Source organism: Bartonella sp. MR168JLCBS (genome assembly GCF_042194175.1).
Genome location: NZ_JBHIMP010000003.1, coordinates 57,672 through 115,342 on the forward strand (window position 1 = coordinate 57,672; position 57,671 = coordinate 115,342).

At 37.8% G+C, this 57,671-nt stretch carries 49 protein-coding genes, 1 other RNA gene and 2 pseudogenes (2 of these 52 cut by a window edge); 18 read left to right on the top strand and 34 right to left on the bottom strand.

Features of this window, described 5'->3' with window-relative positions; all coding sequences use genetic code 11:
• Nucleotides 1-313 carry the 3' end of a bifunctional glutamate N-acetyltransferase/amino-acid acetyltransferase ArgJ gene (argJ, locus tag ACFIK8_RS03450; protein ID WP_375636000.1) on the top strand. Its footprint begins 920 nt before the window's first position, so only the last 313 of its 1,233 coding nucleotides appear in the window; its start codon lies off the left edge, out of view; it ends in the stop codon at nucleotides 311-313.
• A 130-nt stretch (nucleotides 314-443) separates the two neighbouring features.
• Nucleotides 444-857 (top strand): 8-oxo-dGTP diphosphatase MutT, encoded by a 414-nt coding sequence (gene mutT / locus ACFIK8_RS03455; protein ID WP_375635999.1) that lies wholly within the window; start codon nucleotides 444-446, stop codon nucleotides 855-857.
• Between the two features lie 790 nt (nucleotides 858-1,647).
• On the opposite strand, the gene ACFIK8_RS03460 is transcribed toward mutT, so the two are convergent.
• The 4 genes from ACFIK8_RS03460 to ACFIK8_RS03475 form a co-directional block, all read right to left on the bottom strand.
• Nucleotides 1,648-2,511, bottom strand: a complete 864-nt coding sequence (locus tag ACFIK8_RS03460) for an NlpC/P60 family protein (protein ID WP_375639199.1) — start codon at nucleotides 2,509-2,511, stop codon at nucleotides 1,648-1,650.
• A 157-nt stretch (nucleotides 2,512-2,668) separates the two neighbouring features.
• On the bottom strand, nucleotides 2,669-4,042 hold the full coding sequence (locus ACFIK8_RS03465) for a M17 family metallopeptidase (RefSeq protein ID WP_375668967.1): 1,374 nt from the start codon (nucleotides 4,040-4,042) through the stop codon (nucleotides 2,669-2,671).
• 13 nt (nucleotides 4,043-4,055) lie between these two features.
• Entirely contained in the window at nucleotides 4,056-5,054 is a 999-nt protein-coding gene (coaA, locus tag ACFIK8_RS03470) for a type I pantothenate kinase (protein ID WP_012754619.1), read from the bottom strand.
• Between the two features lie 121 nt (nucleotides 5,055-5,175).
• Nucleotides 5,176-6,165 carry an asparaginase gene (locus ACFIK8_RS03475; RefSeq protein ID WP_012754620.1) on the bottom strand — a complete coding sequence of 330 codons (990 nt, stop codon included), beginning with the start codon at nucleotides 6,163-6,165 and terminating at the stop codon, nucleotides 5,176-5,178.
• A gap of 220 nt (nucleotides 6,166-6,385) precedes the next feature.
• Here ACFIK8_RS03475 and hslV point away from each other — a divergent pair, with 220 nt between their 5' ends.
• Nucleotides 6,386-6,967: an ATP-dependent protease subunit HslV gene (gene hslV / locus ACFIK8_RS03480; protein ID WP_012754621.1), complete on the top strand. Its 582-nt coding sequence runs from the start codon at nucleotides 6,386-6,388 to the stop codon at nucleotides 6,965-6,967.
• Entirely contained in the window at nucleotides 6,968-8,278 is a 1,311-nt protein-coding gene (gene hslU / locus ACFIK8_RS03485) for an ATP-dependent protease ATPase subunit HslU (protein WP_012754622.1), read from the top strand.
• Between the two features lie 18 nt (nucleotides 8,279-8,296).
• On the opposite strand, the gene ACFIK8_RS03490 is transcribed toward hslU, so the two are convergent.
• From ACFIK8_RS03490 to rpsO, 3 genes are all read right to left on the bottom strand, one after another.
• Entirely contained in the window at nucleotides 8,297-9,292 is a 996-nt protein-coding gene (locus ACFIK8_RS03490) for a class I SAM-dependent methyltransferase (RefSeq protein ID WP_375635995.1), read from the bottom strand.
• 72 nt (nucleotides 9,293-9,364) lie between these two features.
• Nucleotides 9,365-11,560 carry a polyribonucleotide nucleotidyltransferase gene (gene pnp, locus ACFIK8_RS03495; RefSeq protein WP_375635994.1) on the bottom strand — a complete coding sequence of 732 codons (2,196 nt, stop codon included), beginning with the start codon at nucleotides 11,558-11,560 and terminating at the stop codon, nucleotides 9,365-9,367.
• 251 nt (nucleotides 11,561-11,811) lie between these two features.
• Complete coding sequence (gene rpsO / locus ACFIK8_RS03500; RefSeq protein ID WP_005774142.1) at nucleotides 11,812-12,081, bottom strand: 30S ribosomal protein S15; 270 nt, start codon at nucleotides 12,079-12,081, stop codon at nucleotides 11,812-11,814.
• A gap of 312 nt (nucleotides 12,082-12,393) precedes the next feature.
• On the opposite strand from rpsO, the gene ACFIK8_RS03505 reads away from it, so the two are divergent.
• Nucleotides 12,394-14,022 carry an MFS transporter gene (locus ACFIK8_RS03505; RefSeq protein ID WP_375668968.1) on the top strand — a complete coding sequence of 543 codons (1,629 nt, stop codon included), beginning with the start codon at nucleotides 12,394-12,396 and terminating at the stop codon, nucleotides 14,020-14,022.
• A gap of 467 nt (nucleotides 14,023-14,489) precedes the next feature.
• On the opposite strand, the gene truB is transcribed toward ACFIK8_RS03505, so the two are convergent.
• The 24 genes from truB to ACFIK8_RS03625 all read right to left on the bottom strand — a co-directional run bounded on the left by truB (nucleotide 14,490) and on the right by ACFIK8_RS03625 (nucleotide 40,304).
• Complete coding sequence (truB, locus tag ACFIK8_RS03510) at nucleotides 14,490-15,452, bottom strand: tRNA pseudouridine(55) synthase TruB (RefSeq protein ID WP_375635992.1); 963 nt, start codon at nucleotides 15,450-15,452, stop codon at nucleotides 14,490-14,492.
• 4 nt (nucleotides 15,453-15,456) lie between these two features.
• On the bottom strand, nucleotides 15,457-15,864 hold the full coding sequence (rbfA, locus tag ACFIK8_RS03515) for a 30S ribosome-binding factor RbfA (protein WP_375635991.1): 408 nt from the start codon (nucleotides 15,862-15,864) through the stop codon (nucleotides 15,457-15,459).
• 122 nt (nucleotides 15,865-15,986) lie between these two features.
• Nucleotides 15,987-18,506 carry a translation initiation factor IF-2 gene (gene infB / locus ACFIK8_RS03520; RefSeq protein ID WP_375635990.1) on the bottom strand — a complete coding sequence of 840 codons (2,520 nt, stop codon included), beginning with the start codon at nucleotides 18,504-18,506 and terminating at the stop codon, nucleotides 15,987-15,989.
• Entirely contained in the window at nucleotides 18,503-19,138 is a 636-nt protein-coding gene (locus ACFIK8_RS03525; protein WP_375635989.1) for an RNA-binding protein, read from the bottom strand. Before ACFIK8_RS03525 ends, infB begins: the two co-directional genes overlap by 4 nt.
• Nucleotides 19,139-20,770 carry a transcription termination factor NusA gene (gene nusA / locus ACFIK8_RS03530; RefSeq protein ID WP_375625637.1) on the bottom strand — a complete coding sequence of 544 codons (1,632 nt, stop codon included), beginning with the start codon at nucleotides 20,768-20,770 and terminating at the stop codon, nucleotides 19,139-19,141.
• A gap of 47 nt (nucleotides 20,771-20,817) precedes the next feature.
• Nucleotides 20,818-21,468 (bottom strand): ribosome maturation factor RimP, encoded by a 651-nt coding sequence (gene rimP / locus ACFIK8_RS03535; protein WP_375652677.1) that lies wholly within the window; start codon nucleotides 21,466-21,468, stop codon nucleotides 20,818-20,820.
• A gap of 127 nt (nucleotides 21,469-21,595) precedes the next feature.
• Nucleotides 21,596-22,297, bottom strand: a complete 702-nt coding sequence (locus ACFIK8_RS03540; RefSeq protein WP_375635987.1) for a tRNA (guanine(46)-N(7))-methyltransferase TrmB — start codon at nucleotides 22,295-22,297, stop codon at nucleotides 21,596-21,598.
• Entirely contained in the window at nucleotides 22,294-23,562 is a 1,269-nt protein-coding gene (metK, locus tag ACFIK8_RS03545; protein ID WP_273787797.1) for a methionine adenosyltransferase, read from the bottom strand. The genes ACFIK8_RS03540 and metK overlap by 4 nt, the downstream gene beginning before the upstream one ends.
• 130 nt (nucleotides 23,563-23,692) lie before the next feature.
• On the bottom strand, nucleotides 23,693-24,106 hold the full coding sequence (locus ACFIK8_RS03550) for a helix-turn-helix domain-containing protein (protein ID WP_012754634.1): 414 nt from the start codon (nucleotides 24,104-24,106) through the stop codon (nucleotides 23,693-23,695).
• Between the two features lie 148 nt (nucleotides 24,107-24,254).
• Nucleotides 24,255-25,889 carry an apolipoprotein N-acyltransferase gene (gene lnt / locus ACFIK8_RS03555; protein ID WP_375656053.1) on the bottom strand — a complete coding sequence of 545 codons (1,635 nt, stop codon included), beginning with the start codon at nucleotides 25,887-25,889 and terminating at the stop codon, nucleotides 24,255-24,257.
• A complete protein-coding gene (locus ACFIK8_RS03560; protein WP_375635985.1) occupies nucleotides 25,852-26,877 on the bottom strand; it encodes a hemolysin family protein in 1,026 nt (341 codons plus the stop codon). The genes lnt and ACFIK8_RS03560 overlap by 38 nt, the downstream gene beginning before the upstream one ends.
• Nucleotides 26,878-26,962: 85 nt before the next feature.
• Nucleotides 26,963-27,454 carry an rRNA maturation RNase YbeY gene (ybeY, locus tag ACFIK8_RS03565; RefSeq protein WP_375635984.1) on the bottom strand — a complete coding sequence of 164 codons (492 nt, stop codon included), beginning with the start codon at nucleotides 27,452-27,454 and terminating at the stop codon, nucleotides 26,963-26,965.
• Nucleotides 27,451-28,575 (bottom strand): PhoH family protein, encoded by a 1,125-nt coding sequence (locus tag ACFIK8_RS03570; RefSeq protein ID WP_015857122.1) that lies wholly within the window; start codon nucleotides 28,573-28,575, stop codon nucleotides 27,451-27,453. The genes ybeY and ACFIK8_RS03570 overlap by 4 nt, the downstream gene beginning before the upstream one ends.
• 158 nt (nucleotides 28,576-28,733) lie before the next feature.
• Nucleotides 28,734-30,110 carry a tRNA (N6-isopentenyl adenosine(37)-C2)-methylthiotransferase MiaB gene (miaB, locus tag ACFIK8_RS03575; RefSeq protein WP_375635983.1) on the bottom strand — a complete coding sequence of 459 codons (1,377 nt, stop codon included), beginning with the start codon at nucleotides 30,108-30,110 and terminating at the stop codon, nucleotides 28,734-28,736.
• A gap of 40 nt (nucleotides 30,111-30,150) precedes the next feature.
• Complete coding sequence (rimI, locus tag ACFIK8_RS03580) at nucleotides 30,151-30,636, bottom strand: ribosomal protein S18-alanine N-acetyltransferase (protein WP_375635982.1); 486 nt, start codon at nucleotides 30,634-30,636, stop codon at nucleotides 30,151-30,153.
• Nucleotides 30,636-31,322 (bottom strand): tRNA (adenosine(37)-N6)-threonylcarbamoyltransferase complex dimerization subunit type 1 TsaB, encoded by a 687-nt coding sequence (gene tsaB, locus ACFIK8_RS03585; RefSeq protein WP_375635981.1) that lies wholly within the window; start codon nucleotides 31,320-31,322, stop codon nucleotides 30,636-30,638. The genes rimI and tsaB overlap by 1 nt, the downstream gene beginning before the upstream one ends.
• Nucleotides 31,323-32,060: 738 nt before the next feature.
• On the bottom strand, nucleotides 32,061-33,089 hold the full coding sequence (locus ACFIK8_RS03590) for a YeiH family protein (protein WP_375635980.1): 1,029 nt from the start codon (nucleotides 33,087-33,089) through the stop codon (nucleotides 32,061-32,063).
• Between the two features lie 49 nt (nucleotides 33,090-33,138).
• Nucleotides 33,139-33,744: a recombination mediator RecR gene (recR, locus tag ACFIK8_RS03595; protein ID WP_012754642.1), complete on the bottom strand. Its 606-nt coding sequence runs from the start codon at nucleotides 33,742-33,744 to the stop codon at nucleotides 33,139-33,141.
• 29 nt (nucleotides 33,745-33,773) lie between these two features.
• Nucleotides 33,774-34,097, bottom strand: coding sequence for a YbaB/EbfC family nucleoid-associated protein (locus ACFIK8_RS03600; RefSeq protein WP_012754643.1), 324 nt, complete (start codon nucleotides 34,095-34,097; stop codon nucleotides 33,774-33,776).
• Nucleotides 34,098-34,111: 14 nt separating this feature from the next.
• Entirely contained in the window at nucleotides 34,112-36,052 is a 1,941-nt protein-coding gene (locus ACFIK8_RS03605; protein WP_375647131.1) for a DNA polymerase III subunit gamma/tau, read from the bottom strand.
• Between the two features lie 223 nt (nucleotides 36,053-36,275).
• Nucleotides 36,276-36,373: signal recognition particle sRNA small type (ffs, locus tag ACFIK8_RS03610), an RNA gene on the bottom strand.
• A gap of 1,587 nt (nucleotides 36,374-37,960) precedes the next feature.
• Nucleotides 37,961-38,368 (bottom strand): hypothetical protein, encoded by a 408-nt coding sequence (locus ACFIK8_RS03615; RefSeq protein ID WP_375668969.1) that lies wholly within the window; start codon nucleotides 38,366-38,368, stop codon nucleotides 37,961-37,963.
• A gap of 344 nt (nucleotides 38,369-38,712) precedes the next feature.
• Entirely contained in the window at nucleotides 38,713-39,576 is an 864-nt protein-coding gene (locus ACFIK8_RS03620; protein ID WP_375635977.1) for a prephenate dehydratase, read from the bottom strand.
• Nucleotides 39,573-40,304, bottom strand: a complete 732-nt coding sequence (locus ACFIK8_RS03625) for a 3-deoxy-manno-octulosonate cytidylyltransferase (RefSeq protein ID WP_375635976.1) — start codon at nucleotides 40,302-40,304, stop codon at nucleotides 39,573-39,575. The genes ACFIK8_RS03620 and ACFIK8_RS03625 overlap by 4 nt, the downstream gene beginning before the upstream one ends.
• A gap of 104 nt (nucleotides 40,305-40,408) precedes the next feature.
• On the opposite strand from ACFIK8_RS03625, the gene ACFIK8_RS03630 reads away from it, so the two are divergent.
• Nucleotides 40,409-40,972, top strand: coding sequence for a c-type cytochrome (locus ACFIK8_RS03630; protein ID WP_375635975.1), 564 nt, complete (start codon nucleotides 40,409-40,411; stop codon nucleotides 40,970-40,972).
• Nucleotides 40,973-41,864: 892 nt separating this feature from the next.
• Here ACFIK8_RS03630 and ACFIK8_RS03635 read toward each other — a convergent pair.
• Nucleotides 41,865-42,659, bottom strand: a complete 795-nt coding sequence (locus ACFIK8_RS03635) for a molybdopterin-synthase adenylyltransferase MoeB (protein WP_375635974.1) — start codon at nucleotides 42,657-42,659, stop codon at nucleotides 41,865-41,867.
• 87 nt (nucleotides 42,660-42,746) lie between these two features.
• Between ACFIK8_RS03635 and gshB the strand changes: the two genes are divergently transcribed.
• From gshB to ACFIK8_RS03690, 11 genes are all read left to right on the top strand, one after another.
• On the top strand, nucleotides 42,747-43,685 hold the full coding sequence (gshB, locus tag ACFIK8_RS03640) for a glutathione synthase (protein WP_375635973.1): 939 nt from the start codon (nucleotides 42,747-42,749) through the stop codon (nucleotides 43,683-43,685).
• Between the two features lie 142 nt (nucleotides 43,686-43,827).
• Nucleotides 43,828-44,874 (top strand): PstS family phosphate ABC transporter substrate-binding protein, encoded by a 1,047-nt coding sequence (locus ACFIK8_RS03645; RefSeq protein WP_375635972.1) that lies wholly within the window; start codon nucleotides 43,828-43,830, stop codon nucleotides 44,872-44,874.
• Between the two features lie 75 nt (nucleotides 44,875-44,949).
• Nucleotides 44,950-46,410, top strand: coding sequence for a phosphate ABC transporter permease subunit PstC (gene pstC / locus ACFIK8_RS03650; protein ID WP_375635971.1), 1,461 nt, complete (start codon nucleotides 44,950-44,952; stop codon nucleotides 46,408-46,410).
• Entirely contained in the window at nucleotides 46,407-47,696 is a 1,290-nt protein-coding gene (gene pstA, locus ACFIK8_RS03655) for a phosphate ABC transporter permease PstA (protein ID WP_375668970.1), read from the top strand. The genes pstC and pstA overlap by 4 nt, the downstream gene beginning before the upstream one ends.
• 51 nt (nucleotides 47,697-47,747) lie before the next feature.
• On the top strand, nucleotides 47,748-48,506 hold the full coding sequence (gene pstB / locus ACFIK8_RS03660) for a phosphate ABC transporter ATP-binding protein PstB (protein WP_273787813.1): 759 nt from the start codon (nucleotides 47,748-47,750) through the stop codon (nucleotides 48,504-48,506).
• Between the two features lie 21 nt (nucleotides 48,507-48,527).
• On the top strand, nucleotides 48,528-49,250 hold the full coding sequence (phoU, locus tag ACFIK8_RS03665; RefSeq protein WP_375635969.1) for a phosphate signaling complex protein PhoU: 723 nt from the start codon (nucleotides 48,528-48,530) through the stop codon (nucleotides 49,248-49,250).
• A 584-nt stretch (nucleotides 49,251-49,834) separates the two neighbouring features.
• Nucleotides 49,835-50,671: a cell wall hydrolase gene (locus ACFIK8_RS03670; protein WP_375635967.1), complete on the top strand. Its 837-nt coding sequence runs from the start codon at nucleotides 49,835-49,837 to the stop codon at nucleotides 50,669-50,671.
• A gap of 174 nt (nucleotides 50,672-50,845) precedes the next feature.
• A complete protein-coding gene (locus ACFIK8_RS03675) occupies nucleotides 50,846-52,093 on the top strand; it encodes an aminopeptidase (RefSeq protein WP_375668971.1) in 1,248 nt (415 codons plus the stop codon).
• 271 nt (nucleotides 52,094-52,364) lie between these two features.
• Nucleotides 52,365-53,240: a bifunctional DNA-formamidopyrimidine glycosylase/DNA-(apurinic or apyrimidinic site) lyase gene (gene mutM, locus ACFIK8_RS03680; protein ID WP_375668972.1), complete on the top strand. Its 876-nt coding sequence runs from the start codon at nucleotides 52,365-52,367 to the stop codon at nucleotides 53,238-53,240.
• Nucleotides 53,241-53,323: 83 nt separating this feature from the next.
• Nucleotides 53,324-54,718, top strand: coding sequence for a M20/M25/M40 family metallo-hydrolase (locus ACFIK8_RS03685; protein WP_375668973.1), 1,395 nt, complete (start codon nucleotides 53,324-53,326; stop codon nucleotides 54,716-54,718).
• Complete coding sequence (locus ACFIK8_RS03690; RefSeq protein WP_273787818.1) at nucleotides 54,711-55,331, top strand: ribonuclease D; 621 nt, start codon at nucleotides 54,711-54,713, stop codon at nucleotides 55,329-55,331. The genes ACFIK8_RS03685 and ACFIK8_RS03690 overlap by 8 nt, the downstream gene beginning before the upstream one ends.
• A gap of 249 nt (nucleotides 55,332-55,580) precedes the next feature.
• Here ACFIK8_RS03690 and ACFIK8_RS03695 read toward each other — a convergent pair.
• Nucleotides 55,581-56,026 (bottom strand): annotated as a pseudogene (locus ACFIK8_RS03695) (integrase); the annotation flags it as partial.
• A gap of 734 nt (nucleotides 56,027-56,760) precedes the next feature.
• On the opposite strand from ACFIK8_RS03695, the gene ACFIK8_RS03700 reads away from it, so the two are divergent.
• Nucleotides 56,761-57,090 (top strand): hypothetical protein, encoded by a 330-nt coding sequence (locus ACFIK8_RS03700; protein WP_375635962.1) that lies wholly within the window; start codon nucleotides 56,761-56,763, stop codon nucleotides 57,088-57,090.
• A gap of 527 nt (nucleotides 57,091-57,617) precedes the next feature.
• Here ACFIK8_RS03700 and ACFIK8_RS03705 read toward each other — a convergent pair.
• A pseudogene (locus ACFIK8_RS03705) lies at nucleotides 57,618-57,671 on the bottom strand (integrase); its annotated part runs 90 nt beyond the window's last position; the annotation flags it as partial.

The following is a 57,671-nucleotide window of genomic DNA, read 5'->3' on the forward strand; positions in this document are numbered from 1 at the left end:
AATTGCAAATTCACCGCTCGTAAAAACGGCTATTGCTGGTGAAGATGCGAATTGGGGGCGGGTCGTTATGGCAGTTGGGAAGGCCGGTGTTGAAGTCGATCGTGATCTATTGACGATTTGGTTTGGTGAGCATCGTGTGGCCGTGAATGGCGTACGAGATCCTGAGTATTGTGAAGAGACAATAGGTACTTATATGCAAGGTAAGCACATCACAATTCGTGTTGATATCGGTTTAGGTAAGAGCACGGCGACGGTTTGGTCTTGCGATTTAACAAAAGAGTACGTTATGATCAATAGTGATTACAGAAGTTAATGAATGGATGTACTCTCTATATTTAACTGCCGATTATTTTTTTAAGAGAATGAGATATGTGAGTTCTTTTTGAGGTAAGGGAATATACTAGAAAGAGACAGTTATCTTTATATTCTCATTGGAGAGTGATATGTGTATAAAAAGTTCCCTTCTTCTTGTTGTTGCATGTGCACTGTTAGATCAAAATAATCGTGTTTTGCTTACCAAGCGTCCTGAAGGAAAATCACTGGCTGGTTTATGGGAGTTTCCTGGTGGAAAGGTTGAGCAAGGTGAAACTCCAGAAATTTCATTGATTCGTGAACTAGAAGAAGAGCTTGGTGTGTATGTTCAGGCAAATAATTTATTCCCTTTAACGTTTGCAAGCCATAGCTATGCAACATTTCACCTCTTGATGCCGTTGTATCTTTGTTATCATTATGAGGGAGTTGCGCAAGGACGAGAGGGGCAAAATTTAGAATGGGTTTTTGTTAATGACCTTAATAAATACCCTATGCCTGATGCTGATAAACCATTGGTTCAGGTATTGAAAAATCACCTTCTTTAATGTGTTATAAGAAGAAAATATTGTTTAAATATAATTCAATATATTGATTTAAAATGATAATTTATAATTTTTATGTTGAATGTAAAAGTCCAGAGTCGTAATTTTTTTTCATTTCAAATCTGTTTTATATTAAATTAACCAAAACCATTCTTTTGTACGTTCCAAGCGGGGAAAGTCATGTGGATAAAATTATTTAAGAAAGAAATAAAATACGTACTGAAAGAACACTCTCCAGTAGCCAAGGGTCATCGTAACATTGAGAATTGGCAAAGTGTATAATGATGCCTTTTCACGCGTATCATTGTGAGATGGGTTTGGATGCACTGAGAGATATCAGGAGTATTTATTTCATGAGATATCGATAATAGGAAAAATTTCAAAAATGCTTTAAAAAAGAACGCTTTGTATTTGTTGTTAGAGATCGTTTTACATGACCAAAAGCTTAAATTATTATTGTAATACATGATTATATAATAACATATTGTTTTATAACCATAAATTTTCTTTTATTTTTCTTGATGTTATACAATTTCTCAATCAAAAAAATGTTCAATAACGTACGAATAAAAAGAGTGGTATGTAATTTGAAAAACAATTTTAAAACAAATAAAACATATGGTTAATGAATAATTAAATATAAAAGAAACACATGAAAAGAAGACTTCTTAGGGAATTATATTACTGTACCTTATATAGTATGAGAGATAAAGAAAAAATCTCCATAAATAAGTATATAAACGAGAAATATAAATAATATGAGAAAGATATTATTTTTTATAGGAGGCATGTATTAAGTTTCTTGCATTGGACGACGTTTTGCGATGGGATATTGATTTTTTTTAGCTATACGCGTAATTGCCTCTTCTAATGGCTCGATCATAACGTCCATGGAAAAACCATTTGCATGAATAATATTTTCATGATCAACCATAATAGCAACATGATCTTTCCAAAAAATTAAATCGCCTCGTTGAAGTTTATCAGTATCTGTAAGAGGACTGCCTATAGTTTCTTGCTGCATATCGGTGTCACGTAAAACTATTTGATCAGTCATCATCATAGAGAGTTGAATGAGTCCCGAACAATCAATTCCAAAACCGCTGACACCACCCCAAAGATAAGGTGTACGGATAAAGGTTTCTGCAACTGTGACATAATCTTCGTATACACGTCCAATGGGGCTGAGATGGCTCGTAATGATTGCTGTTCCATTTTCAAGAATAGAATACATTGTGTCACGGACTTCAATTTCATCAACAACACTGACTTTGCTTCCCATAGATAACGGAGACACTATTGGTCCACGTAAGTCAGCGTGTGAATATTTAAATGTACGTGGGACTGAAACTATATGCGTTTGTTTTATAGTTGATGTACAAAGGGCTGTTGTATCAATATAACCAACATAACCATCTTTAAGGGATTGCCCCCACGACATCGTTTCCCCTTGTTCAAAAATGAGAAGTTCTTCTCCCAATAAGCATTCTGTTTGTCTTTCACTTTTTTTACTATTTTCTTTAAAAAGTCCAGCGACCGCTGTATTAACACGTTTTTTTTCACCTTGAACAAAGCGCTGGGCTGTAATTTCTGTTTCAAGACGTTGATCTGCTAGATCATCTCTGAATGCATAAAGCCTTGGGTCTTTAGAGGTCATCTTTTTGCTTCCATTTTGTTACTTCTTACTTTTAAACAAACTCATGAAAACTCTATTGGTAAGTTTTTTATCCTCAAACAAAACTAAGAACACAGTTTAAGACGATTGCAATTATTCTTTAAGATGTAAAATTGTCTATCTTTGTGGATATTGTGTGTCAAACTTCATTTTTAAAAATATTATAAAGGGCACGAATAGTTTGTGCTGATCCACCAATAGGGTATCCTGGTTTTTCTTTTGGAATCCATCCATAAAGATCAAAATGCGCAAAATGTTCAGCTTTTTCAACAAAAGAATTAAGAAATAAAGCAGCCGTTATAGAGCCAGCAAAGCTATTTCCAGTTACATTGTTAAGATCAGCAATTGGTGATGATAACATCTCTTGGTAAGGTTTCCAAAGGGGCATTTGCCAAAGAGGATCAAAAACAGCGTGAGCAGATTCAGAGATTTGTTGTGCCCATATTGAATCATTGCAATAAAATGCGGGGAGATCTGGTCCTAATGCTATACGCGCTGCCCCTGTTAAAGTAGCCATACAAAGCATGAATTGTGGACTTTCTTCATCACCATAGGCGAGCGCATCGGCAAGGACAAGTCGCCCTTCAGCATCTGTATTACCTACTTCAACACTTAAGCCTTTACGACTTTTGAGAATATCACTTGGTCGGTAAGCATTCGCAGAAATTGCATTTTCTACAGCTGGAATCAAAACACGTAGACGGAAAGGCAATTTGGCATCCATGATAAGTTTAGCCAATCCCAAAACGTTTGCTCCACCCCCCATGTCTTTTTTCATAAGCAACATGTTATTGGCTGATTTAATATCGAGTCCTCCCGTATCAAAAGTTACCCCTTTGCCTACCAACGTTATTTTAGGATGATGTTCTTGCCCCCAGTGTAACTCAATCAGTCGCGGTGCAGTACTGCCTGCTCGTCCTACGGCATGAATCATCGGAAAATTATGGGTTAAGAGATCATCTCCACAAATACTTTGGACATGAGCACCGTAGGTTTTTCCTAGTTTTCGTGCTTCTTTTTCGAGAGCATCAGGGGTCATATCATTGGCTGGAATATTGATGAGATCACGGACAAAAAAGACAGCCTCATAAATTCGTTGGAGTTCATTAAGATCAACGGCCTCATTGACATGGATAGACAATGATTTGAAAGAAGAATTTTGACGATAGCGATTAAATTGATAGCTACCGAATGCTAATCCAAGATAGGCATTTATTTCATCAGAGGTCGTACCTTCTAAATGCCATTGACCAGCAGGAAGTTTTTGAGCAAGCAGTCCTGTGATAAAGGGATCGTTCCCATTTCCAATTCCAAATAAAACTTTTTTTAAATGCCCCGTTTCGTGAGGAACAAAGAGTATTTGTCCTGCTTTACCAGTAAAGTCATTAACTTTTATCCATGCTGTTGTTGACGCATCAAGTGATAAGTTGGCAAGAGTTCTTTGGTTTACCAAGATGATAGGGCAACTGTTATCGATACGCGTTGAGGTAAAATGAATGTGATAATGCTGCATAGTTATGAGATCCTTATAGTCGTCTAAGTGCGACATACTCGACCAAATGATTTTTTCCTTTTCGTAGAATGAGATTGGATCGTGGTCGTGTTGGCAATATATTTTCTTGTAAATTTTTTAAATTAATTGTTTGCCAAAGATCCTCAGCGATTTTTGAGGCTTCTTTTTCACTGAGCAGGGCATAACGATGAAAATAGGATTCAGGATTTTGAAAAGCTGTTTTACGCAAACGTTTAAAGCGCTCTAAATACCAGTGACGAATGACTTCTGTTTCGGCATCGACATAGATTGAAAAATCAAAAAAATCTGATACGAAAGGAATAGCTTTTCCATCTTTAGGAAGATCACTGACCTGTAATACATTAATACCTTCAACAATTAAAATATCAGGACGGTCAATGGTAATTGTCTGATTTTCTAGAACATCATAAGTCATATGTGAGTAAAGCGGGGCACGGACATTTCCGATACCTGCTTTTATAGCCGAAAGGAAGCACAGCAATTTTTTAATGTCATAGGAATCAGGAAATCCTTTACGATTCATACGATTTTTTTGCTGTAAGATTGCATTAGGATAGAGAAAACCATCCGTTGTGATCAGATCAACTTTAAGACTAGATGTCCATCGTTTCAACAGTTCTTGAAGAATGCGAGCCGTGGTTGATTTTCCTACTGCTACAGAACCAGCAATTCCAATAATAAAGGGCGTTTTTCTACTCTCTTCTTGATGGAGAAACTGCTGACGTTTGTGAAAAAGTTCCTGTACTGCTTCAACATGGCATGATAACAAACGCGATAAAGAAAGATAAATGCGTTGGACTTCTTTAAGATCGATAGGATCATCAATAGAGCGCAAACGCTTAATTTCATCAAAAGTCAAAGTAAGAGGTGTGTCTGCACGAAACTCTGACCATTCTTGTGCAGTAAAAACACGATAGGGTGAATATCGGTCAGAAACGCATTTGACCAGATTATCTTCCTGATTAATTTTTTGTATAATCGTATCAATCATTTGTATTGGTCGAGAATTTTTTGCCGCAGCAATCGATTAAAATTGGACAGATGAGCGGCTTGATTTTCAAATAAATTTTGTTTTGCATGCTCTCTTCTTTAAGATAATAGATCATTTTTCATTAACTTATAGTCCAGTCATTCCAGTTTGCACGGATTTGTGCTAATGAGTGCCCTTGCGCTAAAAAAGCCCATAAAAGTAGACGCGCTTTTACGGCTGATAAATAACCAGACATGAGAGCACCAGAAGCAATCATATCGATTTCTGAGCCTTTATAGCCATAAGTTATACGAGTTGTTGAGCCATTACAACAACGACTAGCAATAATGATTGGTATTTTTTGTGCATATTGTTGTACAAGGTCTGCTTCTTGAAAACTACAGTGTCCTGCACCAAAACCAGCAATAACAACTCCAGCATAATACCCACTTTCAAGGCATAGCTTCATTAATTGTGCATCAGATGATAAAGAGGAATAGAGGAGTGCAATTTGATGATCGTGGTTTTGGGGAAGATCAAACGTCGTCGGAAAAAGCTTTTGATCATTGAAATAAATAAGTTTTCCCTCTAAAATAGTTCCTAAAATACCTGCAAGACCTGATTGAAATGTTTCGACTTTGACGGTATGGCTTTTATAGAGCCAATAAGGTGAATGAATTGTATCATTTATGACAACAAGAACGCCCCTGTTACGACTTTGTGGGGCTGCTGCGACACGAGTGGCTGCTAAAATATTGGCGGGGCCGTCTGCGCCTGCTTCATGAGGCATGCGCATAGCGCCGGTTATGATGAGTGGTTCAGCTTCCTTCCAATAAAGAGAAAGAAAAAAAGCTGTTTCTTCCAGAGTATCAGTCCCTTGTGTTAAAACAATACCTTCTGCACCAGCATTTATTTGTTGTTTTGCCCACTCGATTATTTCAAAAAGAATTTGAAACGATAAAGATCCACTTGGTATTTGCATTAATGTTTGTGCATGAATATCAGCAACGTTATTTAAATCAGGAACACTTTTTATGAGGTTATCTGAAGTTAAAGTCGGTTGCATGTGACCAAAACGATCAGCAGTCATTGCAATTGTTCCACCTAAGGTCCCTATGGCTATTTTTTTCATAATTTTCCTCTAAAAGGCACAAACTGTTTATATAAAGCTATTTAGCAGTAATTTACATTGACAACAATGATATCATTTTTCCATTTTCAACAAATTGAGTTATGCTGAATCATTGTGTTTTGCTGTATATGTTCTTAAATAGGACAATAGTAGTTGAGTTTTACATTGTATGAAAAGAAATCAATATTAAAAAGTAAAGTTAATATTAAGGAGTCTCCTTATGACAGAACATAAGCCAGACATAATGTATGGTACAACAATTATTACGGTACGAAAAGGTGGAAAAGTCGTGATGGCCGGTGATGGTCAGGTCTCTCTTGGGCAGACAATTATGAAAGGTAATGCACGTAAAGTGCGTCGTCTTGGAAAGAACGGAGTGGTTATTGCTGGTTTTGCAGGTGCTACGGCAGATGCTTTCACATTACTGGAAAGATTGGAAACAAAGCTTGAGCAATATCCTGATCAGCTTATGCGTGCATGTGTAGAACTTGCAAAAGATTGGCGAACAGACCGCTATTTGCGTCGTCTCGAAGCAATGATGCTCGTGGCTGATAAGAAAGTAACTTTGGCTCTAACAGGGCTTGGTGATGTTTTAGAACCAGAAGATGGGGTTATGGCAATTGGCTCTGGAGGAAATTTTGCTCTTTCAGCAGCGCGTGCACTCATGGACTTGGATTTGGATGCAGAAACTATTGCTCGTAAAGCTATGGCTATTGCCGCTAAAATTTGTGTTTACACCAATGATCATTTTACGATTGAAACATTGGATGCAGAATTATCTTCTTTAGAGAAAGCTATTTAAATGTGTGTTGTATTTTCCCCTCGTGAGACTGTTTCTGAACTTGATCGTTTTATTATTGGCCAAAATGATGCCAAACGCTCTGTAGCTATCGCACTGCGCAATCGGTGGCGTAGACAACAGCTTGATGAGCCGATGCGTGAAGAAGTTATGCCAAAAAATATTTTAATGATAGGGCCAACAGGTGTTGGTAAAACTGGTATTGCACGTCGATTAGCAAAACTTTCTGGAGCACCCTTTGTTAAAGTAGAAGCGACTAAATTTACTGAAGTTGGTTATGTGGGACGTGATGTTGAGCAAATTATTCGAGATCTTGTTGAAATTGCCATTTCTCTTGTGCGTGAAAAGAAACGGGATGAAATAAAAGAAAAGGCTCACGTGAATGCTGAAGAGCGCGTTTTAGACGCCCTTGTTGGTAAAACAGCCAGTCCCGCTACCCGTGATAGTTTTCGCAAAAAATTGCGTGAAGGTGAATTGGATGAGAAAGAGATTGAAATTGAAGTCGCCGATAATAATAGCAATAGTGCTTCAACCTTTGATATTCCTGGTATGCCTGGGGCACAAATGGGTATTATGAATTTATCAGATATTTTGGGCAAAATGGGTAGTCGTACAAAAGTTCGTAAGACGACAGTAAGGGATGCTTTTAAGCCGCTTATTGATGATGAATCTGAAAAACTCCTTGATCAGGATCAAATTATTCAAGAAGCGCTTCGTGTTGCTGAAAATGACGGGATTGTTTTTATTGACGAGATTGATAAAATTGCAACTAGGGATGGTGGAGCCAGTGCTGCCGTTTCGCGTGAGGGCGTTCAACGTGATCTTTTGCCTTTGGTTGAAGGAACAACGGTTAGTACAAAATATGGGCAAATCAAAACAGATCATATTCTTTTTATTGCCTCAGGTGCATTTCATGTTTCTAAGCCATCTGATTTATTACCGGAACTTCAAGGACGTTTGCCCATTCGTGTGGAGCTAAACCCTTTAACAAGAGAAGATTTACGGCGTATTCTAACGGAACCAGAAGCTAGTTTGATTAAACAATATATTGCTCTTATGGCAACAGAAGAGGTTCATTTGGAAATTACCGATGATGCAATTGATGCTTTAGCAGATATTGCTGTAGATTTAAATGCAAGGATTGAAAATATAGGGGCACGTCGTTTGCAAACAGTGATGGAGCGCGTTTTGGATGAAATTTCTTTCACGGCACCTGATAAAGCTGGAACATCCTTTACAATTGATGCCGCTTATGTGAGAAAATCTATTGGCGAGCTTGCTGCTGATATCGATCTTTCACGTTTTATTCTTTAGAGTTATCGCTTTTTTTCTTTATCTGCGCGCTTCGATAATTTTGAAACCATGGGCTTGTTCATGTATCAATACTGTGCGGAAAATATTTTTTAATAATGTTTCATAAGGCAGGTGGCGGTTTGCAACAAAAAGCAGGCTGCCGCTTGGTTTTAGGCACTTTGCAGCATTTATAATAAAATTTTTTCCTAATGAAATATCTGTCGTTTGTTGCGTGTGAAACGGTGGGTTTGAAATGATTGTGTCATACAGATTTGTGATAGGTTCATGCACAAGGTCGTGCCAATAAAAATGAATTGAAAAAGGAGCTGTTATGGATTTAAGGTGCTGTTTTGCCGCTCTCAAAGCGTTGTAGTCTGCTTCATAAAGGTCGAGAGCGGTGAGTTTTTCACTTCTTTCAAGCGCAACGTGAGAAAGATAGCCCCATCCAGCACCAAAATCAGCCGTTTTTCCAGAAATAACTTTGGGCATATAAGAAGCAAGTGCAGCGGATCCTGGATCAATACGTCCGTGTGAGAACATACCAGAAGTGGTTTGAAATTTACCAAAAGTGAGCGGTGGTGAGCGCAATTGTGCAATGTTATGTCTCTCAATTTGTTGAGGAACTTGCAACCAAAATACAAGACCGTGATTTTTAGACAATTTGTTGGTGATGGGAACAATTGTTTTGACCCACTTCATCATTGAAGCAGCACCAGCAGTTTTATTCCCACTGATTACAATCCATCCATTGGGTTTAACGCATTCTAATAAATCAAGAAAACAATTTTGGTTAAAACCACGATATTTGCTCAAATGTAAAAATGCACCATCATAGCTGAAGGTTTTATCTATTTGAGGAGAGCAGTGAAATTGAGTATCGACAAATTTTAAAAAATCTGGTCGCCAAGGCGTAATAACTTTTAAATTCTGTGCCCATTCTGGAGCTGGGATTTCTGTTAAACCGAAACTTAACCAACATTGGTTTGGATTAGGATACGGGAGTTCATGATTTTCAAAAGGCAAAAATAATAACACATATGACTCTTTCAAAGAAAAATGCCACTCCAATGTTGGGATGGCATTTCATGATACGATAAGAGGAAAAACTTACTCTTCTTTTTTCTTGCGGCGGTGCTTATTTTCAGGTTGTTTTTTTTCATCCACGCACTTTTCTTCATTCATCACTTTATCACCGGTGATTTCCTTTCCGGTTTTTTGATCAACAACCTTCATTGATAACCGAACTTTTCCACGCTCATCAAAGCCCATTAATTTAACCCAAACTTTGTCACCTTCCTTCACAATATCGGTTGTTTTGGTGACGCGTTCTGATGCAAGCTGAGAGATATGAACGAGTCCATCACGAGAACCAAAGAAGTTTATAAATGCACCAAATTCTGCAGTTTTTACAACTGTTCCTTGGTAGATAGCACCAACTTCAGGCTCATCGACAATAGAATGGATCCAGCGTTTTGCTGCTTCAATGGTTTTAGCATCAGCAGAAGCAATTTTAATGGTACCATCATCTTCAATATTAATTTTTGCTCCAGTTTGTTCCACGATTTCCCGAATAACTTTACCACCAGAGCCGATAACATCACGGATTTTATCGACAGAAATATTCATAACTTCGATTCGTGGAGAAAATTCACTCAGCTCAGCACGTGCACTGGTTAAAGCTTTTGCCATCTCATTGAGGATATGGATTCGTCCACCTTTGGCTTGTTCAAGCGCGATTTTCATAATCTCTTCGGTAATACCATCAATTTTGATATCCATTTGCAAGGCAGTAATACCATTTTCTGTTCCTGCGACTTTAAAGTCCATATCTCCAAGATGATCTTCATCCCCTAAAATATCAGATAGAACAGCAAAGCGTTCTCCTTCTTTAATCAAGCCCATAGCAATACCAGCAACAGGGCGTGCTAAAGGAACGCCGGCATCCATGAGAGCAAGTGAGGTCCCACAAACCGTTGCCATAGAAGAAGATCCATTGGATTCAGTGATTTCTGAGACAGCACGAATAGTATAAGGAAAAGATTCTTTCGTTGGCAACATGGGGTGAATTGCTCGCCATGCCAATTTGCCATGTCCAATTTCACGACGACCAGGAGAACCAAGGCGTCCCGTTTCACCCACTGAAAATGGTGGGAAATTGTAATGGAGAAGGAATGTTTCCTTATACATTCCCGTTAAGGAATCAACATATTGTTCATCTTCACCAGTTCCTAGTGTTGCAACGACAATAGCTTGTGTTTCTCCGCGGGTAAAGAGTGCTGATCCATGTGTGCGGGGTAAAATACTTACTTCTGATTGGATAGGGCGCACGGTAGAAAGATTGCGTCCATCAATCCGCTTTTGGGTATCAAGAATATTCCCGCGAACAATCTTTGCTTGCAACTGTTTAAATACGGTTGCAATTTGATCTGCACTAAACTTACAGTCTTCTTCTGTTTCGGGCATAAATTTATTGAGGATTTCTGTCTTTAGTGCATCAATTGCAGCATAACGTTCTTGCTTATCAGTAATTGTGTAAGCCTTTCGTATATCCTGTTCTGCCATTTTCTGCATTGCTTTTTCAAGTTCAGAAAGATCTTCAGGAACAAAATCACGAGGATCTTTTGCAGCAACTTCAGCAAGCTTTATAATGGCATCAAGGACAGGTTGAAGGCCTTTGTGACCAAACATCACAGCACCCAACATGATATCTTCCGGTAATTCTTGTGCTTCTGATTCAACCATCAAAACAGCACTTTCTGTTCCAGCAACAACAAGATCAAGTTTTGATTCAGGCATTTCATCGATATGAGGATTGAGAACATATTGTCCATTACAATAGCCAACGCGGGCACCAGCTATAGGCCCTATGAAAGGAACACCTGACAGGGTCAATGCAGCAGAAGATGCAATCATCGCAAGGATATCGGGATTATTTTCGAGATCATGCTGTATAACGGAAACAATCACTTGCGTATCATTTTTATATCCCTCAACGAAAAGGGGACGAATTGGGCGATCAATCAAACGTGAAACCAAAGTTTCATTTTCACTTGGTCGACTTTCACGTTTTAAATAGCCCCCAGGTATTCTACCAACAGCATAGGATTTTTCTTGATAATTAACAGTGAGTGGAAAAAAATCCTGGTCTGGTTTTGGACTTTTGGCTGATACAACGGTTGCTAAGACAATAGTTTCTCCATAGGTAGCAATCACTGCACCATCAGCTTGACGTGCTATTTTCCCTGTTTCAAGGGTGAGAGGACGCCCAGCCCATTCAATTTCTATCTTGTGCGTTTTGAACATTTTTTATCCTTAATGACCAGTGTTTAAATCTTTGATTGCTCACATTCTGGTTTTGCGTAGCATATTTCCAAGCTCTGGGGTGGACAACATACTTTTTATCTTTGTTACGAGAAGAGAGAAGTAAACTGCCTTAAATGCAAAATGATGAGCAGTCCTATCCCATAATAACTTGTCAGTTTTTAAATTTTTTAATTAAAAGCAATACGTTGAAAAAATGGGCGGTTTTTTTTAACACCACCACCATTTTTCTTTTAGCGACGCAAACCTAACTTCTTGATAAGTGTCTGATAACGATTTTGGTCAACTCCTTTAAGATAATCAAGAAGGCGCCGGCGTTGAGACACCATCTTCAAAAGACCACGACGAGAATGATTATCCTTTTTGTGAGATTTAAAGTGGTTTGTTAAATTAGAAATACGTTCAGAAAGTACAGCAATCTGTACTTCCGGTGATCCTGTATCACCAACTTTATTTGCGTATTCTGCGACAAGAGCTTGTTTACGTTCAGCTGTAATCGACATCGTATTATCCTTTCCAAAAACGAAGAAACATAAAGTCACCCATAGCCGAGATGTCGTTCAGCAAGGGTCTGTGAGGAAACAAGAAGAGTCGAAGACTCTTACCTATTTTCGTCCTTATATAGGAAAGAAGGTTAAAATACTAGTCCTTGACAGCATTTTGAAGTCTTTCTTTAAATAAAAGCTTTTGTTTTGAAATATTGATTTAAATAGAGTTTTATGAGAAGTTTTTTTAAGAATTATGCATCCTTTTGATACAAAGATTATGAGCGTGTGTGGTAACAAAGATGATAAATACCGATTTGGAGGAAAAAGATGCAGAGCATTTCAACATTAAAACTTTTTCGTAATTCGGTATTTCGAAATTTATGGTCATCTACTCTTATTTCTAATTTAGGGGGGCTGATACAGGCTGTTGGAGCAGGGTGGCTAATGGCGTTGATCAGTTCTTCGCATTCCATGGTGGGGCTTGTTCAAAGTGCCACAACATTACCACTTGTTATGTTTTCTTTGATGGCAGGGGCATTAGCGGATAATTTTAATCGGCGTCAAATTATGTTGTGTGCGCAGATTATGATGATGGTCATATCCATGAGTTTATCTGTTTTAGCTTATATGGGATTTCTAACACCTTGGCTTTTGTTATGTTTTACGTTTTTGATTGGATGTGGTACAGCTTTTTATAATCCTTCTTGGCAAGCAACGATAGGAGATATTGTGAGCAGGGAAAATATTCCTGCTGCTGTTAGTTTGAATAGTGTAGGCTTTAATTTGATGCGGAGTGTTGGTCCTGCTATTGGCGGTGCCATCATTGCAACTTTGGGGGCATCTGCTGCTTTTTTGTTTAATGCTATAAGCTATATTCCTCTTATCGGTGCGTTATTTTTCTGGAAGTCGAATTATAAAAAAAACTCATTGCCACGAGAAAGGCTGTTAGGAGCTGTCTCAGATGGTTTGCGTTATGTTGCGATGTCACCTAATCTCCTGAGTATTATGGTTCGAGCGTTCCTTTTTGGTATAGGAGCTATTTCTATTTTAGCACTTTTGCCAATTGTTGCGCATAAAGTTCTTGGAGGAAGTGCCCTTCTTTATGGTACATTGCTCGGTTGTTTTGGGTTAGGAGCCATGACAGCAGGTATTATTAATGAAGTTGTACGGCATCATTTTCGTTCAGAAACAATTATTTCAAGTGCATTTATTGGTTTCGCCTTTTCTTGCTTTTTATTGGGAATCAGCCGTTCACTAATTATAAGCCATATCGCTTTATTTCCTGCAGGTTTATGTTGGGTTTTGGCATTATCATTGTTTAATACATCTGTACAACTCTCTACACCACGCTGGGTTGTTGCACGTTCTTTAGCACTTTATCAAACGGCGTCTTATGGGGGGATGGCTATTGGAAGTGCAATCTGGGGAGGCTTAGCTGATGGTTATTCTCCAACAATTGCTTTGAGTATCTGTTCTCTATTCTTGATTTTTGGTGCTCTTGCGGGGGTAAAATTTAGAATTCAAGAAATTCCTCAGATAGATTTAAATCCTCTTGATCATTTTAGAGAGCCGGAACTATTACTCGACCTCAAAGCAAGAAGTGGTCCGATCATGATAATGATTGATTATCAAATTCATGAAAATGATCTCGAAGAGTTTCTCAAAGTGATGACGCGTCGACGCCATATCCGGTTACGTGATGGTGCGCGTCAGTGGGTCCTTTTACGAGATCTTGAAAGACCTGAATATTGGACAGAGGCTTATCATATGCCAACATGGGTGGATTATTTACGCCATAATCATCGTCGTACAAAAGCGGATGCAGAAGTCAATAAGCGTTTGCGTCATTTAAATTGTGCTCCTAACGGCATAAGAGTGCATCGTATGATTGAACGCCAAACAATACCCCAAGCCAATGAGATGCTTTTAAAAGCCTCCTCTGATCATCTCCCTTAGGGTTAAAACAGTTTTTGTAAAATATTAAATACGTTAGTTAATATTATTTCGATCGATTTGTTAGCATAATCATAACAAAAAATTGCTGTTTAAATGGTTAATAAATTGATTTATAATGATTATTTGTCGTTTTTCATGTTGAGTGATAGTCCTAAAAATCTTAAGCTTTTCTCGTTTCAAATCTATTTAGAGTAAATCAGTCCAAATCTTCGCTTGCACATTACAAATGAGGGTTAAAGTGTGAGTAAAAAACGATTGAATAAGAAATAAAAAGCCTCTTATGAATCCTTTCAAACGCAAGGATTGTTGCGACATTAAGAGGAAAAAGTGTGTGGTGGTGTTAGTTTATAGCACTGACTTAAATTTTGATATGAATACGGTAAATATAGACAATGGAAAGTACCATATTTTTCTTAATTGATAGAGAAAAATATCTTTCCCAAAAGGTAGGTGAGGAAAAGAATCGATTAAATTGTGAAAATCCGCTTCGGTTTAAATAAACTTTTGTCGAGGGTGCCAATGGCAAGAAGTTGTTCTTTGTAGAGGACAAAAATCTCATCTTCGTCAAGAGGTACTTTGTGATGACTTAAGAGGATAGAATGCCCCTTTATAATTCTCTGTGCTTGAGTTTCATTAAGGATATAGTGAGGGAGGCAATCCAATGCAGCGCTTGTTTCAATTAAGAGCTCATCGAGTGTTGTGAAGTTTTTTTCAAAAGAACGATTATTTTCATCTGTAGTGTTTTTATTTGGCGGAACGGCCGCTTTTAGTTCGTCCCATGTAATGAGATCTTCTTCATCAAAAGGTGCGACGGAAATACGCCTTAAATCAGCAATATGCCCATAGCAACCTAGATCACGTCCCATATCGCGTGCTAAAGAGCGCACATAAGTTCCTTTTCCGCAGGTTATTTCAAAGACAGAGTGCTTTTTAGTAGGCATTTCTAATAATTTGAAAGTTTCTATTTCCACTTCACGGGGCGGAATTTCAACAACTTCCCCTTCACGCGCTAAATCATAGGCACGATTTCCGGCAATTTTTATTGCTGAAAATTGCGGAGGCGTTTGCAAAATAATACCTGTATATTGAGGAAGAAGAGCAAGTATTTCTTCTTGTGTTGGACGTTTGAGAGAAGTTTTCGTTATTTCGCCCTCTAGATCATCTGTTGAACGCTCTTCTCCCCAAGCGATATGAAAACGGTAAGTTTTTTTGCCTTGCATCACGTAAGGGACGGTTTTGGTTGCTTCGCCCAATGCAATGGGAAGAAGACCAGAAGCAAGAGGATCAAGTGTTCCTGCATGTCCTGCCTTTTGTGCATGAAAGAGCCATTTGATTTGTGAGACAGCTTCTGTTGATTTCATTCCTTTTGGTTTATCAAATATGACCCAGCCAGAAACAGGACGCCCTTTTTTTTTGTGTTGCCGTGCCATATCTTTAATCCTCATCTTTATCACTATGGTGAAGATCGCGTGCAACCTCAGGCGAGCGAAGGAGAGCATCAATTTTTGAAAAATTATCAAAACTATTATCAAGTCGGAAACGCAGTTCAGGCATATATTTCATTTGTCGCAACGCATGACTGATTTCTCCACGGAGAAAACGACTATGTTTATTGAGGGTATCAACAACATCGGTATGAGAAGCATTTTTAAGAGTGCTGAGAGGTGATACAAAGCAAGTAGCAATTTTTAAATCTGGTGACATACGTACTTCAGAGACAGAAATAACAATATCTTTCAAGATATCATCAAGCAAAATATCACGCTGTAATATATGCGCTATTGCATGACGTACTTGCTCTGCTACTCTAAGTTGCCGTTGTGATGGCCTTGCATTTTTCATCAAAGTTTTATCCTTGCTACAAGATCTCTTTTTTTGACCATTTAGATAAGGGAAAAGAGATATTGTGTATAAAACCTAATAACTTTCTTCATTTTACAACAGAGTAAAGTTATTGGATTATTTTATAATGTGCGATTAATATGTTCGATACGGAAGATCTCAATGATGTCTCCTGCGCGCATGTCTTCATAATTTTCAAAGGCTATTCCACATTCTTGACCACTTTGCACTTCATTGACTTCATCCTTAAAGCGCTTGAGTGTTTTCAGCTTTCCTTCGTGAATAACGATATTATCGCGGATAAGGCGAACACCGGCTCCTCGTTCTATTTTACCTTCTGTAACACGACATCCTGCAACTTTTCCAATTTTTGTAATGTTAAAGACTTCTAGAATTTCAGCATTACCAAGGAAAGTTTCACGCTGTTCTGGTGAGAGTAATCCAGACATGGCAGCCTTGATATCGTCAACAAGATCATAAATGATGTTGTAATAACGAATTTCAATTCCTTGTGTTTTAGCAAAATCACGTGCTTGCTTATTGGCTCGAACATTAAAACCAATTACAGCAGAGTTAGAAGCTTCCGCAAGAGAAATATCACTTTCGGTAATTCCTCCAGCACCAGAATGTACAATACGCGCACGAACCTCATCATTTCCGAGTTTTTCCAATGCTGAAGCGATTGCTTCAATTGATCCTTGCACATCCCCTTTTATAATAAGAGAAAATTCCTTAACACCAGTCGTTTGCAATTTTGTCATCATCTGCTCAAGAGAACCACGCGAACCAGTTTGCCGCGCAACAGCTTTATCACGTGCTAATCGTTGACGGTATTCAGAAATTTCACGCGCTTTTGCTTCATGTGTGACAACAGCAAAACGGTCTCCGGCTTGTGGCGTTCCTTGCATGCCTAAAATTTCAATCGGTGTAGAGGGAACGGCTTCTTTGACATGGCGGCCATGGTCATCAATCAAAGCACGCACACGACCCCATTCATTTCCGGCAACTATAATATCAGAAGGGTGTAATGTACCTTTTTGAACAAGAACTGTTGCAACAGATCCACGTCCGCGATCCAATTTGGCTTCAATGATAACGCCCTCTGCAGTTCGTTGAGAATCTGCTTTCAGATCAAGCATTTCAGCTTGAAGAAGGATAGCTTCGAGAAGTTTATCAAGATTTTGACCAGTTTTAGCAGAAACTTCAACGTCCAAAGTTTCTCCGCCCATAGTTTCAACAAACACTTCATGTTGTAAAAGTTCTGTACGCACTTTTTGTGCATTCGCAGCTGGTTTATCAATTTTGTTGATAGCAACAATGATAGGTACACCAGCGGCTTTCGCATGATTGATTGATTCAATCGTTTGGGGCATAACACTATCATCAGCGGCTACAACGAGAACAGCAATATCGGTAACACGAGCTCCACGTGCGCGCATAGCCGTAAATGCAGCATGTCCTGGTGTATCAATAAAGGTAATTTTTTGACCGTTTTGTTCTACTTGATAGGCACCAATATGCTGCGTAATACCTCCCGCTTCGCCAGAAACAACATTTGCTTTACGAATAGCATCCAAAAGAGAAGTTTTTCCGTGGTCAACATGGCCCATAATGGTTACAACAGGAGGGCGCTGCTGCATGTTTTGAGGATTATCTGTTATATTAAAGATACCTTCCTCTACGTCAGATTCTAAAACACGTTTAACAGTATGGCCAAATTCAACAGCGATGAGTTCGGCAACATCTGCATCAATAACATCGCCAGGTTTCATCATTTGTCCTTGTTTCATCAAGAATTTAATCACATCAACAGAACGCTCAGTCATACGTTGTGCGAGCTCTTGAATGGTAATCGTTTCAGGAAGAACAACTTCGCGAGAAATTTTTTCTCTTGGTTCTTGATTTTGTGCACGCTTAAACTTTTCCTGTCTACGCCGCATTGCAGCCATTGAGCGTCCACGTGCGCTTCCTTCTTCGTCCAGTGCACTATTCAGAGTTAGCTTTCCGCGTCGCCGCTCATCAGCTCCTTTGACAACTTTTGGTACACGTATTTCTGATTTAGCAGGATTAGCACGCCGACTATGCCGTTCTTCCTCTTTATTTTCATCTATTTTGCGTTTTTCAACCACAGTTGTGTTTTTAGGCGCAATAGGAATATCTGTCTGTTCAATGAGAGGAGGAACAGGTGGAGCCTGTACTGGCGATATTTCTTCTTCTTGTTGGAGATGTATTTCTTTTTCTTTAATTTCTTGCTGTAAAATTTCTTCACGCTCTTTAGCGCGTCTTGCTTCTTCTTCGGCTTGTTCTCGCGTTATTCTTTCTTGGATATGTGCTTCTTCTAATGCGCGAAGTCTCGCTTCCATTTCAGTTGATGAAAGATTGCTTTTGGTCATAGATTCTTGAGGCTTTTTTCCCTCAAAACGCGGCTTAGAGCGCTGGGCGGCCACATGCGGCTTTGTAATGGGCTGTGGGGTTTCAGCTTTTTCATCAGGTCGCGTAATTTTACGCCGTTTGGTTTCGACAACGACAGCCTTCGTACGGCCATGGCTAAAATTTTGTTTGACCGTGCTCGTTTCCAAGACAGACCGCTTGAGAGTTAGTGTCTTCTTGACTGTTGTTTTGTCGTTGTTATTTTCACTCATTGTATTTCCTTCACGGCTTGTGCCGTCATCTCACTAGGCTTACTATGCTTGTCGTCACGATAGCTGATCAATTTATATGTCGTTTTGAGAAATCCCTCAGCAGCTTTTGTGTCCAATAAGGCCGCGTGCATTACAGGATTAGAGCCAAAAGCCACTCGCATTTCATCACTTGTAAATAAAGATATGATTTTTATAGTCCGATTTGTTTGTTGTTGTATTGAATGGATGGCCTGTGCAATTTTTCGTTTCCCATCTTCTGTTGTTTCTTTAGCATGAAGTACAAGAATAACTTTACCAGAGCGGATAGCAGCATCAACCTTTGTTGCTCCCATAACAATTGCTCCCGCTTTTCGTGCCATAGAAAGGCTTGAAAGAGCAGCTTTTAGTAAAAGCGTATCAACAACATGCACAAGATTTGGTGCAACCTCAACATCTGTTTTAAAGTTTCTATGAAAAGCTTTCTGTTTGATTGCTTTCTCAATAACAGCATGATGGGCAGAAATCCAAACGCCACGCCCTGGTAAATTCGCTTTAAGATCAGGAACAATTTGGTTATTGGGACCAATAACAAAACGGATCAGCGTTTGTGCTGAAGCATTTTTTCTAGTCACAATGCAAGTCCGTTCATTCATTTAAAGTGTATCCACATCCAAATCATCTGTTTTTTCATTTTCTGCAGAATTTTCATCTTCTACAGGATTTTCTGTAACAAGATCAGCTTGGTCTATCCAGCCTGCTTGTACACGTGCGGCTAAAACCATAGCTTCTGCATCCGCGCGTGTAATGTCAAAAGGGGTTAAAATACCAGAAAAATTCTGTGTTTGACCTTCTTTGCGTTCTCTCCAACCAGCTAAATCATCAACGGCATAGCCAGCAAAGTCTTCTATTGTTTTTACACCATCCTCACCTACAGCAACCAACATAGCACTTGTCATTCCAGGAAGTGTTCGCAATTCGTCAGAAACTCCGAGTTTTTTGCGTTTTTCATCAAGTTCTTTTTCTTGATGATCAAGATATTCGCGGGCACGACTTTGGATTTCAGCGGCGGTATCATGGTCAAAACCATCAATAGAAGCGATTTCTTCAAGATCAATATAGGCGATTTCTTCAATAGAAGAAAAACCCTCTGATGCCATAACCTGCCCGATCATTTCGTCAACCTCTAAGGCTTCCATAAACAATTTACTCCGTTCAGTAAATTCTTTTTGACGATTTTCAGATTCTTCCTTTTCCGTTAAAATATCAATGTTCCATCCTGTTAGTTGCGAAGCCAAGCGAACATTTTGTCCACGTCGTCCAATAGCAAGGCTAAGTTGATCATCTGGCACAATAACTTCAATCCGTTCAGCATCTTCATCAAGGATGATTTTAGAAACTTCAGCAGGTTGCAGTGCATTAACGACAAATGTTGCCGCATCAGGCGACCAAGGAATAATATCAATTTTTTCGCCTTGTAATTCAGCAACAACAGCTTGTACGCGACTTCCTCGCATTCCAACGCATGCTCCAACAGGATCAATGGAACCATCGCGTGAAACAACGGCGATTTTAGCCCGTGAACCTGGATCACGAGCAACAGATTTGATTTCTATAATACCATCATAAATTTCTGGCACTTCCATAGTGAAAAGTTTTACCATAAATTGGGGATGTGTGCGTGAAAGGAAAATTTGCGGACCACGCGTTTCACGGTGTACATCATTGACAAAAGCACGAATACGATCTCCATAGCGGAATGATTCACGAGGAATTAATTCATCACGGCGCACAATAGCTTCACCACGCCCGAGATCAACGATAACATTACCATATTCCACACGCTTAACTGTACCAGAAATAATTTCACCAACTTTATTTTTGAATTCTTCATATTGCTGATCACGTTCTGCGTCGCGTACTTTTTGTACAATAACCTGTTTAGCAGATTGTGCTGCGATACGTCCAAAATCCATAGGAGGTAAAAGATCAGCAAAAAAATCACCAATTTTTGCTTCTGCTTGATGTTTAAGAGCATCAGACAAAGTAATTTCCGTTGTGTAGTCTTCAACGACATCAACGATTTTAAGCAGGCGCTGTAATTTAATTTCACCTGTTTTAGAATTGATTTCAGCACGGATATTTGTTTCTTGACCATAACGAGAACGTGCTGCTTTTTGAATAGCATCAGCCATCGCAGAAATGACAATTTCACGGTCGATTGACTTTTCACGTGCAACAGCATCTGCAATTTGCAGAATCTCAAGCCTGTTAGCGCTTGTAGCCATCAATTTTCTCCTTCTTTGTGCCACACGATGGGTATTTCCCAGTGATATTATTTTTTGAAATTGAGCGTCTGTATAGAGTCGTTAGCTTTCTCTTCAGCAATGAATTGTTGACTTAACTCTTTATTTTTTTTCAATGCATCGCGAATAAGCTCATCGGTAAGCACTAAATGCGCATTTATGATATCACAAAAGGAAATAGGGGTATACATGGCTTCTCCATAAGCAGCTTTATCAGTGTTTAAAATAAATCCATCTTGCGTGATATTTGTAAATGTCCCGCGAAATTTTCGGCGTCCATCAATTGTTATTTTGGTTTCAATTTTTGCAAGATGCCCTTGCCAATGAAAAAAGTCAGATTTTCTTACCAATGGACGATCAATTCCAGGTGATGAGATTTCTAAATGATATTTGCGTTCAATAACATTTTGTACATCAAGGAGGGGGGAAACAGTTCGACTAACAGTTTCACAGTCTTCTACGGTCATAGAACCATCGGCACGTTCAACCATAATTTGAAGTGTTAAACCATTTTGACCAAGAAGTTTCACACGAACCAAACGAAAACCTAAAGGTTTAAGTAGTGGTATGACAAGAGCAGCAACCTGTGCTTCGATACCATCTTCTTCAAACAGGCGTGGTTCGTCAAGATTGCTTATTTTTTCAGCTTCGTTCATACATTTTATCCAAGTTGTTTTCATCAGTTTTATGATATTAAAAAAGAGCGGGTCCAACGGCCCACCCTTCATCATAAGACCAAGAATTTAGCTATTGATACTCTTAAATTCAAAATTTTTCAAGTTGTTTATGAGAAAAGCGCTTGATCATTTATTTCTTGATAAAGGTAAGATAGGCGGGCGTCCGTCCTTCGCGTAAAGCTTTTGCTTCATAGCGGGTTCCTTTCCATAGTGGATAAGGGAGTTTCCAGTCTTGAGGGTTTTCTGCTTTCCATTCAAAGTGATCATGTTGTGCACAATGGTACAAAGTCCAGTTTACATAACTGTCGATATCACTAGCAAAGCGAAAAATTTTCCCTATTTTAAGAACACGAGCAAAACGGTTAAGATTTTTTGTGTTGATGAAACGTCGTTTCCAGTGTTTCTTTTTCGGCCAAGGATCAGGATAGAAGAGGTCTATTCCATCAAGCGAGTTATCAGGGAGCCAATCAAGGAGGCGTGTAGCATCATCATTATAGAGGCGAAGATGATTTTGATAGTTTTGATGCTGTTCAAGAGACAACAATATTTTTGCCATGCCATTGATAAAGGGCTCGACGCCGATAAAACCGGTTTTTGGAAAATATTCCATTTCATGAAGTAAATGTTCACCTCCACCAAAGCCGATTTCAAGTCGAATTTCTCTTACTTTGCTTGAAAATAAGGATGTAAGGTTTGAGGGAGGTGGGACATTTAAATCAATATTTAAATTGGGGAGAAGCATTTTTATACGTGTAAGATGACTGTTTCGAAGTTGTTTTCCTTGTCGGCGTCCAAAAAATGCTTCACTCTTGCGTGTATTATATTTAATCATGGGATTTGGATCATTGTTTGAAGCGTTTTCACGAGATCAGTTTTTTCCCATGAAAACGAACCATCGTGTTTTGGTTTTCGCCCAAAATGACCATAGGCAGCTGTTTTCGCATAAATAGGTTTATTGAGGTCAAGATGTTTTCGAATGCCGGTAGGTGAAAGGTCCATTATTTTGCGAATGGCTGCTTCAATAACTTTTTCATCGACTTTTCCTGTTCCGTGAAGATTGAGATAAATAGATAAAGGTTGTGCAATACCAATTGCATAAGAGAGTTGAATGGTGCATCGCTCTGCTAAATGAGCAGCAACAATATTTTTAGCCAGATAGCGTGCCGCATAGGCTGCAGAACGATCAACTTTTGTTGTATCTTTTCCTGAAAAAGCACCGCCTCCATGGGGTGCTGCACCTCCATAAGTATCCACAATAATTTTGCGTCCTGTTAATCCGGCATCGCTTTGAGGACCACCAATGACAAATTTTCCTGTTGGGTTAATATACCAACTGCATTGATCTGCAATGGGAATGTCATGTAAAGCTTGACGAATGTAAGGTTCAACCACTGTACGTACCTTGTTGGAATCCCAGCTTTCATCGAGGTGCTGCGTTGAAAGAACAATGGATGTGACCTCTATCGGTTTTCCATTTTTATAGCGTATGGTTATTTGGCTTTTAGCATCTGGTCCTAATTTTCCAGCTTCTCCCTCTCCTTTATGACGGGCTGTGGCAAGAAGTTTGAGAATTTTATGCGCATAATAAATCGGCGCAGGCATGAAATCAGGTGTTTCACGGCAAGCATATCCAAACATGATGCCTTGATCACCTGCTCCTTCTTCACCATGCCGATCCGTAGCATTATCAACTCCTCTTGCTATGTCAGCTGATTGAGGGCGCAAAAGAACATCAATTTTAACAGTTTTCCAATGGAAACCTGCTTGTTCATAGCCAATGGTACGAATAGCACGGCGCGCTGCTGTACGAAAACGCGTAGGATTAATGAGTGGAAAGCCAGTTTCATCATAGATAAATTCTTTATTTTTATCTTTTTTTAATAGCGTATCGGGAACACGCACTTCACCAGCGATAACAACACGGTTGACACTGACGAGAGTTTCACAGGCAACGCGTATTAACCATGGATCAGTACCAGTCTTTTCAGCTTCTTTATAGATCATATCAACGATTTCATCGGAAATACGATCACAAATTTTATCAGGATGTCCTTCCGATACCGATTCGCTCGTAAAAAGATAATCTTGATGCGGCATAGGAACTCCTTCAAAAAAGAAAATCAACGATTTAATTAATTGCTTACTAAAGTTGTCACGATTTGCTAATTCTACAGCAAATCGTCAATGAAAATTTATATGAATAAAAGAAAAAAGATATAATTTTAATTTATAGCTTATTTGTCAAATCTTCCTCAGAAAGTGCTTTTGCCAAGTCAATAATTTTTCGACGCACTTTAGCATCAGATATATTTGTAAAAGCGCGCATGAGCTGAATCCCTTCGCTGCTAGAACAAAAGTCTATAAAATTGTGATCACTTTCAGCAAAACCCTCTACTTGTTGGGAGGTAATACCTTTATCAAAAAAGTAAGAAACAGGAACATCCATAATTTCCGCTATCGCTTGAAGACGACTGGCACCAATACGGTTTGTTCCTTTTTCATATTTTTGGATTTGCTGAAAAGTAATTCCTAATTTTTCGCCTAGTTTCTCTTGAGTGAGTCCTAAAATATTACGACGTAAACGGATACGAGTTCCAACATAGATATCTATAGGGTCAGGTTTTTTTCTAGTTTCGGTCATAATGCAACTCTTTATTTCCAGCACGTTTCTTCTAAGCCAACATCATATTTATACGAAGCTGATTCATCATATAATTAAGATAATATGTAATATTTTTTCCCAATATTACTGGTACACGCAACATAATACCGTACAAAGGGCACTTGAATCATTTAAGCTGTTTTGTAGAACCAAAACCAACACGACACAATAGCATAAGGATGAATAAGATAAAAGTAGAGAAAGTTCTGTATTCATTGCTTCCTATAGGGGTAATGGATGATGGAACTTGTGAATCAATAATGCCCACAGCATCTTGTTGAAGAGCTACAACGATTCGTCCATAAGAATCAATAACAGCTGATATTCCATTATTGGCTGCTCGTATGAGGGGGATTCCCAGTTCAACGGCACGAAGTTGTGCTTGTTGAAGATGTTGATAGGGTCCAGGTGTTACACCAAACCATGCATCATTTGTAATATTAATAATTGCTTGAGGCGAGGAGCCTTTAAAAGTCATTTCATGGGGAAATATTGCTTCATAACAAATCAAGGGTAGATAAGAAAATCCGTTTGGCATTGTAACAATTTTGCGCACACTTGCAGCACTATATCCACCAATATTATCGGCAAGGGTACGCAATCCAATTTTTTTCAATAAATCCTGATAAGGAAGATACTCACCGAAAGGAACCAAATGAAGTTTATCGGAAGTATTTAAAATATTACCTTGAGCATTAATGACTGCAATTGTATTAAAATATTGTGTTTGGGAATGAGGTAGATCATTGCTGGCTCGTATTGCTCCGATAATAGCCCATTGTTTAGGTTTTAAAAGAGAGGCAATGCGCATTGTGATAGATGAGTTATCATAGAGAAGGTAAGGAACGGAAGCTTCGGGCCATACGATAAAATCGGGTTCTGAATTTTGGTCAGTTGTTGGCATTGCACTTAGATTCATATGCGCTTCCAACATAGCTTCTCGTGTATTATCACGCAATTTTATATTTTGTTGGATGGAAGGTTGAACAATGCGCACCCAATAAGAACTTTTTTGATTTTCAGCTGTGTTTTCTATAGTATGAAGACGATAAAACCCAAAACCACTGTGAATAAATATAAGTGATAAGCAGAGAGAAAGTGCTACTTTCTTTTTTTCATCTGTTAATAAAACAGTTGGCAAACTGTAGGCTAAGACAGCAAGAATATTCATTCCGTAAAGTCCCACGATTGCATCAGATTGCATGAACATTGGGGTTGGCATGGCTGTATAGCCAAGAGCATTCCATGGAAATCCTGTGAATAAAAACGCACGCAACCACTCGGCCAATCCTAATGCAAAGGCTAAAACAAAAAAGCGTGCTATTCCTTTTGTCCATAATAAACCAACAATGAAACCAGAAAAAAACCAATAAAGAGAAAGGTAGAGTGGAGGAACTAAAATGGCTAATGGGACTGCCCAACCAAAAGAATCTGGATCTGTTAACAAAGCATTGCATAGCCACCAAAGTCCGCAAATAAAATAACTAAAACCAAAGGTTCCACAGCTTAAAGCGTAAATAAAAAAATGTTTTTTATTGTTTTTTGCGGCCCGTATTGAGTCAAGTAAAACAATAAAGAGAGGGAAAGTTAAAAAGCAAAGAGGTGTCAAATAAAAGGGTGGAAGTGCAAAAGAAGTAAGAGCACCACACAGAAATATCCATGCTTGGCGCTTCCAACCGGTAACAGAGGACAAAAAAACGATGAAATTGTTTAAAAACGCTGGACTATTCTTTAGGGATGACATTGTTCTCAAGATTCTCATTTTTTGGAATGCGAAAAATACGCAATCGCTTAATCCGGCGTTTATCAGCTTCTAAAATACGAAATCTATAACCAGGTACAGCTTCGACAATTTCACCTTTGGCAGGAATGCGATCAAGAATGGAGACGATCAAACCACCAATCGTATCAACATCATCACCATATTCCCCTACGATAAAATCAGGACCAAGAGCTTTCTCCACATCTTCTAGTTCAGTTCTTGCATCAACGAGCCATTTATTGTTTGGTTCACGTACGATAGCATTGTCGACATTATCATGTTCATCTTCGATATCACCAACGACCAATTCAACAATATCCTCCATTGAAACGAGACCATCTGTTCCCCCATGTTCATCAATAACTAAAGCCATTTGAGTTCGTGTAGTTTGCATTCGTGTTAATAATTTACTTGCAAGCATGGAACTTGGAACAAAGAGAACAGTTCGGATCAGATCCAATTCACCGATTGGGGTATGTAAGTCTGTATGGTTTAATTGAAGCAAATCGGATTTCTGTTCGGTTTTTGTTGGGATGACAATAAAGCGTGTCATATAGTTAAGAATATCGCGGATGTGAATCATGCCGCGCGGATCATCTAAAGTTTCAGCATAAACAGGTAAGCGAGAATGACCAATTTTTGCGAAACATTTAAGGGTTTCTCCAAGTGAAGTGTTTATTTCCAGTGCTTCGATTTCAGAACGTGGTATCATAACATCATCCACGCGTGCTTCACGTAAGCGTAAAATATTATGTAACATAGTACGTTCTTCAGGTGAGAAGAGGGCAGTGTCTTTTTCATTGTCAGTCGTGAGTGCAACGGTAAGATCATCGCGCAGTGATGTAGACACACAATTACGACCCCGTAAGAATGAAAACAAATGATTCATCAGAGAATATTTTTCTGTATGATTCGTCTGTTGAGAGGTTTTTTTTTCATTATTAGAAGATGTTTGACTATTATTTTGTGCATTTGTTTTGTTTGTCATGGTTTTGAAATCTTCTAAACTTTCTTTTTATAATTAGGTGAATGAGAGGCTTTAAATGGTATGCTCGTAATATTGATTTTAAAAGTTAAATTTTATCATTTATAGACAATTCAGCGTAAGGATCTTTTATGGAAAGCTTTTGCAGAATTTCTCTTTCGAGCTTTTCCATTTGATATGCTTCATTATCAGTTTCATGGTCATAGCCAAGCAGATGCAAGATACCATGAACAATCATATGCGTTAAATGGTCTTGAAATGTTTTTCCTTGTTTTTCTGCTTCGAGAACAACAGTCTCTCGCGCAATAATAATATCACCGAGCATGGGACCAGGTCGATTTCCAGCTTTAAGTGGAAAAGCAGGAAAGGATAATACATTAGTAGATTTGTTTTTGTTGCGCCATTGTGCATTGATTTGTGCCATATGTTTATCATCCGTAAAAAGCAGGCTAATCTCGCTTACAACATTTGCCAATGAAACATGATGCATAGTCGTCATTAATGCTTTTTCAGTGATATTATAAAGCATTTTCTCATCATTCCACCCTGCGCTTTTAACCATTATATCAATAATAATCATGATGAATCAAATTCATTTTTTAATGCACCGCATGCGAATGATTTTTTTTTATTTTGTATTTCGGAATCGCGATCATAAGCACGAACGATAGCAGCAACAAGTGGATGGCGTATAACATCTTTTTCATCAAAATGTACAATCGCAATATTTTCTACATTTGAAAGAATGCGAATTGCTTCAATGAGACCTGATTTTTGCCCTGTAGGCAAATCAATTTGGCTTACGTCACCGGTAACAATCATACGTGTTCCTTCTCCAAGACGTGTGAGGAACATTTTCATTTGCATGGGCGTAGTATTTTGTGCCTCATCAAGAATAACAGCAGCATGGGCAAGTGTTCGTCCGCGCATAAAGGCAAGAGGAGCAATTTCTATGACACCAGAAGCTAAAATGCGTTCTATTTTTTCAGCGGGCATCATATCATAAAGAGCATCATAAAGTGGTCGTAAATATGGGTCGACTTTTTCTTTGAGATCACCGGGAAGAAAACCAAGATGTTCTCCAGCTTCAACAGCCGGACGTGAGAGAATAATTCGCTCAATGATACCACGTTCTAGAAGCATTGCAGCATGAGCAACAGCAAGATACGTTTTGCCTGTTCCTGCTGGTCCTACACCAAACACAAGTTCAGTATGCTCCATAGCGCGTATGTAAGCATCTTGTATTGGAGTTCTTGCATGAATTATTTTTTTATGGGTACTCAACCGTGCTGGTATACGTTTCGTTGCAGATTTGTGTGTTATTGTGTCTTCTTTCTGCTTCTTTGGTATATTTGCCATAGCAAGCGCTCCTTTTATATCTGATAAAGTGAGCTCTTGGTGTGTTTTGGCTCGTTCATAAAGTTGCTGCAATACATATTGCGCACGTTTTATAACAGAAATATTTCCACGGATTAAGACTTCATTACCACGCGGATGAATACTAAGTTCAAGTTTTTTTTCGATATAAGCGAGATTTTCGTCAAATTTACCAAAAACTGCTTTTGCATATTTATTATTTTCGAAAATCAAAACAACTTGGCTCGGATCTGAAGCGCTTGTTTGTTTCAAGGTATCAGCCTTTTCAAGGGACATATTTACTTTTTCTTTAATACGCTTTATTTTTTCGGTTGAAGCTTTCAGCCTATTCTCCATATCTACATAAATATTGCACGTTTTGTTAAGTAAATTCTATAAAAGACATTTTTTAAAAAAAGTGCACGTTTTAGATGTAATCATTTTCTTTTAAAATAAAAGAGTTTTCAAAAATATTTATTGTGAACAAGGTTTTAGAAGTATGTTTATCTATTTGTCACTTCACCAACAAAACTGTTTGAGCTTGCATTTTTAATATGAATTTCTATTACACTACCTGTAGAGGCTTCTGTATCTACGACAACAGGTAAAAGCCAAGGGGAACGTCCTACCATTTGCCCTGAGTGACGTCCAGGTTTTTCGATGAGAACGTCAGTTTTTTGACCAATTTTAGAACGCAAAAACGCATTTTGTTGCTCAAGGAGAAGGACTTGTAAATGTTGAAGGCGGGCATCTTTCACAGATTCATCAACATGATTTTTCATTGTGGCTCCCACTGTTCCAGGACGGGGGGAATATTTAAAAGAATAAGCTGAACTGTACTGTACTTGTTGAATAAGTTTAATGGTTTCTTCAAAGTCTTCGTCTGTTTCTCCTGGAAACCCTACAATAAAATCGCCTGAAAAGGCAATATCTGGCCGTGCGGTTCGAATTTTTTCGATAAGATGAAGATAATGAGAGCTTTTGTGTTGGCGGTTCATAGCTTTTAAGATGCGATCTGAACCTGATTGAACAGGAAGATGGAGGTAAGGCATTAACATATCAAGATCTCGATGCGCGGCAATAAGGCTGTCATCCATATCACGTGGGTGGCTGGTTGTGTAACGCAAACGCTTTAAACCATCGAGTTTTGCAAGATGATAAAGAAGATCGCCAAGACGCCAAGTTTTGCCATCAGCACTTTGTCCATGCCAACCATTGACATTTTGTCCAAGCAGCGTAATTTCTTTGACACCCGCTTCGATGAGTTGAAGGGCTTCTTCAGTAATTTGCTCAACGGATCGTGATATTTCGGCACCGCGTGTATAGGGCACAACACAAAAAGTGCAAAATTTATCGCAACCTTCTTGTACTGTTAAAAATGCGCTAACACCTCGTTTTCTTACTGCATGTTTATTATGGGGCGGCAAATGAGCAAATTTATCTTCAACAGCATAGTCTGTTTCGATAATTTTTTTTCCTTGTTTGGCTTTCTCTAACAATTCTGGCAAGCGATGATACATTTGCGGACCAATAACAAGATCCACTGTTGGAGCACGGCGCAAGATTTCACTTCCCTCAGCTTGTGCAACACAACCCGTTACACCAACCATCAGGGGGTTATCAGGTGTGCGCTCTTGACGCATAACGCGCAAACGACCGAGATCAGAATAAAGTTTTTCTGCTGCTTTTTCACGAATATGACAGGTATTAACAAGAATAAGATCGGCCTCATTGGGAATTTGTGTTGTCACATAGCCTTGCGAACTGAGACTATCAGTCATCCGTTGGCTATCATAAACATTCATTTGACATCCATAGGTTTTGATAAAAACCTTTTTCGGAGCAACAGGAGGCGTATTTTTAGGGTTTACTTTATTCATGGTGCATGTGTAAATGTTTTTTACACAAATCTCAATCTATTTACTTAAAAGTTTTTTGCATGATAATTGCATCACCACGACCATTTTTTGAGGGGTAGTAGGCAAGACGTTCAGAAATTTTTTGAAATTCAAAGCGTTGATAAAGGTTCAAAGCAGAAAGGTTTGTGGCTTCTACTTCCAAGAATAATTTTATAGCGCCTTTGTCGTGAAGATGGTGAACTGTGCTTTCGATAAGAAAGGTACCAATTCCTTGTTGACGATAATGAGGGTGAACAGCAATTGTGATGATTTCTGCTTCATCAAGGATGAGACGGCATAGGCAAAAGCCTAAAATTTGATCAGAGCGATCAATGAGAAAAACTTTGTATCCGAAGAAGATAGAGTGATCTATTAAGAAATTATCAAAAGCTTGTTTTTCCCAAGACGGGGTAAAACAATGTTGATGAATTTGATGAAGTGAAGCACTATCATTAACTTGTAGCGGAGCAATTCCAAAATTCTTTTTTGTCAATGAAAATTTGGGCATTATTTTTTTTGTGGTAAAGCAAAATTGGTTTGTTGTTTTGCATCAGCACTGCGTAGATAGAGTGGGCGAGGAGAATTTTTTGATTGTTTGTTTGCGGCAAGATAAGCATAGTTTACAATATCAGCCGCTTCGCAGGGGATTTTTTCTAGGACAATTTTTTCGTTTATTTTATGGCTTTTAATATGCTCCACAATGACATCAGTAGCTGGGCCGGTCAGTCGGGTTTTTTTTGGTAAATCTTCGAGGATATTTTCAATTGTTTTTAATCCCGGCGCTCCCAAAGGTGTGAGATCATTATGAAAATTTTGATGGTAGAACATCTCTCTCCCTGCTTCAATGACAACAGTAATTGCTGATGCTGTACTTTTACTGTTTATTACTTGTGCTGCTAACGCTTCAAGAGCACTTACTCCAACAGCAGGTATTTCAAGTGCTAATGCCAAAGCGCGCGCTGTTGCAACACCGACACGTACACCAGTAAATGATCCAGGTCCAATATTGACAGCAATACGCTCAACTTGATCAAGCGTCATATTGGCTTGTGTCATTGTTTGTGTAATCTGCCCAATAAGTTTTTCAGCATGCCCTTTGTTCATGCGCTCATTGATATGCGCAATAACAGATTTATGACGAATGAGCGCAACAGCACAATAAATTGAAGCAGTATCTATAGCAAGGATAAGCATAAAAATATTTTAGTTGAATAAAACGATAAACAAAAGTCCTGCTGTATTTTTAATCTTTTTATTATCGTATATTTCATTTGTAAGAAAGTTACTAGTGCCAATAAGCAACAATATCTTTTTATGGGATAGAACGAGATGTTGATTTAATCCCTATTTGTTTTCACTTTTTGAATGAGTACCTTGAATATTGTAAGATTCTCTTATTTCAAATCTACTTATGGTGAGACAATTAAAGTTATTAGCTTGTATATTACAAGCGGAATTAGGGTGTGAATAAAAACTGTTGAAGAAAAGAATAAAAACTCCTTTCACGAATCGTTTAAATGTAAGGATTGTCACAAACATTTTGAGCTATCAAATAGTATGATGATGCCATTTGTATTCCATAGTAAGTAAAAGTAAGTTAAAAGGGGGAAAGCCATGACCCCACATTTTTTCCCAATAAGAGCATATTCTATCAGTCTTTATATAAAAACTTCAGCGTAATGAGAGCAGATGAAAGAAATGGCATTGTTTTGCATGAGTTACGTATTTTAATACTACGCCGTTGCAAATCATTATGGACTGAAAAGCAAATTTGACAGTTTTCACTTAAATATCAGCTCTTTTAATTTTTTGTATAGAATAATGAGCAGTATTTTAGAACTTTTTCTGGTTGTATGAAAGAACTGATTTTAATATTAGTGAACCTTTGGATTGATTGCATGCTCCATTGAAAAATAATAATAAATGCATATTTCAAAATGTTATATGGTTCAGATCAATCAATCCTATCATGATAAGGCTACACGCGCCAAGAAGGAGTATGGAGGAAGTTGAAGCTAAAATAACGCGCCATCCTGCTTTTTTTAATGAGCGGATATCAACACCTAATCCTAAAGCTGCCATTGAAATGACCGTGAACAGTTGAGCAATAAGTCTGATCGGGTTTATAGCCGTTTCAGGAATAAGTCCGCTTGAACGAATAAGCATCATGATAATAAAACCGATGATAAACCATGGGACGAGAGTATGTAGACGAAAATGTGTTTGTGCTGATCGACGATAGATGATGGATAGGATAAAAATAACAGGGCCCAACATTAAAACCCGCACCAATTTGACAATTGTTGCAATTTGAACGCTCACGAAAGATATTGGCGCTGTTGCTGCTAAGACCTGTGGTACAGCATAAACAACCATGCCAGCAAGCACACCGTATTGGTTAAATGATAAATTCAAAAGTGGGTGTAAAAAAGGGAGAAATAAAATAATAAGAACCCCTAAAAGAGCGGTAAAAGCAATTGCTGCCGCTACATCTTCATGTTTAGCATGAATGACAGGGGCAGTTGCAACGATAGCTGAATTGCCACAAATGGCATTACCACAAGCGACCAGCATTGCTAAATTTGCAGAAAGTCCAAAAAGTCTGCCTATAACAAAACTAATGAGGATCGTTATAAATATAACGAATACGATGCTTGCAAGCAAATTCCAACCGGCTGAAAGAACAGCACGGATGCTAATGCTTGCCCCTAAAAGAACAATAGCAATTTCAAGAAGCGTTTTTGCACAAAAGACTATACCTTTTTGGAAATATTTGGGCAGATTAAAACAGCTACGAGTAATTGATCCTAAAAGAATTGCCAAAACAAGGCTTTCAAGCCACGCTTCTGCGAAAAACTGTTTTTCTATTACTTCTAAACCATAAGCTAAGGCAGATATGAGCAGGCATAATAGAATACCTGGACCAAGGTCGTTCAAAAATGAGAGTTTTTTCTTTGACATTTTAATATTCCCCCGTCATTAAAGAGCTAAAGGTGAAGAGGAAAAAGTTTTAGAGATTTGTTCGTGCTTGTACAGCTGCTGCTAAAGTTCCATCATCAAGATAATCAAGCTCGCCTCCTACAGGAACACCATGAGCAAGTCGCGTAATTTTAACGGAGAAGTTAGAGAGCTGATCGGTGATATAGTGAGCAGTTGTTTGACCTTCGACAGTCGCATTGACAGCAAGAATAATTTCCGTAATAGGATTTTGTACAACACGTTGTATTAAGGTGGCAATGTTGAGTTCGTCAGGACCTATTCCATCTAAGGGGGAGAGTCGTCCACCCAATACATGGTAACGTGCGGCTAAAGTTTTTGCGCGTTCAAGAGCCCACAGATCAGCAATATCCTCAACAACGATGATTGTTGTATCATCGCGGCGCAAATCTGTACAAATTGAACAAGGATCAATGGTATCGACATTTCCACAAACAGAACAAATGCCGACTTTTTCTATAGCTGCTTGTATAGCTGCTCCTAAAGGCTCCAGCAATGTTTCCTTTTTTTTGATAAGATGAAGCGCAGCACGACGCGCTGAACGTGGACCAAGACCTGGTATACGTGATAAAATCTGAATGAGACGTTCAATCTCAGGTCCTGCAATGTATTTAGACATATTTTTGTCCCACGGAAAAATCCGTTTCATTAAAATGGAAGCTTGAAACCCGAAGGGAGCGGTATCCCTGCCGTTATACTTTTGGTTTTTTCTTCTATTGCGATTTCGATTTTTGTTCTTGCTTCATTATAAGCTGCCATAATGAGATCTTCGAGAATTTCAGCTTCCTCAGGTTTGAGTAATGAAGGATCAATTTGAATTGCTGTTATAATATTTTTGCCATTTAAAGTGATATTGACGAGACCTCCGCCTGCAGTGCCGGTAGCTTGCAGATTAGCTATTTCTTCCTGAATCTTCTGCATTTTTTCTTGCATTTCTTTGGCTTTTTTCATCATACTCATCATTTCACGCATAGGAATAGGTATCCTTATTCATCATTGATATCATTTTTATTTTTAAAAATATCAGCATTTTTAAAGGTATTGGGGAGTAAATCAAGATCATTTTCTTCTTTATTGAGTCGAATATCGACAATTTTTGCTTCTGGGAAATGGTTGAGGATTTTCGCGATATCAGGATCTGTTTCTGCATTGGAAAAAAGAGTCTTTTGAATCGCTATACTTTCCTCCTGTAAGGTTGGGCCACCTCCTTCATTAACAAAAGTTATTGTCCAGCGTTTTTCAGTCCATTGAGATATCTTTTTTTCTATATCATGAGCAAGAAATTGTGGGGTATTTTCAGAAAGTCTTAAGGTAATATGCCCAGCTTCAAAAGAAACAGGATGAACAAATTCTTTAATAAGAAGTTTGAAAGGGGCATCATTATGCTGTTCGGCTAATTGAACAATATCGTGCAAAGAATTAATCACTAGAGTTTTAGGTTGAGTAATCTTTTCTGTTGTTTGCGTGACAGAATGCGATAAATTTGCACTCTTTTCAGAAAGATCAATAGATTGAGAATTTTCAAGAGTTTCTGTTACTTCTTGGACGTTGATTTTGTCAGGTTTTTGATTTCTAACTAAATTTTCCGGTTGTAAGGAATGATCTAATTGGTTTTTCAAGGATGTTTTTAAATCTGATTGATCTGGTAATGTATTTGAAACGCTCGAGGAAGCATGGGCTTCGACCATTGTTTCTTTTGTTATATTATCTGCATTTGTAGATTCTTGATGAGAAGAGTTTTTAACCAGTGTGAGAGGTGTTTTTTCTTGCGTAAGCTTTTTTAAAGCTTCATCAAGAGTTGGTAAGTCAGCCGTGTGAGCAAGACGAATTAAAAGCATTTCAGCGGCTTGAAGCGGACGTGCAGTTTGATTAACTTCCTGTAAACCTTTGAGTAACATTTGCCAGTTTCGGGATAAAATAGGAACGGAAAGTTTTTTTGAAAAGTCTAAACTTCTTAAACGTTGTTCTTCAGTCAGTGAGAAATCTTCCACTATTTCTGGTGTAAAACGTAAACGTGTGACCAAATGATTAAAGTCGGCTAGTTCTGTCAATATAGTAAGAGGATCAGCACCTGCCTCATATTGACTGCGTAATTCATGTAATGCATTAACAACATCGCCTTTCATGATAAATTCAAAAAGATCAATAATACGTGCTTGATCCGCTAATCCTAACATTGTACGCACCGCAATGGCATTAACATTGCCATTGCTATGGGCAATCGCTTGATCAAAAATGGATAATGCATCACGTGCAGATCCTTCTGCAGCACGGGCAATCATAGAGAGTGCTTGATCTTCTACTTCTACCTTTTCATATTTCGCAATTTGGCGCAAATGTGCACTCAAAGCTTTTGATTCAATACGCCGCAAATCAAAACGTTGGCAACGCGAAAGGATTGTAATAGGGACTTTGCGAATTTCTGTTGTGGCAAAAATAAATTTCACATGGGACGGTGGTTCTTCAAGAGTTTTCAATAAACCATTAAAGGCTTGTGTTGAGAGCATATGTACTTCATCGATAATATAAACCTTATAACGTGCAGAAACAGGACGATAGCGTATTTGTTCAATAATTTCACGAATATCATCAATGCCCGTATGAGAAGCGGCATCCATTTCTATAACATCAATATGGCGTCCTTCGATAATTTGTGTGCAATGTTCACCAAGAGAGTCTAATACGGTTGTCGGTTGGTCAATATCTTTTGTTTTATAATTAAGCGCACGTGCCAAAATACGTGCTGTTGTGGTTTTACCTACGCCACGAATCCCTGTTAACATCCACGCTTGTGCAATACGACCTTTTTCAAAGGCGTTGGTGAGAGTACGCACCATAGCTTCCTGACCAATAAGGTCAGAGAAGTTTTGGGGTCGATATTTACGAGCAAGAACACGATAGGCTGTTTCTACCGGTACATTTTCCATGAATATTTCCAACTTCGAAGTTCTTTATGCGTACATTTTGATAATACAAAAGCATAGATCAATACTGTAGTCTCATATAAAAGGATTTTTTCTTAATCAAATTATTTATGGGACAATTTGTTAAAAAATAACCAAACCCCTTTATTTGCTGCATAAAAATGCCGCTCTGAAGATTAAAGGCACCTCGCTAAAAGACAGCATAAAAAATAATTTCTTCAGCAAAATAGGAGGTTGGCACGATGACCCGTACCAAAACTCGTTGGGGCTGCTTCTTTCCAGACCTGACCCAGTTGGCGAGCAGTTCGTCCACCACCAACCTCCCAAGTTCATATTGTCGATTTGGAATGAAAAATCAAGCTCAGAAACGAAAAATATCCTAAGAACGACGAAGAATTTTCCTTTGCGTTTAATTTATTGACATATAAACAACAAAGAGATTATGGATTTACCAGTTTTCATAGCAGTAGCTCTTCATATTTATTTGGTATGAAAATATTTTTCGCTTAAGATAATCTGAATGTATAATTATTCTCATTCGCTGAAACATGTAAGAGTGTTAGGATAGATACGTCTGTTCCAAAACTACGAAATTGAATCATCAAAAATTTACAACAGTCAAAGAAGCAAATAAAGTAGATAGATCATGTAATTGGCTAACATTCGAAAGTTAGGGGAAAGAGTGCTATTTAAATCATTAGCAAATATTGCTTTAATGGTGTTGCTCCTCTCACACAAAACAGAACATCCCAAACAGAATAACTTAATGTTCTACATTCACATGCTTTTTAAAGAGCTATTGCTCAGTACTGTTAACTATATTTCAAACCCCGCTCGTAAATAGTATACATACTTCCCTTGAGGTATAAATCCATTGTACACTACCCTCTTTATGCTTAATAAAAGTATAAATTTGAGCCCTCATACTATTAACAATTCCCAATGTTGCGATCCCTTGCACTTGAGAGGCTTTATAAGAAGCATTTTTATTCCTTTTTTAATCGTTTTTACTCACACACCACCCCCATTTGTAACTTTCAAGGAAACGATTTTAATTGATTCAATATGAAGATTTAAGATGGGAGGATCTTACTTTATTTGTGATTGTAATTCAGTATAAAAAATCAAAGTCTTATAATGATAAGTCAATATCTTAAATATCTTATAAGACCACCACCTGATTTCTATAGTGAATGAGAATATCAAATACGTAATATTTTTTCTTTTAACATATACGAATATAAATACTGAGTAGATGTTATCGCTCTTTGCGTGCTTGTTCTTTTAATTAAAAAACATCGATGTTTATCACAAGATGGATCAATATATGAATTTTCATCATTTGAGAAAAGGTTTCATATATTTTTTAAGTGACTGTGCTCATACAAGAGAAGATGCAACATTCAGCGCTATAGAAATAAGGGGGTACTGGTTTTATAAGCGTAAAAATGGTTCTTATTCGATATAAGCGACATTTTATAGTTTCAAATAATTATATTCTTTAACAAGGAGGGAAAAACGAGATGAATTTTTACAAAAAGCTGAATGAGTGTGATTTAAAATGCAGCGAGGAATGCATCTATAGAGAAAATTTTGCTTTTCTGTTTATCTAAGTGATTTGGGTAAGATGTGCTTCATAGCACTTAAAATGAAGCAGCTACGAAGATAGAAGTCATATTCTTATTAAAAAATAGCTTTTATAGTAGAAAATCCAGAACAATTTAAGTTTAGTCTTTTAGTTTTTGCAAAAGTCCTTCAATATCTAATGTTCTGAGCAGCTTAAGGTTTTTCCATATTAGTATAAAAATACCTCTTCAGCGATTAATTTTAACAGCTTATCATGTCGTATTTTGAAAAAAATACCTGAAAAAAGAATAACTCTACTCAAATTTAGATGTTATAGAAATATTATTAATCATAATCTCCTGTGTCACAATTCGTTCCAACAACTTTTTTCTTCGTAATATTTTTAAAAATATAATGTCCTGACGAAGGAAAACTTATATGAAGAGATTTTATATTTTTTAGTGTAAAGACCTTCTTTTCTTTATCATGGGTTATTTTCTTTTCATCATCAACAACAATTCTCAATTTGTTTAGATCAGAAGGGGTAGAGTACGATAAAGTGAAGGATACTTTATTCGGTTTAAAGATACTACAAGAGTATTCAACTCCTTGATGGACAATATCGGATGGGGTGATCACAACACTTTCATCCAGCGAAAAATTCCATTTTCTCTCACAAAAGCCAGCAAATGCAACACTAGAGTAGGCGAAAATATTTGCGGCTAATAATCCTTGCGCGAAGATTTTTTTCATTATCCTTTCCTTTTTTCTAAAGTGAGATGAATCATAAATCAGTTTTTATAAAAATAAAAGTTCAAACTTAATGCTAAAAGCAGGGCTAAGTTGCATTTTCTAGCTTTAAACCATGTTCAGAATGATATCAGTCTAAGAGATTTGAATGCTCTATTATGTATAATAATTTGAATTGTTTTGAGAGTTAATTTGGAAGTTCGTTATCTTTATTGAAATAAATTGTCAGAAGAAATGACTTTTCTCAAGAACCTCTCTTTAATATATAAAGGGAAATATATGGTACAAGCGTTTTTATGTTTGGTTACTGTGTTTTTACATTGATTTTTATACAAGTTGAATTGCTTTTATATATACGATGTTCGATCGTTTTGTGCCGGATAAGTACCGATAATACGCAGTTCTGCAGAAAAGAAAGATAATTCTTCTAAGGCAAGTTTCATCATCGGATCTTCAGGATGTCCTTCAATATCAACAAAGAATTGTGTTGCATTGAAATTTCCACCAATTTGATAGCTTTCTAATTTTGTCATATTGATACCATTCGTTGCAAATCCTCCCATAGCTTTATAGAGAGCAGCCGGGACATTGCGCACTCGAAAAAGAAGACTGGTGATGATTTTTTCGCCATTTTTAGGCTTGGGAACATGTCGTTTGGAGCGTGAAAGGATGACAAAACGGGTAATATTATGAGGGGTATCTTCAACATCCCTTTCAAGAATATCAAGTCCATAGAGTTCTGCTGCGATCAGAGGAGCTAAGGCAGCCTGTGAACGTTTAGCATTTTTTTTAATAAATTTTGCAGCTCCAGCGGTGTCAGCAGAAACAACAGGTTTCCAACCGTTGTTTCGTATGATTTTTCGGCATTGTGCAAGGGCATGCGTATGGCTGTGGACGGTTTTAATTTCGTCATATGTAACGCCGGGCAAAACCATTAATTGAAAATGGATAGGTAAAAAATATTCATCAATAATATAAAGAGATGATTGCGGTAAAAGATGATGAATGTCTGCAACGCGTCCCGCAAGAGTATTTTCAATAGGGATCATAGCAAGATCAGCTTTCCCACTTTCCACTAAATTAAGGGCATCTTCAAAAGTAGCAGAGGGAACAGCATCCATATTGGGGAACATATTGGAGCAAGCAATATGGGAATTAGCGCCGTATTCTCCTTGGAAAGAAATTTTATTGGTTTTTTTAAGTATTTTCATGCTAAAATCTCGCGCACTTTATCGAGATCACGTTGTGTGTCTACGCCTAAGGGAATTGTATCAACTATCTCCACATCGATGCGCATATTATGTTCTAATGCACGTAATTGTTCAAGTTTTTCGCGTTGCTCGAGTGTAGAGGGTTTGAATGATATAAATTTCTCAAGTGCTTCGCGCCGATAAGCGTATATTCCAATATGATGATAAAGAGGACCATCTCCATAAGGTGCTGTGGTGCGCGTAAAATAAAGAGCACGAAGGCGATTTTGAGAAAGAGGTGTACCAATGATTTTGACGACATTGGGATCTCTTTTTTCATTTTCTTCAATGATTCGAGCACCCAAGGTTGCAATATCAGTAAAGCTATTTTCTAAAGGGCGTAGCGCATGAATGATTTCACGAGGCATTATTGTTGGTAAGTCACCTTGTATATTTAAAATGGTATTGTAACGTTGTTCAGGATCAATACGCATTAAAGCTTCATAAATACGATCAGATCCAGACTTATGATCACCTTGTGTTATGATACATTCATGCCCATAATCTGCAACAGCTTTAGCAATATCATTATGATCTGTTGCAACGATCGTACGCCCTATTGCAGCTTTTTTGGCTTGTTCTGCGACATGTACAATCATCGGCTTTCCGCCAATTTCAGCGAGAGCTTTTTGAGGAAGACGGGTTGAGCCTATACGAGCAGGAATAAGAATAATTGGTTCAAGAGCCATTGTAAGATTCCAAATGTCATCTGTGATGCATTTATGATGTTGTGTGTTATAAAGAAAAAGCTTAAACTAAAAATGGTAATGAAACCGTGAACATTTGAGTTTTTATGAATCGCTCGAGATTTATTTATTTTATTTGTGCTTGTTTATGTGTGCTGGTCATTATTGTGGGGATTTCTACACTCAGCAATATAGTTTACGATCATCCTACATCAGCCCAATATTATCATACAGTTGCCAAGAATGATACATTTCAAGAAAAACAAAAAGCACCTGATGTTTCTCTATCACTAAATAGCCGTCTTCGACAAGGCAATTTTGAAAATGGCCGTAAACTTTTTCGCCAATGTGCCATATGCCATACTTCTGGACGCAATGAAGCAGGGCGTGTTGGTCCAGTTCTCTGGGAGATTGTTAATCGCCCTTTGGCATCAGCAGCAGGTTTTGCTTATTCACGGGCATTGCGTTCTCATTCTGATCAAAAATGGGATTTTATCACTTTGGATCGTTATTTACATTCTCCACGTGAAGCTTTTCCTGGGACTATTATGTCTTTTCGTGGAATTAAAAATGATCAAGATCGTGCCGATCTTTTGCTTTATTTACGCAGTTTATCCGATCATCCTGTTCCTTTACCAATGGATAATAATAAAGCGAACGAGCCAAATTAACTTATACCATAGATGTTAATTTTAGAAAGAAGTCTGATTTTTTGTAATTTTAGTTTCACGGTTTTATCAAAAGAGCTCTTATCGATGTTTTGTTAGGGGGAACGTCCCTCATTCAAAACAGAATACATTTAATGTTACATATTTACTCGCTTGTTTTAAAGAGATCTTTTATAAAAATGCACTCTTTACGCTGTCATCTGCAGATTGATTTTCAAGATTCGTTTGCTTCACTTTTTCTACATATGCTTGTCTGTGAAATTATTGCTGAAGGATTATAAATTCATGAGCCGCAGCTTTCTTCTTCTGAATGCAATAATTATGTAATTAAAGCTCTCCATGAGGTTTAACAGAATCTTTCTGTACACATCAATACCCATGTATTTTTCTTATGGACAGAGACAATTGATTATTCTTATACGTGCAATAATCCTAAGCTGCGTTTTATGATGCTTGATGAATAGACGTTTTCTCTTGAGGTTAGAGGTGTAGGGACAGATCATTGATCTTTTATAGTATCGATAACTAAACTATGATTTAGATTATTTATTTACAGGTTATGGTTTGAAGTAAGCACTTTCATGTGAAGCAATTTTTATGTGTAAATAGTAAAATAGAGTTCTGCTGATTATATTTTTATCTACTTCGAAAATTTTTTACACAAGAATACTGATGGCAGCTAAGTTTGCACGAGTCTTTGTTCATTTATAGACGATGACATGAAATTATGCTGATAAGCTATTATAGAGAATTATTTTTTCACAAAAGGTCTTCCATATTTGTGATAAATTTAATAGTTTCCATTGGTTACAGTGTTTCGATGACTTACGATAAAACATCAGTATTTCAATACATATTGCGAGAGTGCTAAAAATTAATGCGCGAGGAGACATAATCATGATTCCCCAAGCTTCTTAATAACTATGGCATTTTCCTTATAATTTGAGCGTTTATAAGTAATAATATTAAATTGCGCTAATAATCCATTGTAGAGAAGAATTTTTCCCACTAAGGGTTCACCAATATTTGTGATCATTTTAATAACTTCCATTGCTTGTAGGGTCCCAATAACGCCAGGTAAAACACCGATGATTCCAGTTTCAGCGCATGTTGGGATAGTTCCGTGAGCCGGAGGCGTGGGAAATAAATCGCGATAGTGAGGATTATTGTCTTTATACGGCATAAGGACGGTTAATGAACCATTAAAACGTTCTACAGCACCACTTATTAAAGGTTTTTTGCATTGGGCAGCGTGATCAGCAAGAAGATAGCGTGTCGTAAAATTATCACTTCCATCAACAATGATGTGGTAAGCATTGAGCAGTTTATCCACATTACTTTTATCTAGGCGTAGGGTGTGTTTTTCAACTACAACATGGGGATTTATTGCTTTTATAGTGGTTTCAGCACTGTCTGTTTTTCTTTTGTTTATTGCATTTGTTTTATGAATAACTTGGCGTTGTAAATTGGAAAGTGAAACGATGTCGTTATCGACAATTCCAAGGGTTCCAACACCTGCGGCAGCCAAATAGGTTAAGACAGGAGCACCAAGACCACCAGCGCCCACAACAAGAACACGTGCTTTTTTTAGCTTTTGTTGCCCTGCACCACCAATCTCAGCCAAAATGATGTGGCGTGCATAGCGTTCGATTTCTTTGTTGTTTAATTTTGTATCTGTTTCTTGTGTCATAAATTTTCTCTTGTCATAGTTCTTTTATTGTTTACTAAGTTTATGGTGCATAGACCAGTCTGCTTTTAGGATAGGGAGGATTTATTTATGAAAATTGCTATTCAGATGGATCATATTTCAACAGTTCGGATTCAAGGAGATACGACATTTGCACTCGCTTTAGCAGCACAAGAACGTGGACATTCTCTCTTCCATTATACACCAGATCGTTTATCTCTGTGCGATGGTTGTGTGATTGCACGACTAGAGCCATTGATTGTGCATGATAAAGAGGAAAACTACTATCAATTAGAAAAGCCTGTTCGCACGGAATTAACAGATATGGATGTGGTTCTTTTACGCCAAGATCCACCTTTTGATCTCAATTATATCACGACGACTCATTTGTTAGAACGTATTCATCCTAAAACACTCGTTGTGAATGATCCAGCATGGGTACGCAACAGTCCAGAAAAAATTTTTGTTACTGAATTTTCTGATCTGATGCCAGAAACATTAATTACCAAAGATATTGAAGAAATAACAGCTTTTAGAGAGACATTTGGCGATATTATTGTTAAACCACTTTATGGAAATGGGGGCGCTGGTGTTTTTTATTTAAAACAAGATGATCGCAATTTAGCATCATTGTTGGAAATGTTTGCAGAAATTTATCATGAACCTTTTATTGTTCAGCGCTATTTAGAGGCAGTACGAAAAGGAGATAAAAGGATTATTTTGCTTGATGGTACACCCGTTGGAGCTATTAATCGAATTCCGACAAAAACAGATGTGCGCTCTAATATGCATGTTGGAGGTCGCGCGGAAAATGTTGAGTTAACAAAACGTGATTATGAGATTTGTGAACGCATTGCTCCAGCCTTAAAGGAACGTGGTCTTCTTTTTGTGGGGATTGATGTGATCGGAGATTATATAACAGAAATTAATGTGACGTCTCCTACAGGAATTCGTGAAATTAAACACTTCTGCGGTACAGATGTTGCTCATTTGTTTTGGGATGTTATTGAGTTCAAGCGTTCAAATTAATTTATTTGACAGAGGACAAAAACATGGTTTTAAAAAAATGATCCATGTTGTTTTTTATATTTGTTATGTTGCAAATGTGAACTAGAATGACCGTATGATATAAATTAAGAGGCTTTGTCCTCAATTTTTAGGGAGTTTATAGATGAGCAGGGTATTATCAATTGGAGTGGGATTGATTTTTGCGCTACTGCTGTCAGCAAATGGAGGCAATGCGCGCGATCAAATACAGATTACTGGTTCATCTACAGTTTTACCTTATCAAAAGATTGTTGCTGAGACATTTGGAGAAATTTATCCCCATTTTAAGGTTCCTGTTATCGAATCGGGTGGAACAGGAGCTGGTATTAAGGAATTCTGCCGTGGTATTGGGGAGAACACCGTTGATATTGTTAATGCTTCGCGAGCCATGAAACCGAGTGAATTACAGTCTTGTGTTGATGCTGGTGTAAAAGATGTTGAGGAAATACGTATTGGGTATGATGGTATTGTTTTTGCAACAGATATTAAAGGTCCTGATTGGAAATTAAAGCCAGTAGATGTTTATAAAGCTCTTGCTGCTCGAATTATTATAGATGGAAAGTTGCAACCGAATAATGTTTTGAAATGGAGTGCAGTTAATAGTGCTCTTCCTGATTGGACGATAGCAGCGTATATTCCTGGAGAGAAGCATGGGACGCGTGAAGTTTTTGAGGAAAAATTACTTACTGAGGGGTGTAAAGAGAGTGGGGCAGTTGAGGTGATGAAGTCTTTAGGAATGGATGATAAGGAGATACACACTGCTTGTATTGCGGTACGTAAGGATGGAAAAGCGGTTGATATTGATGGTGATTATTCTGAAACATTTGCGCGTCTAACTTCTAATAAAACAGGGGTTGGTATTTTTGGTTTGTCTTTTTATCAAAATAATGCTGATAGGCTAAAGGTTGCCGATATTAACGGTTTTGCGCCAACAGTTGAGACGATTTCTAGTGGACAATATCCAGTTTCTCGACCGCTTTTTTTCTATATTAAGAAAGCACATTTAGATATTGTTTCAGGTTTGCGAGAGTATGTTGACTTTTTTCTTTCTGATCAAATGATTGGTCCAGATGGTCCTTTGGCTGAATATGGTTTGATTGTTTCTCCTGAAAAGGAGCGTCAAGCACAGCGTTCTGATTTTTCTACTGGTCGAGTAATGACATTGAAATAATTTGCAGGGAATAATTGGTTGGATTTCTGGGATAGGAAATTTAGGTGCTATTTTTTATAAAAACTGAAAGATAAAATGCGCATTTCCTTCATTATTTTTCTATTATTGATTTTTGGATTTTGTGGCTTTTGTATTTCTTATATGCGAGCACGCATTCTTGAATACAAACAACATAAGATGCATTCTCGTGCGTATTATTATGGCTGGTGGACATTTTTGATTACTGTTATTCCAGCTTTTATTTTTTTAATTGTTTGGGATGCTGGGAGTACAATTTATTTAGAATATAATGCCTCTCGAGAGCTTGGGGCGTATAGTGCGCATGTAACAAAGTCTGTAAATCATGATCTGCTTTGGGAGACACTTCGAAGTCTCGTCAAAATGATTCATCGCTTTGAGGGGAATCTTTCTACCGCTTCCTATAAGGAAGTGCAGGCACAGTTATTCGCGAAGGGATTGATTTTACCTAGTGAAGCATCGGATGATGTGTTCAAAATAGCACAGTCGTGGGTATTCTTTTCTGAAAAGCTTAAGTTTATAGGCTATGGTTTCCTTTTTATTATTGCGTCTTTGGGTTTTATCTGTGGAATGGTGCAAATTGCGCCTCATCAGCGTGCGCGCAATAAGGTTGAATCTTTTATTATTATTGGATTAATTTGTGCATCTATTGTTGCAGTCTTGACAACAATAGCCATTGCGCTTTCTATGCTTTTTCAGACAGTAAGCTTTTTTCAGTCTGTATCATTTTCAAATTTCTTTTTAGGAACAGTTTGGGATCCGCGTTTTTCCGCGAGCGGCTCAAGCGATGAAGTAGGACAATTTGGTTTAATACCGCTTCTTGCTGGTACGCTTTATATTGCATTTGTCGCCATGCTTTTTGCTGTACCTATAGGGCTATTTTCAGCTCTTTATATGGCTGAGTATGCTTCTGCGCGATTGCGAGCAATTGTAAAACCATTATTAGAAGTTCTTGCTGGCATTCCAACCATTGTTTATGGTTTTTTTGCTTTGAAGGTTGTAGGACCATTTTTACGTGATCTCTCTGTTTCTCTCTCAGATGGGGTTGGGTTTATTATGGCACAAAGTGTTTTGACCGCTGGAGTTGTGATGGGAATTATGTTGATACCTTTTGTTTCCTCTTTATCGGATGATGTTATTACGGCTGTTCCACGCATTTTACGTGAAGGTTCTTATGGTTTAGGCGCAACGCAATCTGAAACAATTAAAAAAGTTGTTATACCAGCAGCGCTTCCAGGGATTATGGGGGCCATTTTGTTAACGGCATCGCGTGCAATTGGAGAAACAATGATTGTGGTTTTGGCGGCAGGTGTTGCAGCAAACTTAACACTCAATCCTTTCGAAGCAATGACTACGATGACTGTTAAGATTGTTAATCAATTGACCGGTGATTTTGAGTTTAATTCTCCACAAACTCTGGTGGCTTTTGCCTTAGGGATGACGCTCTTTGTTATGACACTTTTGATGAATATTCTGGCTCTTTATATTGTACGTAAATATCGGGAACAATATGAATGAATGAAGATTTTTTCCCTCGTCGCAATATTAGCCTCAAGCGTCGGTATTGGGCTGAACGTCGTTTTCGTGCCTATGGTTTGATTGCTATTTTTATTGGTTTGTTTTTTTTATTTACGCTTTTATGGTCTATCATTAGTCAGGGTTATACAGCTTTTTTTCAAAGTGAAATGACATTATTGATTTATTTGGATGAAAAGGTCATTGATCCAAGTGGTCAACATAAAACAAAACCGCGAGTGCTCATGACGGCGAATTATCCACTTCTTGTACGCAATGCTTTAGCAAAGAAACTTAATATAGATCAAAATGACCGCGCCTCTCTTCGAGAAGTTAACCGTATGTTTTCAAATGGTGTCCGCGTTCAGCTGCGTGAAATGGTAACAAAGAATCCAAAACTGATTGGCACAATGCAAAAAGTTAAGGTTTTGGCATCTGCGGATATTGATTCTGCTTATAAGGGACAGATTGATCTGCGTGTAGCAGAAAAAAACCGTAAAGTTTCTAATCGACAAGTAGAATGGATAAAGCGTTTAGCGCATGATGGTACGCTTTATAAAACATTTAATATTGGTTTTTTTACATTTGGCGCTTCAAGTCGTCCTGAGACTGCGGGATTAGGTGTTGCGATTATTGGTTCTCTTTATATGATAGGCATCGTTTTATTAGTTTCACTTCCGATAGGCATAGCAGCGGCTCTTTATTTGGAAGAATATGCACGCAAAAATAAATTTACAGATTTTATAGAGGTTAATATCAATAATCTTGCAGCTGTTCCTTCAATTGTGTTTGGTCTTTTAGGACTCTCGTTTTTTGTTAATTTTTTAGGATTACCACGTTCAGCCTCTTTTGTTGGTGGTCTTGTTTTAGCGCTCATGACTCTTCCCACGATTATTATTGCAACACGTTCTGCTCTGCGTGCAGTTCCTCTCTCTATTCGTGCAGCAGCTTTAGGACTGGGAGCATCAAAAACACAAATGATTTTTCATCATGTTGTTCCTTTAGCTGCGCCTGGTATTTTGACAGGCACAATTATTGGAGTCGCACAGGCTTTGGGTGAAACAGCGCCTTTGCTTCTGATTGGAATGGTTGCTTTTGTTGTTAATATTCCTACAACCCCCATGGATCCAGCAACGGCTTTGCCTGTTCAAATTTTTATGTGGGCGGGTGAAGCAGAGCGCGCTTTTGTTGAAAAGACGTCAGGTGCTATTATTGTATTAATGATTTTTCTTGCAATCATGAATATTTCTGCGGTTTGTTTACGTCGACGATTTGAACGCCGCCAGTAATTTTAATAAAATAACAGTTTTGATAAGATTTTTGTAAGGTGAATTTTTGCAATGAAGATTAAAATGCGAGGTCAGGATGTGAAGGTTTCTTATGGAGACAAAGAAGCACTCCACGGTATTACACTTGATATTCCTGAACATCAAGTAACAGCTTTGATTGGTCCATCAGGATGCGGAAAGTCGACTTTTTTGCGTTGTTTTAACCGTATGAATGATACGATTGAAGGCGCTAAAACAACCGGTCTTATTACTTTAGATGGGGAAAATATTTATGACCAGAGGATTGATGTTGTAGAATTGCGCGCTCGTGTTGGAATGGTTTTTCAAAAGCCTAGTCCTTTTCCAAAATCTATATTTGAAAATGTTGCGTATGGTCCACGCATTCATGGTTTAGTTAAAACGCGCTCTGAATTGCATGATATAGTTGAAAAGAGTTTGAGGCAGGCAGGTTTATTTGAAGAAGTAAAAGACCGTCTTCATGATCTTGGAACAAGTTTATCAGGGGGACAACAACAGCGTTTGTGTATTGCACGTGCTATTGCGGTTAGTCCTGAAGTTATTTTGATGGATGAGCCCTGTTCAGCTCTTGATCCCATTGCGACGGCACGGATTGAAGAGCTTATCGATGCATTACGGCAAAATTATACAATTGTTATCGTAACGCATTCCATGCAACAGGCTGCACGTGTTTCTCAATATACGGCTATGTTTCATTTAGGGCACTTGGTAGAAGTTGGTGCAACTGAAATGATCTTTACCTCACCAAAAGAGCAACGGACGCAAGATTATATTACGGGGCGTTTTGGATAGGTGAATTGAGGAGTGTAAGATATGTCTATGAACCATACTGTCCGTTCTTATGATGCAGAACTAAAATATTTAAAAGCAAGGATTACAGAAATGGGGAGCCATGCAGAAAGGATGATTGAACGTTCTGTCGCATCGGTTGTGTGTAGTGATCTTCAACTTGCAACGACAGTGATTGCCGATGATGTGTTTTTAGATGAAGCAGAACGTGACATTGATGAAAAAGCGGTTGCTATTATTTGCAAACGCCAACCGATGGCTGTTGATTTGCGTGAAATTATTGGAGCCATTCGTATTTCTTCTGATCTTGAGCGGATTGGGGATATGGCTAAAAACATTGCTAAAAGGACAGTTGCACTTTCAGAAATACGTCAATCTGCTTCTGTTTATCATGGGCTTGAAACAATTACAGCTTTAGCACTCAATCAATTAAAAGAAGTCTTAAATGCTTATACGAGTCGCCTATTAGAGCGTGTTGACGCTGTGCGTGAGCGTGATGAGAAGATTGATGCTTTGTATACTTCTCTTTTTCGTGAATTTTTGACATATATGATGGAAGATATGCGCAATATTACGGTTTGTACACACTTGCTGTTTTGTTTAAAGAATATTGAACGAATTGGTGATCATGTTACTAATATTGCTGAAATGCTGCATTATATCATAACGGGTTACCATATGTCTTCTGATCGTCCTCGCGATGACCTTACTTATAAAGTTGGGGTAGGTGAGAAGAAAATAGATTAAAATTTTTCTTATATGTATAAGATAAGTTTGTAGATACTATGAGTATTTTCTTACAGTGCGGCTATAGAAAGAATAAGATAGCCATATTATGGAAAAGTACAAAGAAGCAACAAAGAGTTTTTTCAGAGAAGCATGGCAGATTGCTAACTCTTGGTTTGACATATTTGTATATTGGATGATATCATCACTCGTATTATGGCCGGAGGGGAGTTTTCTTCTAGATCATTTTGTTAAAATTTTATGTTTTTATATTAAAGGGGATATCTGTATTATTTTTTTCAATATCGATGCAAAGAGTTTTGGTATCCAAATTTTTTTGGATGTAGAAGAAGTGGATAGTGTTGCTTTATTGTAATTGAAACGTGTGGGTTATTATGGCCTATATTGGACCATGAAGAATAACAATATTGATCTGTAAATTAAGAGTTTTTTATTTTTTATTTTGCATAGATATTTTTTTATTACCTCTTGTATTAAAATTTTACTGAGTGGTAACAATCGGCTATGTACTTTATTAAGAGATACATTTAAAGCTCATTTCAAAATTTGAATAGCTCAGAGATTATAGGAATGTGTTGCATAAGATGAAAAAAAATCGTTGGAATGTTTTTGTTACCTGTTGTGTAGCGCCGTTAGTTGTTGTGGGGTGTGCTTCAAATCGTTTAGATACTGGAAAAGTAAATAATAATAAGACAAAAACAGTTACGTATCCATTGACAGAGCGTCAATGTCTTATGCGAGCGATGTATTTTGAATCAAATCGCACAAGCCGTGAAGGAATGATTGCCGTTGGGACGGTTGTTATGAATCGTGTTAATTCAACCGCCTATCCTAAGACGATTTGTGGTGTTGTTGGTCAATATAAGCAGTTTGCTCCTGGTGTTTTAACGCGTCCTATGACGGAGAAAGCATCTGTTGCTCGTGTAAGAGAGGCGGCTGATGCTGTTTTACGGGGTGAACGAGATAAGAAAGTTAAACACGCTAAGTTTTTTCATACCGCTGGTTTGTCTTTTCCGTATAAAAACATGCATTATGTTCAGGTTGCAGGGGGAAATGCTTTTTATGAAAAACGATCACGTGATGGGGAACTTCAAGTTCCTACAAATAATCGCCCTTATGATGTTGCTTATGCTTTTGCTCAAGAACGTTCTGGTCATGCGCCAAGCTTTATAGATGAAGGCACAGAAAGTAGGGGAGTAAAGGTAGAGAAAAGTGCATCTCCTTCGATAGAAGTAGCACAGTCCAAAACGGCACATCCTGCGCATTTTGCTATGGTACAGCTTGATAAAGTTCCTATTCCTGCCTATGCACCTCAACATCTAGCTAGGAAAGAGGAAAATAAAACGATTATGACTTTGCCTTCATCAGATCAGTTAAATGCAATTGTTGCAATGTTAGAAAAACGACACAGAAACTGGTAAGTTTTCACGACAAAAGAAGGGTTATACGCCCATTGCGGTTTATGAATTAAGTGATCCTTTAGCGATAATGACACGCATCAATATACGTAGAGAAAGTAAACTCAAAGGATCTAAAAAACAATTTATAATATGACGACGTAAAGAACGCATTTTATTTAAAGAAGGGTATTGGTAATGTACTTTGATATTCATGAGACAATTTCGCCTGAAATGCTTAATCGTCTTGCAGAAATTACAGTAAAAGTGGGGTTGAATTTACAAGAGGGGCAAGATCTTGTTTTGACTGCTCCAGTTTCAGCATTACCTTTTGTTCGGCGTATTGCATATCATGCTTATAAGGTTGGTGCTGGTGTCATTACACCAATTTTTAGTGATGATATGTTATCGATTACACGTTTTGAAAATGCCCATACAGCTAGTTTTGATTGTGCCCCTTCTTGGCTTTATGAGGGAATGGCAAAGGCTTTTGAAAATGGGGCAGCGCGTTTAGCAATTGTTGGTGATAATCCTTTGCTCCTTTCCAATCAAGATTTTGATAAGGTTGCGCGTTTGAATAAGGCGACTTCACTAGCTTACCAGCCTGCTCTCAAAAAAATATCGAATTTTTCTATAAATTGGTCAATTGTTGCTTATCCAACAGCAGGATGGGCTGAGGCAATGTTTCCTTCTTTACCACTGAATGAGGCGATTAAAAAATTAGCCGATGCAATTTTTTCTGCTTCACGTGTTACAGAAGAAGATCCAGTACATGCGTGGGGTGTCCATAACGAGAATTTAAAGAAACGATCATCTTGGCTTAATGAGCAGCGTTTCTCTGCCTTACACTTTACAGGGACAGGGACTGATTTAACTGTTGGTTTGGCAGATGATCATGAATGGCATGGTGGTGCATCCGTTGCTCAAAATGGTGTTATTTGCAATCCGAATATTCCGACAGAAGAAGTTTTCACGACTCCTCATGCTCATAAGGTTGAAGGTTTTGTTCGTTCGACGAAACCACTTTCCTATCAAGGAACACTGGTTGATAATATTGAAGTACGTTTTGAAGCAGGGCGTATTGTTGAGTCTCGTGCATCAACGGGTCAGGAAGTTTTGCAACAGGTTTTGCAAAGTGATGAGGGTGCAAGCCGATTGGGCGAAGTTGCTCTTGTGCCCCATTCTTCACCAATTTCTAAGAGTGACCTCCTTTTTTATAATACCTTATTTGATGAAAATGCTGCATGTCATATTGCTTTAGGGCAATGTTATTCCAAATGCTTTTTAGATGGGGCATCATTGACGTCAGAAGAGATTGCAGCACGTGGTGGTAATAAAAGTGTCATTCATATTGACTGGATGATTGGTTCTGGCGAAATTGATATAGATGGCATTACCCAAGATGGTGTAAGAGTTCCTGTATTTCGTAAGGGTGAATGGGCTTAATCCTGTTATGCCGCATTCGATGTGGAGTGGGATGTAAGCCTCATTGATACGTTAAGTATTTTAGAGTGTTTGGTGAATATTCAAGGCAGGGCTTGGCTATAAAGCCTTTAGTTAAGTGACTCATATGAGTAGGACGCCAAGAGAAATCCACTCATCAAAAATTTGTTTCTTATAGAGCAGATGTAGAGGAAACCTTCGTTCTTTGAGGGGGGAAAAGAAGTCAATTTATTGGTGATACAATTGGAAAGTGTATAATTATTAAAGAAGAGAGATGCCTGAACTTCCTGAAGTAGAGACAGTTCGTCGTGGACTTGAGCCTGTTGTAACTGATGCAAAGATAGTATCTGTCAGACTTAATCGTAGAGATTTGCGCTTTCCTTTTCCTGAGGCTTTTTCTGAGCGCCTTATTGGCAGAACAATTATAGAACTTGGTCGGCGTGCGAAATATTTATTATTTCATCTTTCTCAGGATGAAACGATTTTAAGCCATTTAGGAATGTCTGGTTCATGGCGTATAGAGAATGATCGTTTAAGAACAGTTTTTTCAACGACAAGTAAATTAGTTAAGCATGATCATTTTGTCATGGATATTCAAACAAGGGATGGTGAAGTTTATCATCTTATTTATAATGATGTGCGTCGCTTTGGATTTATGCTTTTAGTCAATACGGACAAGCTTTATGAACATCCACTTTTAAATAAGCTAGGGCTTGAACCTATGAGTAATTCGTTTTCTGGTCGTTATTTACAAAAGGCTTTTGTTAATAAAAAAATGTCTCTCAAGAGCGTTTTACTTGATCAGTCTATTGTTGCAGGTCTTGGGAATATTTATGTTTGTGAAGCACTTTGGCGGAGTCGTTTGTCGCCACAACGTGGTGCATTTACATTGGCATCAAAAACGGCACGTGCATGTGAATTTGCAGATTCTTTAGCACAAAATATACGCAATGTGATTTCTGAAGCCATTTTGTCTGGTGGCTCTTCTTTACGTGATTATATGCATATAGATGGTTCACTTGGTTATTTTCAACATGCTTTTTCAGTTTATGGACGAGAAGGTAAGCAATGTTTGGAATGTGGAACGCCTATTGTGCGTATTTTACAGGCTGGACGTTCAAGTTTTTACTGCTCACAATGCCAAAAATGAATAAGGTGTCTTGCAAAATCTTACAAGAGGCTTAAAGTCGTCGTATCTATAATATAATTACACAAGGCTTGAGAGGTTTTTTTATGCTGAATAAAGTACTAACACATCTTGATGGAAATATAGAAAAGAGCCTTGAACGCCTTTTTTCTCTTTTACGTTTTCAATCGATTTCTACAGACTCGGCTTACAAGGATGCATGTCGTAAAGCAGCTGATTGGTTAGTAGAGGATTTAAAAAGCATCGGTTTTGAGGCTTCACGTCGTGATACACCGGGTCATCCAATGGTTGTTGGGCATCATCCAGGACCTTCGGATGATTGTTTGCATGTGTTGTTTTACGGACATTATGATGTTCAACCTGTTGATCCTTTGAGTTTATGGGAGGATGATCCATTTACACCTTCTTTAAAAGAGAGAGATGGAGAGAAAGTTATTTGTGCTCGTGGAGCTTCAGATGACAAAGGTCAGTTGATGACTTTTATTGAAGCATGTCGTGCATTTAAGAAAGAAACAGGGCAGCTTCCTGTTAAAGTTACTATTTTATGTGAAGGTGAGGAAGAATGTGCTTCTCCTTCCCTTATTCCTTTTTTAAAAGAAAATAAAGATGAACTTAAGGCAGATTATGCATTGGTTTGTGACACGTCAATGTGGGATGCGGATACACCATCTATTGCTCTTTCTCTTCGGGGAATTATGGCAGAAGAGATTATTATTACAGCAGCGAATCGTGATTTGCATTCTGGTTATTTTGGAGGAGTAGCAGCTAATCCCATTCGTATTTTAACGAAAATCTTAGCAGGACTTCACGATGAAAATAATAGGGTAACACTTCCTGGTTTTTATGATGGCGTAGAAGAAACACCTCCACAGATTTTGCAGTTATGGAATGAACTTAATTGTACTGCTGAAAATTTTCTTGGTCCTATAGGGCTTTCTATTCCTGTTGGTGAAAAAGGGCGGAGCATTTTAGAGCTTGTATGGGCACGTCCTACCATGGAAATTAATGGTATTAGTGGCGGCTATGAAGGGGAAGGGATGAAAACGGTTATTGCTTCTCAAGCGAGTGCAAAAGTATCTTGTCGTTTGGTGCATAAGCAAGACCCAGAGAAAATACGCCAAGCGTTGCGTGATTATGTACGTAGCTCAATTCCGGCTGATTGTAAGGTTGAATTTAAGAATCACGGTTCTTCTCCTGCACTTCAGATTTCTGATGATTCATCTTTTATCAAGGAGGCGAAGGATGCCTTATCACAAGAGTGGGAAGTGCCTGCTGTCTTGACAGCCATGGGGGGCTCGATCCCAATTGTAGCAGATTTTCGGTCAATTCTTGGTATGGAAACTCTTTTGGTTGGTTTTGGACTGGCTGATGACCGTATTCATTCGCCTAATGAAAAGTATAATTTAAAATCATTTCATAAAGGGCAGCGGTCTTGGGCGCGTATTCTTGCTGCTTTCGCAAATAGGAGGGTAAATGGCTGAGATTCGCGTTCATCAAGGTGATTTACCAAACTTAGACAATTATAAAACTGACGCCATTGCGATTGATACTGAAACTTTAGGGTTACAACCCCATCGTGATCGTTTATGTGTTGTTCAGCTTTCTTCTGGAGATGGTACTGCCGATATTATACAAATTGCTAAAGGACAAAAGAGTGCACCTAATTTGGTCAAGCTTCTTGGAGATAATGCAGTCATCAAAATATTCCATTTTGGGCGTTTTGATCTTGCGATTTTAGCGCATACATTTGGTGTTATGCCAGAGGCTATTTTTTGTACAAAGATTGCTTCGAAACTCACGCGTACTTATACGGATCGTCATGGCTTGAAAGAAATTTGTAATGAATTGCTGAATGTGAATATTTCTAAACAGCAACAATCTTCGGATTGGGCGGCAGAAACGTTATCACAGGCACAAATTGAATATGCTGCGTCGGATGTGTTATATTTGCATCGTTTAAAGGTTATATTTGAAGAACGTTTAAGACGTGAAGAGCGAGAAAATGTTGCCAAGGCATGCTTTCAATTTTTGCCTATGAGAGCTAGGCTTGATCTTTTAGGATGGGCGGAAGTGGATATTTTTGCGCATAGCTAACTTTAAAATTGGTTTTTAAAAGGAGTTAATTATTGATGTGAGAGGACAAAATGCTTGTACATTATGGGCATTTTATCCTCTCCTCTTTTCTGATAAGAGTTATAATAAATTCTTAAGTACTATTTCATTTGAAGTTTAGGTAATCAAAGTATTTTTGCGAATTCATATTTTTTATTTTTGTAACAGGTTTTATTTGAAAAAAGAAATTTTGAGGAGAGTCTGGAAACATATGGTAGGTTGGAAGACTTAAATCTCTGAAACCGGTATACAGCCTAATTGGGGGAGAATATGAAGGCGTAAATATAAAAACCAAATCTCATTTTTACCATCATTTTTAATTCTGCTTTACGACTTTCAAAAGTATCTAAAGCAATGTCTGTTAAATAATAGAGATTACGCATTGCCTCACGCTTTTGTTTCTCACGTTTTTAATGGATTTACGTTCTTCATGTAAAACAGAACGCCTTAAACGGAATATATTTGTGTTGCTAATTCATGTGCTTTTTTTTAAAGAAACCGGCACCCAAGCCCATGTCACGGCGGTGCTTATGAGTGGTATAACAATAAAGCCCCCAAATATGGTATAAAATTTGTTGAACACTCCCATCTTTACGCTTATGGAGTAACAAGCCATAGCATTACACAATTTGCCAACTCCCAATGTTGTGTAGTCCTTAGCACTTGAGACGGTTCATAGAGGCATTTTTAGTCTTTTTTATCCACACAGCTTTCCTCACTTGTAACATGCAATCAAATGGTTTTGATGGATTCAACATGAAAAAGATTTGGAATGAGAGAATCTTAAGGTATTCAGGGTTTTTATTCAATATGAATAACGCTAAACTATCATTATAAATCAATATATTATATGATTAATCTATAAAGATAACCACGATTATGCTGAACAATGCAAAGAGCAATTCCTAGAAAAGTGTGCTAGAAACAAGTTAGCAAGAGCGCTTTTTACTAAGTCAAAATGCTGCAATAGCTTTTGCATTTAAACAGATTCGCAAGAATCTCCCCCTTTTTTCAAGAGTTTTATCTATATACAAATCTCATTTATGATGTGTAAGCGAATAAATTTGCTTCATGTATAATGAACAAGTTTGAAATGAGAGAGTATTCTGATATTCGAGGGACTCATTTTGTGTGAGGAAATATAAATTATATATATAAATCACTGTGTTAATTTGAAGTTTGTATAGTTTCTTATTTTCAGAAGATACTTCGTGCCTTTATTTATTACTCAATAAGTGATTTCTATGTTGGCAGAGCAGGGCAATTTGCTTTTATTTTAAAATCAAACGTTTCCAAAGCGTTATTTGTAAGGATTTTCACTTTTTATCTATAAACATATTATTTTTCTCTAGAAATTTGCAATGAAGGCACTAGGTAAAATCCATTATGGATATTTGATGAGGTTAAATTTATGAACATAAAATATTTTATTACAGCTTTTGCTACTTTCGCTTCAATCTCTATCGCTCAGGGTGCGAGTTTTTTGGCGTCCCAAAACCTTATACAGAAAGCATCTTCAGCTGTTCCTCCAATAGGTCTTTTTTCTGGTGAACAGCTTCGCAAGGTCTTATCTGAAGTTTTTCAAATAGAACTTTCTTGCACAAATAACAGCGAATTCATAACAGCAGCTAAGTTAGTACCTGTGTCACATTCTGGTAAAAAAAGAGGATATAATCCTAAAAAAGGACCAGGGAAAAGAGGACGGCCAAACCTATTTACACGAAGTCCAATGAGTTTTTAAAAAGTGAGAAAACAACACTGAGAGGTGTAACGTATGCTCGAAAAATGAAGAAAGGAGATATTATCACTTGAAAACAGGGGGGGAACTATTTGTTTAAAGGGTGTTGTGATTGTGCACGGTGAGAATGAAGAGGACTGTTTGGAAAGGATATGAGCAGGAAGATTTCAGTGAAAGAATAATACTGTATAATAGCAATCAGTCATTATAAAATTCATGGGTTTAGATGAATATAACCTAGAGATTTGGGGTTATTTTGTTATGCCGTAAATATCGTCATTTTAAGTGTGATTATATAAGGCATGTAAAACGCCTTGATAAGTGTTTTTAGAGTACGTGGTGGGATCAAGTGAAGGACTTGTCTATAGAACCTTTGGTTAAATGAATTACATGAATGGAAAGCTAAATGAAATCCACTCGACAAAAATCTGGACTATTTGCAGACAGGATCTGATAGGACGCTTTGTCCAAATCGAAGAGAAAACCAAGTATTTGTTTTAATGTTAAACTTTTGATCTTAGAGTGTTTCAAAGAATAAAACACCATTGAGGTGCACTTACGTGCGCTCGTTTTAAAGAAACATT

Bases quoted from the DNA above. Each gene is read 5' to 3' on its own strand.
- mutT (WP_375635999.1), top strand. From the start codon at position 444: ATGTGTATAAAAAGTTCCCTTCTTCTTGTTGTTGCATGTGCACTGTTA.
- ACFIK8_RS03460 (WP_375639199.1), bottom strand. From the start codon at position 2,511: ATGACCTCTAAAGACCCAAGGCTTTATGCATTCAGAGATGATCTAGCA.
- ACFIK8_RS03465 (WP_375668967.1), bottom strand. From the start codon at position 4,042: ATGCAGCATTATCACATTCATTTTACCTCAACGCGTATCGATAACAGT.
- coaA (WP_012754619.1), bottom strand. From the start codon at position 5,054: ATGATTGATACGATTATACAAAAAATTAATCAGGAAGATAATCTGGTC.
- ACFIK8_RS03475 (WP_012754620.1), bottom strand. From the start codon at position 6,165: ATGAAAAAAATAGCCATAGGGACCTTAGGTGGAACAATTGCAATGACT.
- hslV (WP_012754621.1), top strand. From the start codon at position 6,386: ATGACAGAACATAAGCCAGACATAATGTATGGTACAACAATTATTACG.
- hslU (WP_012754622.1), top strand. From the start codon at position 6,968: ATGTGTGTTGTATTTTCCCCTCGTGAGACTGTTTCTGAACTTGATCGT.
- pnp (WP_375635994.1), bottom strand. From the start codon at position 11,560: ATGTTCAAAACGCACAAGATAGAAATTGAATGGGCTGGGCGTCCTCTC.
- rpsO (WP_005774142.1), bottom strand. From the start codon at position 12,081: ATGTCGATTACAGCTGAACGTAAACAAGCTCTTGTCGCAGAATACGCA.
- ACFIK8_RS03505 (WP_375668968.1), top strand. From the start codon at position 12,394: ATGCAGAGCATTTCAACATTAAAACTTTTTCGTAATTCGGTATTTCGA.
- truB (WP_375635992.1), bottom strand. From the start codon at position 15,452: ATGGCACGGCAACACAAAAAAAAAGGGCGTCCTGTTTCTGGCTGGGTC.
- rbfA (WP_375635991.1), bottom strand. From the start codon at position 15,864: ATGAAAAATGCAAGGCCATCACAACGGCAACTTAGAGTAGCAGAGCAA.
- infB (WP_375635990.1), bottom strand. From the start codon at position 18,506: ATGAGTGAAAATAACAACGACAAAACAACAGTCAAGAAGACACTAACT.
- ACFIK8_RS03525 (WP_375635989.1), bottom strand. From the start codon at position 19,138: ATGAATGAACGGACTTGCATTGTGACTAGAAAAAATGCTTCAGCACAA.
- nusA (WP_375625637.1), bottom strand. From the start codon at position 20,770: ATGGCTACAAGCGCTAACAGGCTTGAGATTCTGCAAATTGCAGATGCT.
- rimP (WP_375652677.1), bottom strand. From the start codon at position 21,468: ATGAAAACAACTTGGATAAAATGTATGAACGAAGCTGAAAAAATAAGC.
- ACFIK8_RS03540 (WP_375635987.1), bottom strand. From the start codon at position 22,297: ATGATTAAATATAATACACGCAAGAGTGAAGCATTTTTTGGACGCCGA.
- metK (WP_273787797.1), bottom strand. From the start codon at position 23,562: ATGCCGCATCAAGATTATCTTTTTACGAGCGAATCGGTATCGGAAGGA.
- ACFIK8_RS03550 (WP_012754634.1), bottom strand. From the start codon at position 24,106: ATGACCGAAACTAGAAAAAAACCTGACCCTATAGATATCTATGTTGGA.
- lnt (WP_375656053.1), bottom strand. From the start codon at position 25,889: ATGAGAATCTTGAGAACAATGTCATCCCTAAAGAATAGTCCAGCGTTT.
- ACFIK8_RS03560 (WP_375635985.1), bottom strand. From the start codon at position 26,877: ATGACAAACAAAACAAATGCACAAAATAATAGTCAAACATCTTCTAAT.
- ybeY (WP_375635984.1), bottom strand. From the start codon at position 27,454: ATGATTATTATTGATATAATGGTTAAAAGCGCAGGGTGGAATGATGAG.
- miaB (WP_375635983.1), bottom strand. From the start codon at position 30,110: ATGAATAAAGTAAACCCTAAAAATACGCCTCCTGTTGCTCCGAAAAAG.
- rimI (WP_375635982.1), bottom strand. From the start codon at position 30,636: ATGCCCAAATTTTCATTGACAAAAAAGAATTTTGGAATTGCTCCGCTA.
- tsaB (WP_375635981.1), bottom strand. From the start codon at position 31,322: ATGCTTATCCTTGCTATAGATACTGCTTCAATTTATTGTGCTGTTGCG.
- ACFIK8_RS03590 (WP_375635980.1), bottom strand. From the start codon at position 33,089: ATGTCAAAGAAAAAACTCTCATTTTTGAACGACCTTGGTCCAGGTATT.
- recR (WP_012754642.1), bottom strand. From the start codon at position 33,744: ATGTCTAAATACATTGCAGGACCTGAGATTGAACGTCTCATTCAGATT.
- ACFIK8_RS03600 (WP_012754643.1), bottom strand. From the start codon at position 34,097: ATGCGTGAAATGATGAGTATGATGAAAAAAGCCAAAGAAATGCAAGAA.
- ACFIK8_RS03605 (WP_375647131.1), bottom strand. From the start codon at position 36,052: ATGGAAAATGTACCGGTAGAAACAGCCTATCGTGTTCTTGCTCGTAAA.
- ACFIK8_RS03615 (WP_375668969.1), bottom strand. From the start codon at position 38,368: ATGAAAAAAATCTTCGCGCAAGGATTATTAGCCGCAAATATTTTCGCC.
- ACFIK8_RS03620 (WP_375635977.1), bottom strand. From the start codon at position 39,576: ATGAAAATACTTAAAAAAACCAATAAAATTTCTTTCCAAGGAGAATAC.
- ACFIK8_RS03625 (WP_375635976.1), bottom strand. From the start codon at position 40,304: ATGGCTCTTGAACCAATTATTCTTATTCCTGCTCGTATAGGCTCAACC.
- ACFIK8_RS03630 (WP_375635975.1), top strand. From the start codon at position 40,409: ATGAATCGCTCGAGATTTATTTATTTTATTTGTGCTTGTTTATGTGTG.
- ACFIK8_RS03635 (WP_375635974.1), bottom strand. From the start codon at position 42,659: ATGACACAAGAAACAGATACAAAATTAAACAACAAAGAAATCGAACGC.
- gshB (WP_375635973.1), top strand. From the start codon at position 42,747: ATGAAAATTGCTATTCAGATGGATCATATTTCAACAGTTCGGATTCAA.
- ACFIK8_RS03645 (WP_375635972.1), top strand. From the start codon at position 43,828: ATGAGCAGGGTATTATCAATTGGAGTGGGATTGATTTTTGCGCTACTG.
- pstC (WP_375635971.1), top strand. From the start codon at position 44,950: ATGCGCATTTCCTTCATTATTTTTCTATTATTGATTTTTGGATTTTGT.
- pstA (WP_375668970.1), top strand. From the start codon at position 46,407: ATGAATGAAGATTTTTTCCCTCGTCGCAATATTAGCCTCAAGCGTCGG.
- pstB (WP_273787813.1), top strand. From the start codon at position 47,748: ATGAAGATTAAAATGCGAGGTCAGGATGTGAAGGTTTCTTATGGAGAC.
- phoU (WP_375635969.1), top strand. From the start codon at position 48,528: ATGTCTATGAACCATACTGTCCGTTCTTATGATGCAGAACTAAAATAT.
- ACFIK8_RS03670 (WP_375635967.1), top strand. From the start codon at position 49,835: ATGAAAAAAAATCGTTGGAATGTTTTTGTTACCTGTTGTGTAGCGCCG.
- ACFIK8_RS03675 (WP_375668971.1), top strand. From the start codon at position 50,846: ATGTACTTTGATATTCATGAGACAATTTCGCCTGAAATGCTTAATCGT.
- mutM (WP_375668972.1), top strand. From the start codon at position 52,365: ATGCCTGAACTTCCTGAAGTAGAGACAGTTCGTCGTGGACTTGAGCCT.
- ACFIK8_RS03685 (WP_375668973.1), top strand. From the start codon at position 53,324: ATGCTGAATAAAGTACTAACACATCTTGATGGAAATATAGAAAAGAGC.
- ACFIK8_RS03690 (WP_273787818.1), top strand. From the start codon at position 54,711: ATGGCTGAGATTCGCGTTCATCAAGGTGATTTACCAAACTTAGACAAT.
- ACFIK8_RS03700 (WP_375635962.1), top strand. From the start codon at position 56,761: ATGAACATAAAATATTTTATTACAGCTTTTGCTACTTTCGCTTCAATC.